Source organism: Paenibacillus sinensis (genome assembly GCF_019904155.1).
Taxonomy (GTDB): Bacteria; Bacillota; Bacilli; order Paenibacillales; family Paenibacillaceae; genus Paenibacillus_AQ; species Paenibacillus_AQ sinensis.
Window position 1 is genome coordinate 231,123 of sequence record NZ_JAHCMB010000128.1, and the last position, 43,994, is coordinate 275,116.

The 43,994-nt window shown below is 55.4% G+C and carries 35 protein-coding genes (1 of these 35 only partly in view); 28 read left to right on the plus strand and 7 right to left on the minus strand.

Translation table 11 applies throughout. From position 1 onward, the window contains the following. The 13 genes from KIH86_RS15000 to pulA form a co-directional block, all read left to right on the plus strand. On the plus strand, positions 1–162 hold the 3' portion of the coding sequence (locus KIH86_RS15000; RefSeq protein WP_223085147.1) for a GNAT family N-acetyltransferase. Its footprint begins 267 nt before the window's first position; only the last 162 of its 429 coding nucleotides appear in the window; its start codon lies beyond the left edge, outside the window; the stop codon is at positions 160–162. Positions 163–216: 54 nt separating this feature from the next. After that, entirely contained in the window at positions 217–1,188 is a 972-nt protein-coding gene (locus KIH86_RS15005) for a glutathione S-transferase family protein (protein ID WP_223085145.1), read from the plus strand. Between the two features lie 5 nt (positions 1,189–1,193). After that, positions 1,194–2,156, plus strand: a complete 963-nt coding sequence (locus KIH86_RS15010; protein WP_223085144.1) for a glutathione S-transferase family protein — start codon at positions 1,194–1,196, stop codon at positions 2,154–2,156. Between the two features lie 16 nt (positions 2,157–2,172). Further along, positions 2,173–3,303, plus strand: coding sequence for an iron-containing alcohol dehydrogenase family protein (locus KIH86_RS15015; RefSeq protein WP_223085142.1), 1,131 nt, complete (start codon positions 2,173–2,175; stop codon positions 3,301–3,303). Positions 3,304–3,343: 40 nt separating this feature from the next. Beyond that, positions 3,344–4,444, plus strand: a complete 1,101-nt coding sequence (locus KIH86_RS15020) for an ABC transporter substrate-binding protein (RefSeq protein ID WP_223085139.1) — start codon at positions 3,344–3,346, stop codon at positions 4,442–4,444. Positions 4,445–4,470: 26 nt separating this feature from the next. After that, positions 4,471–5,256 (plus strand): ABC transporter permease subunit, encoded by a 786-nt coding sequence (locus tag KIH86_RS15025; RefSeq protein ID WP_223085138.1) that lies wholly within the window; start codon positions 4,471–4,473, stop codon positions 5,254–5,256. Between the two features lie 17 nt (positions 5,257–5,273). Continuing rightward, positions 5,274–6,044, plus strand: coding sequence for an ABC transporter ATP-binding protein (locus KIH86_RS15030; RefSeq protein ID WP_223085136.1), 771 nt, complete (start codon positions 5,274–5,276; stop codon positions 6,042–6,044). Positions 6,045–6,096: 52 nt separating this feature from the next. Beyond that, positions 6,097–7,287, plus strand: coding sequence for an aminotransferase-like domain-containing protein (locus KIH86_RS15035; protein WP_223085134.1), 1,191 nt, complete (start codon positions 6,097–6,099; stop codon positions 7,285–7,287). Between the two features lie 126 nt (positions 7,288–7,413). Then, on the plus strand, positions 7,414–8,289 hold the full coding sequence (gene glcT, locus KIH86_RS15040) for a glucose PTS transporter transcription antiterminator GlcT (protein WP_223085132.1): 876 nt from the start codon (positions 7,414–7,416) through the stop codon (positions 8,287–8,289). 277 nt (positions 8,290–8,566) lie between these two features. Next, entirely contained in the window at positions 8,567–10,636 is a 2,070-nt protein-coding gene (ptsG, locus tag KIH86_RS15045) for a glucose-specific PTS transporter subunit IIBC (RefSeq protein WP_223085130.1), read from the plus strand. 212 nt (positions 10,637–10,848) lie between these two features. After that, positions 10,849–11,124 carry an HPr family phosphocarrier protein gene (locus KIH86_RS15050; RefSeq protein ID WP_223086051.1) on the plus strand — a complete coding sequence of 92 codons (276 nt, stop codon included), beginning with the start codon at positions 10,849–10,851 and terminating at the stop codon, positions 11,122–11,124. Continuing rightward, on the plus strand, positions 11,117–12,829 hold the full coding sequence (gene ptsP, locus KIH86_RS15055) for a phosphoenolpyruvate--protein phosphotransferase (protein WP_223085128.1): 1,713 nt from the start codon (positions 11,117–11,119) through the stop codon (positions 12,827–12,829). Before KIH86_RS15050 ends, ptsP begins: the two co-directional genes overlap by 8 nt. Positions 12,830–13,338: 509 nt before the next feature. After that, on the plus strand, positions 13,339–15,687 hold the full coding sequence (gene pulA, locus KIH86_RS15060; RefSeq protein WP_456094018.1) for a type I pullulanase: 2,349 nt from the start codon (positions 13,339–13,341) through the stop codon (positions 15,685–15,687). 103 nt (positions 15,688–15,790) lie between these two features. Here the strand turns inward: pulA and KIH86_RS15065 are convergent, their stop codons facing one another. After that, positions 15,791–17,401 carry a diguanylate cyclase domain-containing protein gene (locus KIH86_RS15065; RefSeq protein ID WP_223085126.1) on the minus strand — a complete coding sequence of 537 codons (1,611 nt, stop codon included), beginning with the start codon at positions 17,399–17,401 and terminating at the stop codon, positions 15,791–15,793. Between the two features lie 203 nt (positions 17,402–17,604). Between KIH86_RS15065 and KIH86_RS15070 the strand changes: the two genes are divergently transcribed. Both KIH86_RS15070 and KIH86_RS15075 read left to right on the plus strand, forming a co-directional pair. After that, a complete protein-coding gene (locus KIH86_RS15070; protein ID WP_223085118.1) occupies positions 17,605–18,234 on the plus strand; it encodes a TetR/AcrR family transcriptional regulator in 630 nt (209 codons plus the stop codon). A 42-nt stretch (positions 18,235–18,276) separates the two neighbouring features. Continuing rightward, on the plus strand, positions 18,277–19,098 hold the full coding sequence (locus KIH86_RS15075; RefSeq protein WP_223085117.1) for a 4Fe-4S binding protein: 822 nt from the start codon (positions 18,277–18,279) through the stop codon (positions 19,096–19,098). 82 nt (positions 19,099–19,180) lie between these two features. Here KIH86_RS15075 and KIH86_RS15080 read toward each other — a convergent pair whose 3' ends face one another. The 4 genes from KIH86_RS15080 to KIH86_RS15095 are packed head-to-tail and all read right to left on the minus strand — an operon-like array spanning position 19,181 to position 25,488. Beyond that, positions 19,181–20,356: an ABC transporter permease gene (locus tag KIH86_RS15080; protein ID WP_223085115.1), complete on the minus strand. Its 1,176-nt coding sequence runs from the start codon at positions 20,354–20,356 to the stop codon at positions 19,181–19,183. Then, positions 20,356–21,051: an ABC transporter ATP-binding protein gene (locus KIH86_RS15085; protein ID WP_223085114.1), complete on the minus strand. Its 696-nt coding sequence runs from the start codon at positions 21,049–21,051 to the stop codon at positions 20,356–20,358. Before KIH86_RS15085 ends, KIH86_RS15080 begins: the two co-directional genes overlap by 1 nt. After that, positions 21,048–22,664 carry an efflux RND transporter periplasmic adaptor subunit gene (locus KIH86_RS15090; RefSeq protein ID WP_223085113.1) on the minus strand — a complete coding sequence of 539 codons (1,617 nt, stop codon included), beginning with the start codon at positions 22,662–22,664 and terminating at the stop codon, positions 21,048–21,050. The genes KIH86_RS15085 and KIH86_RS15090 overlap by 4 nt, the downstream gene beginning before the upstream one ends. Positions 22,665–22,707: 43 nt before the next feature. Beyond that, entirely contained in the window at positions 22,708–25,488 is a 2,781-nt protein-coding gene (locus KIH86_RS15095; protein ID WP_223085112.1) for a hypothetical protein, read from the minus strand. A gap of 267 nt (positions 25,489–25,755) precedes the next feature. Between KIH86_RS15095 and KIH86_RS15100 the strand changes: the two genes are divergently transcribed. The 5 genes from KIH86_RS15100 to KIH86_RS15120 all read left to right on the plus strand — a co-directional run bounded on the left by KIH86_RS15100 (position 25,756) and on the right by KIH86_RS15120 (position 33,663). Beyond that, on the plus strand, positions 25,756–25,986 hold the full coding sequence (locus KIH86_RS15100; protein WP_223085110.1) for a hypothetical protein: 231 nt from the start codon (positions 25,756–25,758) through the stop codon (positions 25,984–25,986). Between the two features lie 139 nt (positions 25,987–26,125). Next, positions 26,126–27,160: a phenylalanine--tRNA ligase subunit alpha gene (pheS, locus tag KIH86_RS15105; protein ID WP_223085109.1), complete on the plus strand. Its 1,035-nt coding sequence runs from the start codon at positions 26,126–26,128 to the stop codon at positions 27,158–27,160. A 46-nt stretch (positions 27,161–27,206) separates the two neighbouring features. Next, positions 27,207–29,651, plus strand: coding sequence for a phenylalanine--tRNA ligase subunit beta (gene pheT / locus KIH86_RS15110; RefSeq protein WP_223085107.1), 2,445 nt, complete (start codon positions 27,207–27,209; stop codon positions 29,649–29,651). A 193-nt stretch (positions 29,652–29,844) separates the two neighbouring features. Beyond that, on the plus strand, positions 29,845–32,214 hold the full coding sequence (gene zapA / locus KIH86_RS15115) for a cell division protein ZapA (RefSeq protein WP_235775433.1): 2,370 nt from the start codon (positions 29,845–29,847) through the stop codon (positions 32,212–32,214). A gap of 384 nt (positions 32,215–32,598) precedes the next feature. Continuing rightward, a complete protein-coding gene (locus KIH86_RS15120) occupies positions 32,599–33,663 on the plus strand; it encodes a GGDEF domain-containing protein (protein ID WP_223110531.1) in 1,065 nt (354 codons plus the stop codon). A gap of 93 nt (positions 33,664–33,756) precedes the next feature. Here KIH86_RS15120 and KIH86_RS15125 read toward each other — a convergent pair whose 3' ends face one another. After that, a complete protein-coding gene (locus KIH86_RS15125) occupies positions 33,757–34,104 on the minus strand; it encodes a phage holin family protein (RefSeq protein ID WP_223085102.1) in 348 nt (115 codons plus the stop codon). A 152-nt stretch (positions 34,105–34,256) separates the two neighbouring features. On the opposite strand from KIH86_RS15125, the gene KIH86_RS15130 reads away from it, so the two are divergent. The 6 genes from KIH86_RS15130 to KIH86_RS15155 all read left to right on the plus strand — a co-directional run bounded on the left by KIH86_RS15130 (position 34,257) and on the right by KIH86_RS15155 (position 41,440). Further along, positions 34,257–36,626 (plus strand): endonuclease MutS2, encoded by a 2,370-nt coding sequence (locus KIH86_RS15130; protein ID WP_223085100.1) that lies wholly within the window; start codon positions 34,257–34,259, stop codon positions 36,624–36,626. A 34-nt stretch (positions 36,627–36,660) separates the two neighbouring features. Beyond that, positions 36,661–37,080 carry a DUF350 domain-containing protein gene (locus tag KIH86_RS15135; RefSeq protein WP_223085099.1) on the plus strand — a complete coding sequence of 140 codons (420 nt, stop codon included), beginning with the start codon at positions 36,661–36,663 and terminating at the stop codon, positions 37,078–37,080. A 153-nt stretch (positions 37,081–37,233) separates the two neighbouring features. Further along, positions 37,234–37,782: a hypothetical protein gene (locus KIH86_RS15140; protein WP_223085097.1), complete on the plus strand. Its 549-nt coding sequence runs from the start codon at positions 37,234–37,236 to the stop codon at positions 37,780–37,782. An 86-nt stretch (positions 37,783–37,868) separates the two neighbouring features. Next, entirely contained in the window at positions 37,869–39,080 is a 1,212-nt protein-coding gene (locus KIH86_RS15145) for an MFS transporter (protein ID WP_223085095.1), read from the plus strand. A gap of 30 nt (positions 39,081–39,110) precedes the next feature. Continuing rightward, the gene (gene dcuS, locus KIH86_RS15150; protein ID WP_223085093.1) at positions 39,111–40,721 is read left to right on the plus strand and encodes a DcuS/MalK family sensor histidine kinase; all 1,611 of its coding nucleotides are present in this window, start codon (positions 39,111–39,113) and stop codon (positions 40,719–40,721) included. Beyond that, positions 40,718–41,440, plus strand: coding sequence for a response regulator (locus KIH86_RS15155; RefSeq protein WP_223085087.1), 723 nt, complete (start codon positions 40,718–40,720; stop codon positions 41,438–41,440). Before dcuS ends, KIH86_RS15155 begins: the two co-directional genes overlap by 4 nt. A gap of 472 nt (positions 41,441–41,912) precedes the next feature. Here the strand turns inward: KIH86_RS15155 and KIH86_RS15160 are convergent, their stop codons facing one another. Then, complete coding sequence (locus tag KIH86_RS15160) at positions 41,913–42,329, minus strand: hypothetical protein (protein ID WP_223085085.1); 417 nt, start codon at positions 42,327–42,329, stop codon at positions 41,913–41,915. A 137-nt stretch (positions 42,330–42,466) separates the two neighbouring features. On the opposite strand from KIH86_RS15160, the gene KIH86_RS15165 reads away from it, so the two are divergent. Continuing rightward, positions 42,467–43,273, plus strand: coding sequence for an ABC transporter permease (locus KIH86_RS15165; protein ID WP_223085084.1), 807 nt, complete (start codon positions 42,467–42,469; stop codon positions 43,271–43,273). Next, positions 43,270–43,994, plus strand: a 725-nt coding sequence (locus tag KIH86_RS15170) for a hypothetical protein (RefSeq protein ID WP_223110533.1), incomplete at its 3' end; no start/stop codon positions are given. The genes KIH86_RS15165 and KIH86_RS15170, both read left to right, overlap by 4 nt.

Genomic DNA, 43,994 nt, shown 5'->3' on the forward strand with positions numbered 1-43,994 from the left:
ATTGACGATCTGCTGACTGCGGTCCGGCATTGCAATGTGATTCTGTACACGCATCCCGACAAAGTGAGCTTCTACCGTCATCTTGGCTTCCGGAGGATGAAGACCGGCATGGCCTTGTATCTGGATGAGAGCAAGGTAGACGAGATGGGATTTATCGAATAGCACGCAGCGCAGCAATAGCAATAGGCGCAGTTAAGCAGCAAAGGAGGCGATGAAATGGGTGTCGCGAAAAAGCATCCCGTATTTGAACAAGAGCTGCGTTCTGACGGCAGCTTTGTTCCCCAGAAAAATCTGTTCACCGTTCCTTTCGGCTACGGCCCCGGGGAACACCGGCCGGAAGCGGGACGCTACCGGCTCCTGTGGATGAAGGCGTGTCCTTATGCACATCGGGCGGTGATTGTGCGCAGACTGCTGGGCCTGGAGAAAGCGATCAGCCTCGGCACGGCGAGCCATTTTCGGACGGAATTCGGCTGGGAATTCTCGCTTGACGAGGGAGGCGTCGATCCCGTACTGGGAATCCGCTACATCAAGGAAGTGTACGACGCAGAAGACCCGGATTACAAAGGAAGGCCGACAGTGCCCATCGTAGTCGATGTACAGACCGGACGGGGAGCCAACAGCGATTATTTCCGGCTGACCAACTATCTGGAGACGGTCTGGGCTCCCTTCCACAGAGAAGGTGCGCCGGATCTGTATCCGGAACGGCTTCAGGAAGAGATTGATGTCCTGAACGACATCATCTTCCGGGATATCAACAGCGGCGTGTACAAAGCGGGCTTCGCGCACTCGCAGGAGGCTTACGAACAAGCCTATGACCAGTTGTTCGCCCGTCTGGATGAGCTGGAACAGCGGCTTGAGAGCAGCCGGTATCTCTTCGGCGACCATCTGACGGATTCTGACGTGCGGCTGTATACGACACTCGCACGGTTTGACGCGGCTTATTATCCCGTGTTCAACACGAACCGGAATCGGCTGGTCGATTTCCCCAATCTTTGGGGCTATGCGCGCGATCTATACCAGATTCCGGGCTTTGGTGACACGACGGATTTCGAAGCGATCCGAAGCAGCTATCATGCTTCCCCGCATTTAAGGGGATTTGCGGCCAATCCTTTCGGCATCTTTCCGAAGGGGCCGGATAAGCAGGAATGGAACACCCCGCACGGGCGGGAACATTTAAGCAAAGGGTGAGGGTTATGACGAATTCGGCAAAAGCAACACCGGTTGAGATTTCACGGGACGGCTCGTTCCAGCGGCAGCGGAACCGGTTTGCCGTCCCTTTCGGGAGCGGTCCTGATGAGCTGCCCGTGGAAGCGGGACGCTACCGGCTTCTATGGTCGGCCGCCTGCCCCTGGGCGCATCGCGCGGTGATTGTCCGCAGCCTGCTTGGGCTGGAAGAGGCCATCAGCCTTGGAACGGCGGACCCGATCCGGCCGGATCTGCCGCATACGGACTGGGCGTTCACTCTGGATGAGGGAGGCACAGACCCGGTGCTCGGCATCCGCTATTTGAGCGAAGCCTATCTTGCGGCCGATCCCGGTTACACGGGGCGTCCAACCGTTCCCGCTGTAGTCGAGATTAGGACCGGAAAAGTGGTCAACAACGACTACTTCCGGCTGACCAATGAGCTGGAGACAGCATGGGCTCCCTTTCATAAAGCAGGCGCACCTGATTTGTATCCGGCAGATCTGCGCGCGGAAATCGACGAGCTGAACGAGCGAATCTTTCATGATGTTAACAACGGTGTATACAAAGCGGGCTTCGCCCGGTCGCAGGAGGCTTACGAGAAAGCCTACGATGTATTGTTCGAGCGCCTGGATGAGCTTGAGGAGCGTCTGTCAACGCGCCGCTATCTGCACGGCAACCGGTTAACCGATTCCGATGTGCGGTTGTATACGACCCTGGTCCGGTTCGACGCCGCCTATTACACCGCGTTCCGGGCCAACCGGAGACGCATTGCCGACTATCGCCACTTATGGGCGTATGCCAGAGATTTATACCAGACTCCCGGTTTCGGAGACACAACGGATTTTGACGCGATCAAGCGGCATTACCATCTATCCGGGCTTCTGACATCGGAAGGCGCGAATCCTTACCGGATTTTGCCCAAGGGCCCCGATTTGAGCCAGTGGAACACCCCTCATGGCAGAGGACGCTGAAAGGAGAAAATGGCCCATGCTGACGTTTAAATCGCCTGCCGTATATGTGAACGAGCCGGGCGCAATCGCCCGGACGGGAACTCTGGCTGCGGAGCTTGGAAGCAAGGCGTATATCATCGGAGGTAAGGCCGCCCTGAAGCGGATTGGTGCGCCGCTTGAAGCCAGTCTGAAGGAGGCGGGAATCCACGCGGTTGTTGAGATTAATCAGGGGGAAGTATCTCTTGCCAATATTAATCGGTATGCTGAAAAAGTTGCCGAGGCCGCACCGGATTTCCTCATCGGCGCTGGCGGCGGACTGGTGCTTGATCTCGTGAAGGCGGTAGGCGACCGTACGGGCTTGCCGGTGGTAGCCGTTCCGACCGTGGCTGCGACCTGCGCAGCCTGGTCGGCGCTGAGTATTCTGCATGACGATGAAGGCAACTCGGCCGGTCCATTGTTTCTGAAAGCATCGCCCCGGATTGTCGTCGCCGACACGGCTGTTCTGGCCGAAGCGCCAAGACGTTACTTCGCTTCCGGCATCGGAGATACGCTGGCGAAATGGTATGAGGTGGCCCTCAATTTGCAGGATGGTCAGGGCCGCGCGGATATTGTGCTGAGCCTGCATCCGGCCAAGCTGGCGCTTGAGGCGATCGAACGCTCGGGAATCGAAGCTTATTCGGACGCCGGAGGCGGCAGAGCCAGCGATGCGTTCAAAGAGGTGACGGACGCCATCATCGTCCTGACGGGCCTCGCGGGCACCGTGAGCGGGACAGGGCGCCGGGCGCTCGTGGCCCATGCGGTTCACGACAGTCTGACCAATCTTCCCGATGCTCACGGAGCGCTGCATGGGGAGAAGGTGGGCTTCTGCCTGATCGTACAGTCTATCCTCGAAGGCCGGAACGATATCGGCAGTATCATCGCCGTGCTCCGAAAGTATGAACTTCCTGTAACGCTGGCCGAACTCGGCATAACCGGACAGACGGACGACAAAATCCGCCGGGTGGCGGAGGACACTCTTATTATTCAGCCTGACGGCGGCTTCGCCTTCCCGGCCGACAGCGCAAGTCTGGCCGTGGCCATCCGCGCCGCCGACAGGGCGGGACGCGAAGCGTTGAGCCTGCCGGCCGCTGCTGAGCGGCTGCCATTCCCTTTTTATTACCCGTATTAAGTCCATATCCATATATTTAGAAAAGGTGGTTGTCTTGTTCATGAGAAAAATAAGGTACACGCATTCTTTCTTGCTGTTGTTGATATTGTCCGCAGTGCTGGCGGTTTCCGGCTGCTCATCGAATTCATCCGGTTCCTCGGCCTCGTCGGAAGCACCCGCATCAAAGGCTTCTTCCGAATCCACTGCGGCTCAAGCGTCTGCTCAGGCCTCTACCGAGCCATCCGTTGATCTCAGCGGCGTAACGCTGCGGGTCGGCCAGGTCGGCTGGTCCGAATGGGAAGAGGGCTTCAAGGCGGCGGGCTTGCTCGATACGCCGTACAAACTGGAGTTCAGCGTCTTCCAGGGAGGTAATCTGGAACTGGAGGCAATCGCCGCCGACCAGCTGGACTTCGCGATTACGAGCGAAATTCCGCCTATCTTCGCTTCCCAGGCTGCGAACCAGGGGAACTTCAAGATTGTCGGCGTACAGCGCTGGAATACACTTTTGCAGGAACTGGTCATCCCGAAGGGCTCTCCGATTAAATCCGTAGCGGAGCTTAAGGGCAAGAAGGTGGCCTACGTTCAGAACACGACTTCCCAGTACTTTCTTGTCAAAATGCTGGAAGCTGCCGGTCTGACCTGGAAAGACATCGAGCCTGTCAAGCTGACAACGGCCGAAGGGCTGACGGCATTGGTCGGCGGCAAGGTTGACGCTCTGGCCAGCTACAGTAATTCAATCACCGCTGCGCATCAGAACGGAGCAACTACGCTGGCAAGCGCCAAGGATATTTTATCCGGCAACTTTCCGGTGGCCGTCAACAACAATGCGATCGATGATCCGGCCAAGCATGCGGCTGTGGCCGATTTTCTCGAGCGGCTGACCAAGTATTATGAGTGGACCCGCGCCAACCGGGAGCAGTGGGCCGAAATAACGGCAGAGAAGACCAACCAGAAGAAGGAGGATGTTCTGGATACGCTGACCAAAGGGGACGAGCAGCGTCCGCTTGCCCTGCAGGCGATCTCGGATGAGGCCATCGCATCTCAGCAGGATATTGCCGATACCTTCACTACACTAGGACAATTGCCCGGCAAGCTTGATGTATCGGCTGCCTGGAGCCACGCGTTTGACAAAGACATCGCCGGCATCCTGGAGAAGAAATAACCGGGCTGAAGGAGAAGGAGGGGATCATGAGCGACAGACAAAGAAAGTCAGCCCTTCGATCGGCGGTGCCGTGGCTGCTGCCGGCCCTGATCATCGTGTTCTGGCATATTTCCACGACGACGGGTATCGTGGCCGGTAACATTCTGCCTCAGCCGCTTCAGGTGGCCCGCACCTTTGTCGATTTGCTGAAAAATGGTGAGCTGGCGCGGAACGTCGGCATCAGTGCTCAAAGAGCCGTTATCGGCTTTCTGATTGGCGGGTTCATCGGGTTTGCGCTCGGGCTGTTTAACGGCGTATGGGCGAGGGCGGAGATGCTGCTTGACACAACCATTCAAATGGTGCGGAATATCCCTCATCTTGCGCTGATTCCCATTGTGATTCTGTGGTTTGGGATCGGTGAGGGAACGAAGGTGCTGCTTGTGTCGCTGGGTGTATTTTTCCCGATCTATCTCAATACGTTTCACGGCATTCGCTCCGTCGATCCTAAGCTGGTTGAGATGGGAAAAGTGTACGGATATAAGGGCTTGCCCTTATATCTTCACGTCATCCTTCCCGGTGCGCTTCCATCGATTCTTGTGGGCGTCCGCCAATCGCTCGGCATCATGTGGCTGACCCTGATCGTTGCGGAGACCGTTGCGGCGAATTCCGGTATCGGATATATGGCGATGAACGCGCGCGAATATATGAGGATGGACATTATTGTCCTCAGTATTTTATTGTACGCGCTGCTCGGCAAGCTGTCGGACAGTCTGGCTAAATGGCTGGAACGCAGCTGGCTGCGCTGGCACCCGAACTTTACCGGCAAGCGATAGGAGATGGAGACAAGGGCATGGAGAGAAGCATAGCAGGGTTTTCAATACAGGCGCAGCAGCTGCGGAAGAAATTCGGAGAGAAGCATGTGCTGGGCGGGATCGACTTGACGGTGGAACCGGGCGAATTCATTGCAGTGGTCGGCAAAAGCGGATGCGGCAAGAGTACGCTTCTTCGCCTGATCGCGGGGCTGGAGATGCCATCATCCGGCTCGGTGATTCTGGACGAAACAACCGTGGCCGGAATCGATCCGCAGGCGAGGGTGCTGTTTCAGGAATCCCGGCTGCTTCCGTGGAAGAAGGTAGTCGATAATGTCCGGATTGGCGCTCCGGGCCGGGATCTGTCCAAATCGCTGGAGGCGCTGCGGCTTGTGGGCCTTGAAGAACGCGCCGGGGAATGGCCGGGTGTGCTGTCCGGCGGCCAGCAGCAGCGGGTCGCCCTGGCCCGGGCGATCGCCGGACATCCGCGTCTCTTGCTGCTGGATGAACCGTTCGGCGCGCTCGACGCCTTGACCAGGCTCGATATGCAGAAGCTGATCGGGCGATTATGGGAAGAACAGCGGTTCACCGTTGTTCTGGTCACGCATGATGTCAGTGAAGCCGTTGCGCTGGCCGACCGCGTGCTGCTGATTGAAGACGGTCAGATTACGCTGGACGAACGGATTCAGCTTGGCCGTCCGCGCATCAGGGACGCCGGGTTCGCTCACTATGAGAATCTGATTCTTAAGCGCGTGATGGGCGCTCTGGATGATGAGCATACAGGCATCAAGCCTGTTCAATATTCCATATAGCAGCCTTTCATTTGCCCGTGAACCACGCATGCCTCAAGAAAGGAGTGAAATTGTGACCAGAACGATGGAAGAATATCAGTTCAATCGAAATATTATCGTGCAGCCTGTCGGACGGGGCGCAGCTGGCAGGCAGGACAGCGTCAATCTGTCATACGGCTTTCCGGCGACGGAGCTTCTGCCTGTTGAAGCACTGAACCAGGCAGCGCTCGAATCGCTGGTACGCGACCGGGCGCAAGCGCTGCACTATACCGGAGGACAAGGGCTGGACATCATCAAGAATTGGCAGCTCAGACGTCTGCGGAAATTCGGTATTCAAGCGAATGATGAGCACTATTTGGCCGTATATGGGGCGAATCAGGGCATCGAGCTGACAGCCCGCGTATTGATCAATCCCGGCGATACGGTATGGACCGAGGCGGCGACCTATTTTAACGCGATTAACATGTTCCGTTACGTGGGTGCCGAGATCGTCGGCCTGCCGATGGATGAGAACGGTGTTGACGTCGATAAGGTGGAGGATGCGTTGCAAAAGGCCGCCGTCGGTGAAGGCACGCTGCCCAAGTTCATCTATGTCATGCCGAACTTCCAGAATCCGACCGGAACGACGCTGTCGCGCTCGCGCCGCGAGCGGCTTGCCGAGCTGGCCCGGATTTACAATTTCTTCATCCTGGAGGACGACGCATACGGCGAGCTGCGCTTTGAGGGTGAGGATGTGCCGGCTATTTGCTCGCATGCGCCGGACCGGACGATATATCTCGGCACCTTCTCCAAGACATTGGGACCGGGATTGCGTTTCGGCTGCGTCATTGCTCCCCGGGAGGTTGCTGACCGCATGCGCTGCCTGACGCTGAACAGCGCCCCAAGTCCGTTCACTCAGGAAATTCTGGGCCATCTGCTGCAGAACAGCGATTATGACGCCCAGATCGCCCGGCTGACAGCTTGTTACTCCGCTAGGCGCGACGCGCTGGCGGAGGGGCTGGGAGCAGCCTTCGGAGACGAAGTGCGGTTCCAGCTTCCGGAAGGCGGCTTCTTCCTCTGGCTGGCCTTTCAAGACGGGACGGATACCCTCCGGCTTGCCGAACTTGCTGCGGAGAGAGGGGTTCAGACCGTCCCCGGGCGGGGCTTCTATGCGACGGAGGGCAGCTATCCGTTTATCCGGCTGTGCTTCAGTTATTGCGGGGAGAGCGAGATCGAGGAGGGCGTGAGAAGGCTGGCTGCGGCTTACTCCGATTACCGGAGATAACGCTTCTTCCGGAAGGATTCCTTGATGTTGCGGAGCGGCACAAGTATAATTTAGACGTTGCCGCTCCCTTATTGGCTGCTGCTGCAACATTTTTAAGGTATCTGGAAGCAAAAGAGGTGTGTGCAAGTGAGCAGCATAAGTGTGGCCAAGGTACTCAACAACAACGTTATCATCGCCGATCATCCCCAGTATGACGAAGTCGTCGTCATCGGCAAGGGTATCGGCTTCAACCGCAAGGTCCGGGACAAGATCGATTTGTCCGCGGTAGAGAAGATGTTCATTCTCCGCAACCAGCAGGAGCAGGAGCAATACAAGCAGTTGATTCCCCAGGTCGACGAGAAGCTGATCGAGACCATTCATGAGATTGTGCTGTACATTATGCAGCATAGCTCCAAGCCGTTGAACGAGCATATTCATATTGCTCTGACAGATCATATTGCTTTTGCCATCCGGCGCTATGAACAGGATGTGCCCTTTCACAATCCCTTTCTGTACGAAACCAAGGAAATTTATCCGGATGAATATGCGATGGCGGAGTATTCCGTGGACCGGATCAATGAGAAGATGGGAGTTGAACTCCCGCTCGATGAGATCGGTTTCGTCGCTCTTCATATCCACAGCGCGCTGAGCAACCGGCACATATCGGAAGTCCAGAAGCATTCCATGCTGATCAGCGATATGGTCAATCTGGTGGAGAACAACCTGAATTACCATATCCCCCGGGACTCGCTCGATTACTCCAGACTCGTTACTCATCTTCGGTTCGTGTTGGAGAGATTGCGGAGAGGCGAAACGGTTCAGGAGACTTCCTCGCTTGACGGGCTAATGAAGAGGGAATACCCAGAAATGTATTCGCTTGCGTGGAAGCTGACCAAGGTCATCGAGCAGCGGATGCACTTGTCCGTCTATCCCGCAGAAGTGGGTTATCTGACCGTCCATCTTCAGCGTCTCGCCCAGAAAAAAGAGGATGAGGCGGATATGAATAATCGGACCGGAAGCTGACGATGAATGTGAGTTTTGTCAATTTCTAGACTCATCTTGCAAGTCGAAATAATCGGTGCTACAATTACCACTGTTAATACCAGCAAAACAGAATACCTACGTGTTACTGATTCGATCAGGCATGAGTGCTTTCAGTATTTTGGTTGTTTTTCCCCGACTCGGGGTAATCTAACTTTAGAGTTAGGACAACTGATTACTGTGAATACTCATGCCTTTTTTGCTGTCTGTTTTGCTTGTACCATACATGATTTGATATTGGATAAGGAAGTGAACCTGAATGTTCAAAAAGCTTTTTGGCGTTTTACAACGTGTCGGTAAAGCGCTAATGCTTCCGGTCGCCATTCTTCCGGCAGCCGGTTTGCTGCTCGGGATTGGCAACATGCTCGTGAATCCCGATTTCTTGCAGTACGCTCCCGCTCTGGAGAACCACACGGTTCAAGCCATTGCGAACGTGCTCATGAACTCAGGTCAAATCGTATTCAGCAACCTTTCCCTGCTGTTCGCGGTAGGGGTTGCGATCGGTCTGGCCGGCGGCGAAGGCGTAGCGGGCCTCGCAGCCATCATCGGCTTCCTTGTCATGAACGTGACAATGGGAACCGTGCTCGGCATCAACAGCTATGTGCTGAGCCAGGGGAACTTCGCCTATGCCAGCGTGCTGGGGATTCCGACCCTGCAGACCGGGGTGTTCGGCGGTATACTCGTCGGTATTCTAGCCTCGGCCATGTACAAGCGATTCTTCAAGATTGAGCTTCCGTCTTATCTCGGATTCTTCGCCGGCAAGCGTTTCGTGCCGATCATGACGGCCGTTACGTCGCTGATTCTCGGTCTTGCGCTGACGATTGTCTGGCCTCCTATCCAGCACGGCCTTAACTATCTGTCGCAGAACATGATCGATACGAACCGGACACTCGCGGCATTTATCTTCGGATTAATCGAACGCTCGCTCATTCCGTTCGGCCTGCATCACATCTTCTACTCGCCGTTCTGGTACGAGTTCGGAAGCTATGTCAACAAGGCGGGACAACTGGTCCGCGGCGACCAGAGCATATTCATGGCCCAGCTTCGCGACGGCGTTCCGTTCACGGCGGGCACCTTTACAACCGGTAAATATCCGTTCATGATGTTCGGTCTTCCGGCTGCTGCTCTGGCTATCTACCACGAAGCCAGACCGGAGAACAAGAAGGTTGTCGGCTCCCTGATGGTATCCGCGGCCCTGACTTCTTTCCTGACAGGGATTACCGAACCGCTCGAATTCTCATTCCTGTTCGTGGCACCGCTGCTGTTCGCGGTTCACGCCGTATTCGCCGGCCTGTCCTTCATGACGATGCATATTCTCGGCGTCAAGATCGGCATGACCTTCTCCGGCGGCTTCATCGACTACGTGCTGTTCGGCATTATCCCGAACCGTACGGCCTGGTGGCTCGTCATTCCGGTCGGTCTCGTCCTGGCGGTTATTTACTACTTCGGGTTCCGCTTCGTTATCCGCAAGTTCAATCTGAAGACTCCGGGCCGCGAAGATGTGGCAGACGACGACGCGGACGGCGCCGTGAGTACGGGGGCATCTGTATCGACCACCGGAGACGATCTGCCGCGCAACATCTTGTCCGCACTGGGCGGACAGCCGAACATCGTTCATCTGGACGCCTGCATCACCCGGCTTCGCGTTGAGGTTAAGGATAAGGCGAATGTCGACAAGAACCGTCTGAAGAAACTGGGCGCTTCCGGTGTGCTGGAGGTGGGTAATAACGTACAGGCGATTTTCGGTACCCGCTCCGACACGATCAAGTCGCAGATTCAGGACGTCATGGCTGGCAGAACTCCGGCAGCTCCGATCGCAGCGGCTCCTCAGCCCGAGGCCGAGAAGCAGGCAGGCGAAGAAGGCCAGGCGATCATTCCCGAGGATATCGTATCGCCGGTCAACGGTGAACTGCTTGATATCACGCAGGTTCCGGACGCCGTGTTCTCGCAGAAGATGACAGGCGACGGCTTCGCATTCCTCTCCACCGACGGCAAAATCGCTTCTCCGGTATACGGCAAGGTCTTCAACGTATTCCCGAGCAAGCATGCGGTCGGCATCATGTCCGACGGCGGCAAGGAAGTGCTCGTTCACATCGGCGTCAACACGGTCAAGCTGAAAGGCCAGGGCTTCACAGTTCTGGTTGAAGAGGGCGACCTGGTGGCGGCCGGACAGCCGATCATGGAAGTGGATCTCGAGTATGTCAAGGCCCATGCGCCTTCGATCATCTCGCCGGTCATTTTCTCCAACCTGCCGGAAGGCTCTTCGGTAACGCTGAAGAAGCCGGGCAAGACGGCCGTCGGCGACAAGGATATTATCACGATTCAGTAAAAGTGATAACCAGCGGCGCTTCCTTTATAATGAGGAAGCGCAAGCTGTTTACCATATCTCGGCATTTTGCATAATTCGAAGCTAAATGTTTGATGGTGCGATATATAGACAGATGCATTCCCTCTGTTCTATATATTTTGGTTTTTAGTCGCTCTGTGGATTTATGCAAAATGCCCCATACCAACAAATTACAGAAAGCGAGTGGGTTTATTATGCAAAAAACATTCAGAATTACGGACGAAGACGGTATTCACGCACGCCCTGCAACAGCTCTGGTTAATACAGCTACCAAATTCAAGGGAACTGAAGCTTTTGCAGAAGCCAAAGGCAAAAAGGTTACTTTAAAGTCCATCCTTGGTGTTCTGTCTTTGGGTCTTGAAGCCGGAGAAACCCTGACGTTGATCACGGAGGGCGCCGAAGAAGCCGAAGCGCTCAGCGCACTTGAGGAAGTCTTGGTTAAAGAAGGGCTGGGAGAGCTGAATGAGTAAAATTTCAGGAATCGCGGCTTCAGCAGGGATTGCAGTGGCGCGCGCCTTTATCCTGGAACATCCCGATTATACGATCTCCAAGAATCCGGTAGCGGATGTTGAGGCTGAAGTTGCCAAACTGGACGATGCGCTGGAGAAATCCAGAGCGGAGCTGCAGCGCATCAAGGAACGCACACTGGCCGAGCTTGGCGAGAAGAAGGCGGAGATTTTTGAATCCCACCTGCTCATTCTGGATGATCCGGAACTGATCGACCCGGTCAAGTCTAAAATCCGGGACGAAGCGGTTAACGCGGATTACGCCCTGAACGAAGTTTCTGCCCAGTTCGTATCCATGTTCGAAAATATGAAGAGCGCGTACCTTCAGGAACGCGCTGCCGATATGCGCGACGTAACGAAGCGCGTGCTGAACCATCTGCTGGGCATCCACTACGTGAGTCCGGCCGAGATCAGCGAGGAAGTAGTCGTTATCGCGGAGGATCTTACGCCTTCGGATACGGCGCAGCTGAACCGCCGTTATGTTAAGGGCTTCACTACCAACATCGGCGGCCGTACTTCCCACTCCGCCATCATGGCCCGTTCGCTGGAAATTCCGGCTGTTGTCGGAACGAAGAACGTGTTGTCCCAGGTGAAAGAGGGCGATCTGGTCATCGTCGACGGACTGAGCGGCAATGTGCTGATTAACCCGAGCGAAGCCGAGGTTGCGGAATACACAGCGAAGCAGGAAGCCTACAATCTGCAAATTGCAGAATGGAAGAAGCTTCGCGATGAGCCGTCGGTTTCGGCCGATGGCAAGCATGTGGAGCTCGCCGCGAACATCGGAACTCCCAACGATGTAACCGGCGTGGTCGAGAACGGCGGCGAAGGCGTTGGCTTGTACCGCACCGAGTTCCTGTACATGGGACGCGACAAGCTGCCATCCGAAGATGTGCAGTTCAACGCCTACAAGACCGTTCTGGAGAATATGAACGGCAAACCGGTTGTCGTCCGGACGCTGGACATCGGCGGTGACAAGGAACTACCCTATCTGGATCTGCCGAAGGAAATGAATCCGTTCCTCGGATTCCGTGCCATTCGTCTATGCCTGGACCGCCAGGATATCTTCCGCACACAGCTTCGCGCTCTTCTCAGAGCGAGCGTGTACGGCAATCTCCGCATCATGTTCCCGATGATCGCGACGCTGACGGAATTCCGCGCAGCCCGGGATCTGCTGCTTGAAGAGAAAGCGAAGCTTCGGGCAGAGGGACAGGGAGTATCGGACAACATCCAGCTCGGCATCATGGTCGAAATTCCGTCCACGGCCGTTCTGGCGGACCAGTTCGCCAAGGAAGTTGACTTCTTCAGTATCGGTACGAATGATCTTATCCAATATACGATGGCAGCCGACCGCATGAACGAGCGGGTGTCCTATCTGTATCAGCCTTACAATCCTGCTATCCTGCGCCTGGTCAAGAATGTCATCGACGCAGCCCACGCCCAGGGCAAGTGGACGGGCATGTGCGGCGAGATGGCCGGCGACTCCACCGCCATTCCGCTGCTGCTCGGACTCGGACTCGATGAGTTCAGCATGAGCGCAACTTCCATTCTTCCGGCACGCAGCCAGATTTCCAGGCTGTCCGCCGAGGATATGAAGACGCTGGCCTCCAAGGCGCTGGAGCTGGGTACGGCGGAAGAAGTTGTCGCTCTGGTTCGATCGATCGGCAACTGATTCCCCGCCCGACAAGGCATGTTATCTTTTTTGCAATCTATCACTTTTCCGCTATACTTCTTGAGGCTGGTCCCGGTGGGACTGGCCTTTTTTTCATATATGGACGATCTCGCGGACTTCAGAGTTCTTATTACATGAATAACAGCAGCATATCGAAGCTTACAGTCCCCCTGTAGTTCACACAATAGACATAAATAATGGGCATAAATATTGATTTTGAGGTGTTTTTGCACATATACGCAGGTTATAATTTTAAAATTAAAGGGATTTAAGGATTTGTATTTAGGAAGCTTAAATTTGCTCCGATATATAAGTAGAACATCCAGGACTGACCCAAACCTGTGAACGAGCGCTTGCATATCCTGTATTGACACAGGCTTTTCTCTCGGTGCTTCACGTATAGGTCACAGGGCAATTGGGCATATATGGATCTAAAAACTTCCGGCTTCTCGCACGGAAGCGATAGGATGGTGAAGGCAGTGAAGAGCAACTACATGAACGCAGAGCCGATGGCGGACCAGTATGAGGGAAGGGATCTCGGTCTCAATTACACCCCGGAGAGCAGCATGTTCAAAGTATGGGCGCCTGCAGCGTCAGCCGTGTCGCTAGTGCTATATCAGACAGGCGGAGACGGACGCGGAAACGCGGACTCCTCCGCGGATGCAAGCCTGGCCTACATGCGCCGCCGGGACGGTGGTATCTGGCAGGTCCGGATTTCCGGCGATCTGAAGGGTCAATTCTACATGTACCGCGTCGTCTACGGCGATGGAACGATTGTCGAGGCCGCCGATCCTTATGCAGTCGCCGTGTCGGCGAACGGATTGCGCTCGGCTGTCGTTGATATGCGGAGCACCGATCCGGCAGACTGGGAGCAGGATCAATGTCCGGTAACGGCCAATCCGGTAGACGCGGTAATCTATGAACTGCATGTCCGTGATTTCTCAAGCCATGAGAGCTCGGGGGCTGAATATAAAGGGAAATACAAAGCTTTTACCGAAAGCGGTCTTCGCGATTCTGAAGGAAGGACGCTGGGCATCGACCATCTAAACGAGCTTGGCGTCACGCATGTTCATCTTCTGCCGGTATTCGATTTTCAGACGGTGAACGAGCTTGCGGACAGTGGTGCAGGCCCCGGTGAAGACAGCGGGTACAACTGGGGCTATGATCCCCAGCATTATAATGCGCCCGAAGGCTCCTACAGCACAAATGCAGCCGATCCCGCGCTGCGTATTATGGAATTCAAGGAAATGGTGCAGGCGCTGCATCGCAAAGGCCTCTTGGTCGTGATGGATGTGGTCTACAATCATACGTACTCGGTGGAAAAAGGGCCGTTCGAGGCGTTTGCGCCCGGCTATTTCTACCGGCATGATTATGCGGGACGCCTCTCCAACGGCTCCGGCGTGGGCAATGAGCTGGCGACGGAACGGCCGATGGTGCGCAAATTCATCAAGGATTCGATCCGCCATTGGGCGGTCGAATATCATATTGACGGCTTCCGCTTCGACCTGATGGGACTGATCGACACCGTAACGATGCGGGAGATTGTGGAGGAGCTGAGGTTGGAGACAGGGCGGGGCTTGATCTTCTACGGCGAGCCCTGGACTGGAGGAGATTCCCCTCTGGTATCGAAGACGCTGAAGGGCGCACAGAGAGGGAAGGGCTTCGCCGTCTTTAACGACAATTTCCGTTCGGCGATCAAGGGAGACAGCGACGGCTGGGGCAGAGGCTTCATCACCGGTGAGCAGGGCAGGGAAGGCGCGGTGGCGGCCGGCATCATCGGGGCCGTTCACGACTTTACGGATTCCCCCACGGAGAGCGTCAACTATACGACTGCGCATGACAATCTGAATCTATGGGATAAGCTTCTCGCGGTTCAAGGTTTGCGCCAGGCGGCCCGGCTGCCGGAACTCGACAATGGAAGACTTACGAACGGCGGGAGCCTTGAGGATGCGGTGGCGAACGCCGATCCTTATTTCGGCATTGCGGAAGATCAGGTGCTGGAGAATGAGCTGGTCAGACGTTCGCTGCTGGCAGGGGGCATCGTGCTTACTTCGCAGGGCATTCCGTTCCTTCACGCCGGCGACGAATTGCTGCGCAGCAAGTTCGGCGATCACAACAGCTACCGGAGCGGCGATGTCGTCAACGCTATCCGCTGGAGCAATAAAGCCAGATTCCAGCCTGTGTTCGATTATTACAAAGGCTTGATCGCCCTTCGCCGGAGCCACCCGGCCTTTCGGCTGCGGGGGCGTCAGGAAATCGAACGGTCGCTTGATTTCTTCCGCTGTGACGGCGGCGTTGTCGCCTATACGCTTAAGAGTCATGCCGGCGGGGATGACTGGAACAACATTGCAGTGCTCTTTAATGCGAATCCTGGGCCTGCTTCGGTGAAGCTGCCGCTGGGCAGCAAGACCTGGAATGTGGCGGTCGATCATACGCGGGCGGGTACTGAAGGCTTCCGCACAATCGAAGGCGAAGAGGTCCTGGTTGAAGGGCTGTCGATGATGGTTCTGTACGACGAGAGCGGGAAGGCGCCCCGGCGGGCCAAGACGGTCGAGGTGCATTATGAACGCTCGGACGGCGACTACAGAGGCTGGAACATCTGGGTATGGGACACCGGAATTCAGGATGGCCAGACCGACTTCCGTTACATGGAAGATGGCCGCGCTGTCGCCGTCATAGAGCTTCATCCGGAGACCCGGGCGTTCGGTTATATTCTGCGGGTCAATGATTGGGAAGCGCGGGACGGCAGCACCGACCGGTTCATCCAGTGCCCGGAAGGCGACACCGATTTCAGGGTGCTGATCCGGGATACCGGCAGCGGAGCGGTCATCGAGCCGCAGCTCTCGTTAACAAGCTGAACCGGTAATAATCCACCTTTAACAGAAAATAGCATGCTAAGTAAAAGCACTCCGGTCCGCGAATGCGGCGCCGGAGCGCTTTTTTACATTGGAATTGGAAGATTCAGTACCGGCTGTTCTCCTGCTCCGGACAGCCTTCGTCCATATCCGGGTTGAACAGGTTGGCTTCGTTGCCTCCATGGCTCTTGGATCGGTACATCGCGAGATCGGCTGCCCGAAGCAGCTGATTGATCGTGCTTCCATGCTCCGGGTACAGGGATACCCCGATGCTCGCCGATGTGCGGAAGCTGGAGCCGTCAACCGCCCATGACTTGTTGAACAGCTGAAGCAGCCTGTTCAGGATGTCGTTCAGATTCTCGGGAGCGGAATTCAAATGCAGCACGACGGCGAACTCGTCGCCTCCAATCCGGAAGGCTTGACCTAGCCCCTTCACCGTCTGCTGAAGCTCGCCGGACAGCTGCTGAAGGAACTCGTCGCCGGCCAGATGCCCCAGTGTATCGTTCAGCTGCTTGAACCGGTCGCAATCCAGGAGGGCCAGCGCAAGCTTCGGCTTCACGGGGCCGTCCTGACCGATCAAATTCTCCATATACATTTTAAAATGCGCGCGGTTCGGGATGGAGGTCAGGTGGTCGTAGAAAGCGAGCTTGTGCAGACGTTCCTCGTACTGCTTCCGCTGTGTAATCTCACGGGACACCAGCATGAACTGGGCCGGGACTGACGGAGTGCTTCTGACGGGGGTGACCTTCGTTTCCATCCATACCCAGTGGCCGTCGGCTCCTCTCATTCTAAGCTCTGCCATTCGGGGAGCGGTCTGAACGACGCTTCGAAGCTTGGCCCAGGCGATTTCCGGCTCCCGGATATAGGCGGCGAGCGGCTCTCCTTTCTTGGGCACATAACCGAGGGCCGAGAAATGGGACGGGGAGGCGTACAATATAAGCCCGTTCTGATCGGTAAGCAGAATATAATCGGATATCGTCTCCCCAATCAGCCTATACATCGCCTGCTCCTCGCGAATTTCACTTTGAAGCGAGAAAATCCGCCGGAACAAATACAGAATCAGCAGGAGAAGCAGGAACAAAGCGAGCGTGTAGACGGCAAATATCGCACTCTTATGGCTGGAGAAGTCTGTAGTGACCAGCTCCGCATAGCTGCCGAGCAGCTTCGCCGCCTCCTTCAGACTCTCATGGGCTTCGTTCAGATTCCGGTTGTCCGAAGACAGAACGCCGTCATTCTCGAAGTCTCCGGCCGACGCTTCGCCGTACAGGATCAGCCTCCGGGCATCGTTCTGCCACAGATTAACCGAATTGGTCATATCGTGAAGCCGGGAATTGATGCTCTGAAGCAGCTCCTTGCTCTCCGCATTTTCCCGGTAAGGCTTATCCGTCTCCAGACTTTGATTGACCGCGTTCACATTTTGCCAGACCAGAGCCAGATCCTCCTCGAACCGCTGAATGGATTCGCTCTTCCGGCTGTCCGGAAGGGACGCGCTGTAAGCTGTTTGAAGCGATCTCGACGACTGGGACAGCGCTCTTTCCGTCTCAAGTACAAGAGAGGTGTCCCGGTAAATTTTCTGGTAAAGAGTCTCCGAGAACCGATTGATGGTCAGATTCAGATACAGCACGGAGCAGATGCTTACGCCAATAAGCAGCAGCGTTATGGCGGCGAACATGGCGATCAATTTACGGGCTGTTCGAGTTTCGCTAAAGCCGGCCACTGTAGTCCACTCCTTGCAAAGCATAATATTTATGACGAACTTGAGAATCGTATCACAACATATGCAGGTCCTGATCAGGCTGATAACTCCAGCATCACGATACCCGAAATGGCATGCGGAGGGCGGGGCGTACTGTATCAATCGTCATAGACCGACGGTCGGTCTATGACTTAAGCTGTAAAAAAAGAAAGGAGTGCTCAAGCATGCCGATCCGGACCGTTAAGCCTGCGGGGGACCGAAAGAAAGAAATTATCGGCGTCGCCGGAAGGCTGTTCCAAACCAAGGGGTATGTGAACACCACCGTCGAAGACGTCATTCGTGAGAGCGGGATTGCGAAAGGCACTTTTTATTATCATTTTTCATCCAAGGAGACTCTTCTTCGCTCCGTTCTCGAGACCAGGCTCGACAATCTGGAACAGAGCGCGCTGCAGATTGCCGGCCATCCCGAATGGAATGCGAAGCGGAAGCTCCAGGAGACGCTTAAGGCCATCTTTGCCTCGGGTGAGGCGGACAGACAGAAGAACGGCGCAGGAGATTACGAGATTGACCCGATTATTCATGTCAGGCTGACCCAGATGTTTCGTCAGAAAATGGAGCCCTCGCTTGTGCGCATCGTCGAGCAGGGGATTCAGGAAGGAGAATTTCAAGTTCCTTATCCGCACGAAGTGACCGCTCTTCTGCTGCATGGGATTACAGGCTATGTACAGGACCATTTGAGCATGCAAGGCAGTCAGAGCCAGTTCCACCGGATGATGTCCGTTATCGATTATGTACTCAAGAGCTCGCTTCAAATGAACAATCATCCTGAAAATCCTCCTAATGGACCTTATTAAACCAATCAAGGCACAGACTAAACAAGAAAAGGAGAATTTGAAATGGCGCTTAACGGCGTACCGGGTCGGCGCGTCCGGCGTATGGGCATCCGCAAGCTGGTTTCACTGGCCTCTCTGATTCTGCTTCCTGTAACACTGAATTATTTTTCTCCATACCTCATTATTGATGGTCTTTTTCATGGCGTGCTGGCCGGTGCTTTTTTGGTGTGGACGGGATTTTTCCTGAGCGGTTTGATCGCGGGACGTGCGGCTTGCGCCTATATTTGTCCATACGGAGGCCTTCAGACGGCGCTGGACGAATGGACGCATAAACCTTTGAGACCTATTACCCACTTGAAGCCTGTCCGATACGCGCTTGGCTTGATCTGGCTCGGTTTTATTTTGTATCCGCTGCTGAAATCGGCGGGAGTGCTCAAAGTGCAGCCGCTATATTTAACGGAGGGCTTTATTTCAGTTGACAACTGGGCAAAAGCGGTGTTTATGGTCGTTCTGGTCGTATTGCTCTCCATTCTTCCTCTTCTCTTCGGAAAAAGAGCCACCTGTCACTATTTATGCCCGATGTCGATCCTGAATACGGCGGGAAGCATGATCGGACGGCTGCTGCGCATCCCCTCTCTGCGACTTAAGTCCGACTCGTCCAAATGCGTGTCCTGCGGCTCCTGCAGCCGGGCCTGCACGATGAGCCTGGATGTGAAGGAGATGGTGAAGAGCGGCAGGATGGACCATCCCGACTGCATTCTATGCGGAGCCTGCACGGAGGTGTGCCGGAGCGGGGCGGTGGTCCGCTGTTTCGGCAGACCTGGAAGCGAAGGCCGGCCCGCGCCGAACGGGGAGGAGCCGGAGGACGAACGCAAGCAGGCATGACGAAGCCGCCCGCGGATACCGTACAGGGTCCGCGGGCGGTTTTATCATGATTATTTATTGTAATGCCATCGCGCCTGGCTGGTTACTCGCTCCGTAGAGCATAGATCGGACGCATTCTCGCCGCTTTGTTGGCCGGCATCATTCCGAAGATAACACCGATCAGAAGCGAGAAGACAAAAGAGATGAGAACCATGTCCCAGGAGGTGGCTACATTCATGGTCGTATAGTTTCCGATCGCCCAGCTTGCTCCAAGTCCGATTCCGACGCCGAGAAGCCCGCCGAAGCCGCTGAGTACGACCGATTCGATCATGAACTGCATCAGGATGTTCATTTTCTTGGCGCCGATCGCTTTGCGGATGCCAATCTCCCGCGTGCGCTCATTGACCGACACGATCATGATATTCATGATCCCAATGCCTCCGACGAAGAGCGAAATGCCCGCTATGCCGCCGAGCGCAAGGGAGAGGGTGTCGCTTGTGGACGAGACGGTCTCCAGCATTTCCTGCGAGTCGAAGACGGAGAACGCGCTGTCCGAATTGCTGAACTTCTGGTACAGCTGGGCTTCGAGCGTGTCTTTCACATCGGTGACCTTATCGTCAGAGGTCGTGGCGATCGTAATGGAGCGGACGCCTTTGCTCTGGAGGAACCGCTCCGCGGTGGAGATTGGAATCAGAATCGTCTCGTCGCTGGAGCCGCTGAGGCTGGAGCCTTTGGACTCCAGCAGTCCGACGATCAGAAAGCCGGTTCCGTTGAGCTGAACCTTCTCTCCTACAGGGTTAACTCCTTCGCCGAATAAGGTCTCGGCCGTATCACTCCCGATGAGCGCAACCTTTTGCCGGTATTCGGTATCGATATCGAGCAGCCAGCGGCCGGACTGGACATGGAAGTTCTGAACCGATTCATAGGCAGGGGTAACGCCCTGAATGGTTACGGTCGTATTTTCCGTGCCGTATTTGGCTGTCACACTGCCCGAAATAATGGGAGACACATCCTTAACGCCGTCGATATCCCCCAGCGCGAGGGCCTCTTCATAAGTCAGCGAGGTCGTGGCTCCGCGTCCCATGATGTTGACCGTGAGCAGATTCGTTCCAAGCGAGCTGAGCTGTTCCGTAATCTGCGAGGTCGTCCCTTTGCCCACCGATACGAGCGTGATGACGGAGGAGACCCCGATAATAATGCCCAGCATGGTCAGGAAAGCCCGCATCTTGCCGCTCAGAATGCTCTTGATCGCCATCTTCAGACTCTGAAAGAACATCATCAGGCATTCCTCCGATCTTCCACCAGATTTCCGTCCTGAATCCGGATTACGCGCTTGGCCTGCTGTGCAATGTCGAGGTCATGGGTGATCAGGATAATGGTATGGCCTTGGCCATTCAGTTCTTTGATCATCTGCATGACTTCCTTGCCTGTAGTCGTATCCAGCGCGCCGGTCGGCTCATCCGCCAGCAGAATGGGCGGGGAGCCGGCGAGCGCTCTGGCGATCGCCACCCGCTGTTGCTGGCCGCCCGACAGTTCGGAGGGACGGTGATCCATTCGGCCGTCCAGACCGACACGAATGAGCGCCTGCTTGGCGGCTTCTCTTCTCTCGCGATGGGACACTCCGCGATAGATCAGTGGAAGCTCGACGTTCTCAACCGCCGACAGCTTGGGGAGCAGGTTGAAGTTTTGAAATATAAACCCGATCTTTTCATTGCGGATCTGGGCGAGCCTGTTATCGGACATTTTGCGGATTTCCTGTCCGTCCAGAAAATAATCGCCCTCGGTTGCCACATCCAGGCAGCCAAGCATGTTCATCAGTGTTGATTTCCCTGAACCGGAGGGGCCGATAATTGCGACAAATTCGCCCAGTTCGATTGCAAAGGTCAGTCCTCTCAGAATGGTCATGGATTCGCCGGCCATCGTATAACGATGAATCAAATTCTCAACCTGGATGAGCGGCTGCGCAGTCGTCATCGGCTGCCGCCTCCCGTCCGGGTGCCGCCTCCACCGCCACTGCTGCCGCCACTAAAGCCTCCACCTCCACCGCTGAAACCGCCGCCAGCTCCACCGCTGAAGCCACCACCGCCGCCGAAGCCGCTGCTGCCAAAGCCGCCTTGCTGCTGGGCGTTGTTCTGGGAGCTGGTATTGTTGGAGATGACCGTCGGAATGACGATGGTCTGCCCCTCGGTCAGGCCGCTCGCAATTTCAATGCGGGTCTCGTCGTGAATACCGACCGTAACTTCAACCGATTCCTGCGCGGCTGTTGCAGAGACGCCGTTCTGCTGACCGGAACCGCTCTGTCTGCGTCCGCTCCAGCCTTCGCCGTTCAGCATTTGTCCGCCGCTTGGCATTTCACCGCCGCCTGGCATCTGCCCGCCGCTCGGCATCTCGCCACCGCTAGGCATTTGCCCGCCGCCCGGCATCTCGCCGTTTTGAGGCTGCGCACCGGATTGGGCTCCTTCGCCCGCTTGGGATTGCCCGCCCGATTGGGCCTGCGTGTCCGCCCCGGCCTGAGCGCCAGCCTGGGCCTGCCCGGACTTGCCGCCTGTCTGTGTGCCGCCGTTCGCAGCCGGCTTGTCTTGCGCCGTTCCGCCAGCAGCCTTATCGCTTCCGGAAGCACCTTCCGCTCCGGCCGCAGCAGTGCCGCCTGCCGTCTGCCCATCCGCCAGCACGCTGACATAATATTTGCCGTTCCGTTTCGTAACGGCTTCAATCGGCACGGTCAGGACATCGCTCTTCTCCTGCGTGGTAATGGAGACTTCGGCCGACATTCCGACCAGCACGCCTGCGGATTTATCGAGTCCGACCTGTACATCAAATAGCGACACGCCGTTGGAAGACGTTCCTTCCTTGCCGATATCGATTACTTTTCCGGAAAAAGTCTGGTCCTCAAGAGCATCCAGGGTAACGGTGGCCTTCTGTCCAAGCTTCATGCTCGGAACATCCAGCTCGTCCACCTGAACGGTGACGGCAAGATGATCGTAATCCGTTATGGTGAACAGCTCTCCGCCGTTCTGGGCCTGTTCACCATCAGTAATGTTGACCGCGGTTACCGTACCATCAATCGGGGCGACCAGCGGATCGTTCGGGACCATCTCTTCCTGGATCGAAGCGATGTTGTCCTGCTGGTCGGCGATGTCCTGATTGGCATTTTCAATCGCTGTTTTAGCCGCGTCCAGCTCATCCTCGGACGCCTGGTTCAGCGCGAGCTCTTTGTAGCTTTCCTGCTTGTCGCGCAGTGTCTTCTCCAGGTTCTTGAGGCTCGTATCGGCTTTCTTCAGCTCGTCCTCATGGTCGGCCGGGGCAAAGGTCAGCAGGACATCGCCTTTCTTCACGACATCGCCCTTGGCAACCTTGACCTGATCCACTTCGCCGGCTTCTTTCGTGCGGACCGTCTCGGTGTTGATGGCGGAGACAGAGCCCGATCCGCTCACGCTGACGACAATATCACCTTTGGTCACCGTTGCCGTATTGAGCCTGGCGGCGGTGGCTTCATTGTTCTTCTCCGGCCAGAACATATAGCCCAGAATGCCCGCGATCGCGATGAGCGCGATACCGGAAGTCAGAATGATTCTTTTCTTCTTCACTTTCGATCCTCCACCCTGTTATGAATTCATCATGCTCACTGGCCTATTCCACGCCTGTACCGGAGTTGCTGCCGGACTTGCCATCGCTCCCCGATGATGAGGTAGTGAGTACGGTAACGTAATCGATGGAATAGTTCTGATAGGCAAGCTCAATCCGCTGGCCTTGGTATTCGTCATATAGCGCAATCCGGTAGGTTCCGCCGCCCAGCGATTTATACAGGCTGCTGTTAAAATTGGCGGTGTACACATTGTTCGTTCCAGCTGTCAAATCGGTTCCGGGTGTAAGGGTCTTCTCAAAGACTTGCCCGTACGGATCGGTAAACTGCATGATCAGCTTGTGATCGAAGGTTCCGTAATCGTAACTGGCGTCCTCTGTCAGGGAATATTTGAATTCCAGACTGATGGAGGTAGTATTCTGGTTGAGAGAACCGGTGGAGTTGATCACATTCAGATTGTACGGGAACAGGGCGACATCCGTCAGAGAGGTGAGCGGTGTTATGCTCGCCAACGTCAGCGGAATGGCATTTACATTTATATAGCCTGTTGCTTCCGCACCCGCGTCCGCCAGAGCTCCGTCTTTGACACTCTGCCCTACATACAGCTGAATGTCCGCCGTATCGATCGAAGCGGGGATTTTGCCAGTGAACGTTACAAGTGTTTTGCCGCCCGGACTGGTTGCTGTGGATGCCTGGTTGACCGTTGCCTCATAATATCCGCCGTCCGCTGTCTTGAAGTAGCCGTACAGCCGGGACAGATCGGTCTGACGGGTCTCCTCGTTGGTCATGAGCACTTCGGAGTAGACTACATTGGTCCGGGTTCCCGGGTAGACCTTTGTCGTCAGTTCCTGGACGCTGGCCTTTTTGCCTGGAGTTGTGATTTCGTAGGCGCCTCCGGCTGCGATGGGCTGGACGCTCTTGACGGGAGCGCTTGTCGTCGCCAGGGACAGGAACGTCGCGGAATCCGTTTTTGTATTGAGAATGACCTTGATCTGACTGATGTCGGTTGTATACGGAATATCTGCGAGCACATACAGGGAAGCGCTGTCTCCGGAAGCCAGAGTCGTCTTGCCGTCAGGGTTAACAAGCTGTGTGGTCGCAGTAAGGTCGTTGCGGTCGGCCTTGATGATGCCGGTCAAATCGGGCAGGGTCACCGTGCCGGATGAAGTATTGCGGATATTGAGCTTGGCTACGATCGCGTCCTTATCTCCCCATGGCAGACGCTGGAGGGAGGCCAGGCTGTAGGCAAAGCTGCCGTAGTTGTTCTTGATCGTATACTCCGAGCCCATGATCGTGTTGGTCTGCAGCGAGTAGGGGATGTTGAAATAGGCGATCGGTAGATTGACGGTTGTTGAAGTGCCGGTGCTGCTGCTAGAGCTTGATGTTCCGGTTCCGCTTGAAGAGGCGCCGGAGCTTCCACCGGAGGCGGACCCGCCGCTGGCGCCCGTTCCTGAGCCTTGGGAGCCGGAGCTTGCCGAGGCGTTTGACGAAGTGGCTCCGGAACTGCCGGACGAACTGCTGGATGAACTGCTGGTCGAACTGCCGGATGAGCTGCTGCCCGAAGAGTTGGCCGATGTGCTGTCTGCGGTAATAAGCTGTATCTTGAGCTTGCTTTGATCCATTTTCAACGGAACCGATACCGTGAATGAGAGGACTTTCTCCTCAAGCGGCTTGAGAGTCAAACCGGCCAACGCGCTGGAATCGATCGGGAACAGATAACCCTCCGACGATTTGACTGCAAGCTCGTAGTCCGGAAGAGTGACCGAGCGGCTGCCAGCGTTCTTGACATGGAGCTGAAGCGTCCATACGCCATTGTCGTTATCCGCGTACACATCGGCAGATTGAAGCTGCATATCGACCCCGGTTCCGTCCACGGTCAGCCGCTTGATCGCATAATTCTGAACGATCAGGTTGGCGCTGGCGCCTGCGGGAAGCTCGAAGGAGACGACAGGAAGATAGACATTGAGGGTGCTGTCCAGCTTGACCGCCTGCAGCGACATTCCGCTCGTCTTCATCCCGGCGGGGATCTCGGCCAGATAGTATACGGTTTCTTTTTCGCCCGGCTGAACTTTATAATTCTGGCTGTCCTGGTCCAGAGACAGCTTGAAGATCGAGCCGCCCGACGATTTTAAATACAGGGTATAACCGGGGTCGGTCAGTGCCTGATTGCCGAGATTGCGGATTGCGACCGCAACTTTTGCATATAATTTGCCGTTATAAGAGTAGGTTTGCAGACTGCCTGCGACGAGGTTTGCGGGAAGGCTTCCCCATGTGACTTTCTTGCTCTCGCCCTGAAGCGCCGACACCGAGAAGTTGGCGGGTACGGTAAAGGTCCCGATCCGCTGCTCAAAGTTATCGAGATTGAAGTTCCAGCCGAACATCTGGATCTTAAGGCCGCCCGCCGCTGTAATGCTTCCCACATTCACATAATATGTAAGAGTCTGGCTGGATTTTGCGGCTATTTTCTTCTTCGAGGCGTCCGCAGTCACCGGAGCGCCTTTGATGACGGAACCTCCGGGTGTGACAACCTTGGAGAAATAGTCGGCCATGCTGATGCTGCTGCCGCCCGTATTGGTATAGGTCAGCGTGTAGGTGAGGATATTCCCCCCGTCCTGCGCAAACAGATTGACGCTGTCCAGCTTCACGCTAAGGCCCGCACCCAGTGTGATGGAGCATAGCTTGGAGAGCGTTGAGGTCTTGATGGAGGCCGCTGTTACGGCTGCGCCGGTCTCTGCGGCATAGACGACAGGTCCGCCGGGTCCCGCGAGCTGCGTGACGGCAAAGGTGCTGAGCAAAAGCATGACGTAGGTCTTGTGGCGAATCTTCATTAACTTCCCTCCTATTAAAGTTCCCCTTGCTTGAAAAACGGCTCTACGGCCGCTTTCGGGCTCTAAAGTCCTTATCCTAAAGTAGCAAAGCAACCTGAGCGTTGCCTTAATAGAAGATGAGATGGATCTGAGAGTTCGCTTAATGTTTTGTGGAATTCCCATCCATTTCTTCTTGTTGTCGTCAAACAATATCCCCGCCTTGCCAAAAAAGTTCGCATTGCATATAATAAATAGACGTTACAGTGTCTGACCATAATCAACGCGACGATGGAGAAGAGTACGCAGTGCCGGACCCACAGGGAGGATACGCCGAAGATTGAGAGCGTAGCCGGGTATAATGGACTGCCGAAGTTCGCTCCGGAGCAGTTCCTTGAACGTCGGGTCCGCATGGACCCAGCCAGTAGAGGATACCGGCCGCAGATCGTTATTTCTGCATTGAGTGAGTCACAAGGATTCGTGTTCTCCGGCATGCCGGGTGAAGCGGAGCTTTTGGCTTGACAAGGGTGGTACCACGGTCTTTTCGTCCCTTACGGGAGAGAGGGCTTTTTTTTATGGGAATGCACGGGTTTACGGGTATGGGGCTCCCCCGAAAGTAATCGGAGTTCGACCAATGAAGTGAAGGAGGCTGTTGCAAGCCATGAAAGAGAAGCTTGAAGCACTAAAGAATGAAGCGCTGGCGAAGCTGCAGGTAGTGCAGGACCCCGGGACGCTGAATGATCTGCGGGTGAAATATCTCGGCAAAAAAGGGGAGCTGACCGAGGTTCTCCGCGGCATGGGAGCGCTCAGCGCAGAGGAACGCCCGGTAATCGGGCAGGTGGCCAACGCGGTACGGGGCGCGATCGAGGAGATTATATCCCGCAAGCAGGAGGAATTCCAGGAGCAGGAGACACTGGCGCGCCTTCAGGCTGAGAAGGTTGATGTAACGCTGCCTGGACGCAAGCTGCCGCAGGGCGGCATTCATCCGCTGACCCGGGTTATCCAGGAAATCGAGGATATCTTCGTAGGCATGGGCTACCGTGTGGCGGAAGGCCCGGAAGTTGAGACGGATTACTTCAACTTTGAGGCGCTGAATCTGCCGAAGAATCATCCGGCCCGCGATATGCAGGATTCCTTCTATCTTACGGAAGAGCTGCTTATGCGCACCCAGACCTCTCCGGTACAGGTCCGCACCATGCAGGCAATGAAGGGCGAGGTTCCGGTCAAAATCATCTGTCCCGGACGCGTGTTCCGCCGCGACGATGACGACGCCACCCATTCGTTCCAGTTCCACCAGATTGAGGGGCTGGTAATCGGGCCGAATATCCGCATGAGTGACCTGAAGGGGACGCTTCAGCAGTTCGTGAAGGAAATGTTCGGACCGAACACGGGCATCCGCCTGCGTCCGAGCTTCTTCCCGTTCACCGAGCCGAGCGTCGAGGTTGACGTCAGCTGCTTCAAATGCGGCGGACACGGCTGCCGGCTGTGCAAGCAGTCCGGCTGGCTGGAAATTCTCGGTGCGGGAATGGTTCATCCGCGCGTGCTGGAAATGGGCGGCTACGATCCCGAGAAATACAGCGGTTTCGCCTTCGGCATGGGTGCGGAGCGGATCGCGATGCTGAAATACGGCATTGACGATATCCGGAATTTCTACCTGAACGACATGGGCTTCGTCAAGCAGTTCAGAGGGGTATAACGTCTTTTTCATCGAAAATGAACAATAAATAAGGAAGTGAGCGGACATGAAAGTATCGACCGGCTGGTTGGCCGATTATATATCGCTGGAAGGCGTCGCCGCCGAAGAACTGGCAGAGCGCATTACGGATGCGGGCATTGAAATCGACGGCGTGGAGCGCCGCAATAAGGGACTGTCCGGGATTGTGACCGGGTACGTCAAATCGAAGGAGAAGCATCCTGATGCGGATAAGCTGAACGTCTGTATTGTGGACGCCGGACAGGGCGAGGATCTGCAGATCGTCTGTGGCGCGAAGAACGTAGCCGCGGGCCAGAAGGTTCCCGTTGCTCTTGTGGGCGCCAAGCTTCCGGGCCTCGAGATCAAGAAGGCGAAGCTGCGCGGCGTTTTGTCTCAGGGCATGATCTGCTCCGCCAAAGAGCTGGGCCTGAACGACAAGCTGCTGCCGAAGGAGCTGCAGGAAGGCATTCTGGTGCTTCCCGAGGATACGGAAATCGGACAGGACATCACCAACGTTCTGGGACTGAACGACGAGATCCTGGAATTTGATCTGACCCCGAACCGTTCCGACTGTCTCAGCATGATCGGGGCAGCCTACGAGACGAGCGCCATTCTGGGACGCGAGCTTACCCTGCCGAAACCGGAGCGGGACATTATTGAAGTAAGCGGACCGGCGGCCGACTCCATCTCCGTCAATATTGAGAATGAGGAATACTGCAAGCATTACGCCGCCCGCTACATTGCGAACGTGAAGCCGGCTCCGTCTCCACTCTGGATGCAGAACCGTCTGATGGCCGCCGGTGTTCGCCCGATCAACAACATCGTGGATATTACGAATTACGTCATGCTGGAGTACGGCCAGCCGCTGCACGCGTTCGATGCCGACCAATTGGAGGGCGGTACGCTTGGTGTCCGTCTTGCTCGTGAGGGAGAGATTCTGACCACCCTGGACGGACAGGAGCGCAAGCTTGAGCCGCATATGCTGGTCATCGCCGACAGCAGTAAAGCCGTGGCTCTCGCAGGCGTCATGGGCGGTCTTAACTCCGAGGTTACCGATGCGACGGTCAATATCGTGCTGGAATCCGCCCGCTTCAACGGCGGCACGGTCCGCAGAACGTCCCGTCAGCTCGGCCTCCGCTCGGAAGCCTCGCTGCGGTTCGAGAAGGAAGTCGATCCGCACTCCGTTATCCCTGCACTGAACCGGGCGGCTGCGCTGCTTAGCCGTTACGCGGGCGGCACCATCCATGCCGGGATTGTACAGGCCGGAACGGCAGAGGTTCCGAACCGTGTCATCAAGCTGTCCCTTGACAAGCTGAACAGCCGACTCGGCACGGATCTGTCTCTGCTGGAGGTTAAGACCTTGTTCGCCCGGCTGCATTTCTCCTGCGGCGACGCGGAGCAGGGGCTGCTGGAAGTCTGCGTGCCGACCCGCCGGGGGGATATCACCCGCGAGGTTGATCTGTTCGAGGAGGTTGCCCGCCTGTATGGCTACGACAATATCCCGACGACGCTGATCGAGGGACCGACGACGCCTGGCGGCCTGAACCGGGCGCAGGCGCTTCGCCGGGGGCTGCGCAGACTGCTGGCGGACGGAGGCTATCAGGAAGTGATGGGCTATTCCTTCATCCAGCCGGAACGGAGCGCTTTGTTCACCGCTCTCACGGAAGGCGGCCATGCCGTGAAGCTGGCGATGCCGATGAGCGAAGACCGCAGCGTCCTGCGCACCAGCCTGATTCCGCAGCTGCTGGATATCGCCGAGTACAATGCGAAGCGCCGCCAGAGCGATCTGGCGCTATTCGAAATCGGCAGCGTGTTCGTAACGGAGGAAGAGGAGCTTACCCGCCAGCCGCGCGAATTCCAGACGCTCGGCCTTCTGCTGACTGGCAGCCGTGCCGCGAAGCAGTGGAACATCGTGCCCGAGCCGGTAGACTTCTTCGATCTGAAAGGTGCCCTGGAATCCGTATTCGCTTATCTGGGACTTGAGCGGGAAATCGTGTTCGAGGGCGACGCGCCTGCCGGCTATCATCCCGGACGTTCCGCTTCCCTGTATCTGAATACGGCGGCAGGGCGAATCAAGGTGGGAACGCTGGGACAGATTCATCCGGAGCTTCAGCGGAAGCAGGATCTGGAAGATACCTATGCGGCCGAAATCATGCTGGAGCCGCTGTATCGGGCGGCCCGGACAACTCTTCAATTCCAGGACCTTCCGCGGTTCCCGGGAATCGAGCGCGACATTGCGATTGTCGTCGATTCGGAAATTCCGGCCAGCTCCCTGCTGGAGACCATCCGGGAGAGCGGAGGCAGCCTGCTTCAGTCTTCGCAGATCTTCGACGTCTACACGGGCGGAAAGATGGAGAGCGGCAAGAAGAGCGTTGCCGTCTCCCTGATGTACCGCCACTCGGAGCATACGCTGACCGACGAAGAGGCCTCGGAGGCTCACGGCAAGGTGCTTGAAGCGCTACAGCAAACTTTTGGCGCGAACTTGAGAAAGTAGCAGGAATTGCGCAAAGCCGCAGCGAATCCAATTAGAAACCTGGATTCGCCGCGGCTTTTTTTCATATGTATGGAGGGAAGCCGGGCGATAAGGGAACGGTGACTTTGCTTATTGCACCTTAATGAAGCTACAATAGATATCATGATACCAGCTAAGAATCCGCACACTGACAAAGGAGGGCACAACTGTGGCAATGGACCGGACCCGTGTCGCCGTGGAAATCTACGGCACTTCCTATAAACTGGTTGGAAGCAGCACTGAATATATGAAACAGGTTGCCCGTTATGTAGATGAGCATATGCGGGCGATTTCGAAATCGCATACGCGTCTTGATACGCCGCGAATTGCCGTACTGGCAGCCGTCCATATGGCTGAACAGGCGATTCAGGCCCAGGACTTGAGGAACGAGCTGAACATGATGACCGGCGAGCGCAGCGAGCTTCGCGCCGAGGTGGCGCGCCTCGTCGAGAGCCAGAGGCTCCAGCAGGAGGAGTTGGAGAAGCGGACCGCCTCCTATGAGGAGGAGCGGGCGGGTCTGATCGCAGCGGCCGAGGAAGAGAAGTCCCGGCTCCTGACAGTGGCGAGCGAAGAGAAGGCGCGTCTTATGGCGGCAGCCGAGGAGGAGCGGGCACGCCTCCTTGCCGATACCGAGACGGAACGCGCTCGTCATCAAGAAGAGCGGGAGCAGGAGCGTTCGGCTCATGCGGAGCAGTTCCGCCACGCGGAGGAGAGCGCGGCAGCCATCCGCATAGAGCTGGAGGAGGAGCTGGGCCGCCGCTCCGAGGAAATGCTGGAGCTGCGCGCGGAGCATGAGCGTGAGCTGGAGGATGTGCGGACCTCCCTCCTGAAAGAGCTGGAGCAGGCGGAGGCGCTCCGGAAGCAGCAGGTTGAGGAGCTGAAGACTGCCCTCACTCGGGAACTGGAAGAACTCCGCACAGCGCACGGAGAAGAACTGGAAGGGCTCCGCACAGCGCACGGAGCAGAGCTGGAAGGACTCCGCACAGCACGCGGAACAGAGCTGGAAGGGCTACGAACGGCGCATGCAGCAGAGCTGGAAGAGCTCCGCACAGCACGCGGAACAGAACTGGAAGGGCTACGAACGGCGCATGCAGCAGAGCTGGAAGGGCTCCGCACAACGCACGGAGCAGAGCTGGAAGAGCTCCGCACAACGCATGGAGCAGAGCTGGCAGAGCATGCCGCCGAGCTGGCAGAGCAGAAGAGCCGGCTTGAGCAGGAGCTGGCGGATACGAAGTCCCGGCTGACTCTTGAGCTCGCCGAGACCAGAGAGTCTCTGACCGTGCGGATGGCCGAAGCGACCTCCGCGCTGGAGAAGGAGCTTGGGCGCGAGCGCGAAGCGCTCCAGCGGGAGCTTGTGAAGAACAAGGATCTAAGGCAGTCCCTTGGCAATCAGGAGAATCGGCACAAGCTGAGCATTCAGGAGTCGGAGAAGCAGATCGGCGAGCTGCGCGGAACGGTCTCGCAGCTTCAGTCCAGACTGCGGGCCGAAGAAGCGGGCTTCAAGTCGGAGCGTGAAGCCCGCGCTGCGCTTCAGGCGCGGCATGACGAATTGGCGCTCCGCGAGGAGCAGCTTAGTGAGGAGCTGCAGTCGGCCAGCGGTCTGGCCGAGACGCTGCAGCAGGAGCTCGCGGAGCTGCGTCTGTCCTATGAGCAGGCGAGCGGGCAGGTGGACGGGCTTCGGGAGTCGCTGGAGACGACCGGCCGTCAGCTTCAGCAATCGCAGGAGGAACTGGCGAAGCTGTCGGCAGAGCATGCCGAATGGATGCAGCTTGCCGTCTCCCGGCAGGACGAAATCGGCTTGCTGGAAACCGGCCTCCTGGAATCCGAAGAGAAGCTGGAAGCGGCCCGGCGGGAGCTTGCCGGACTTGGCGCCCGGTGCGAAGAGCTCACCGCCGCCATGGAGAGCGAAGCTTCCTTGCGTCAGGAGGCGGAAGATGCAGCGGCATCGCTCCGTGCCGGACGGGATGAAGCCGCAAGCGCGCTGGCTTCTATGCAGGAGCGGTACGAGGACATGATCGGGCAGTACGACGAGGTGCTGCAGGACGGCGAGCGGCTGCAGGAGCGCTGCCGCCTTCTGGAGGAGGAAGCGGAGGAAGCTGCGCTCCGGCTCGAAGAACTGTCGGAAGGAGCGAGGGAAGCCTCTGCGACTGCCGAGCTTCAGCGGGAGCAGCTGAGCGAAGCCAAGCAGTACGGCGACTCCTGGAAAGCGAAGTTCGAGGAGCTGAAGACTGCGCAGCAGCAGTGGAGCGAGGCCGAGGCGAAGCTGCGCGAGGAGCTCGAGCTGTGGCAGCAGGAGGCCGAGGAAAGCGAGCGGGTCCGTGAATCGCTGAGCCAGGAACGCGGCGATGCACTCCAGCAGCTGGAGGAGATCGGCCAAAGCTATGAGATGGCTCAAGGGCAGCTGCGGCTGCTTCAGGCGGAATTCAATCTCCGCCAGGATGAGCTGGACCGCGTAACGGATGATCATCAGAAGCTGCAGGCAGAGTATGCCAAGCTGCAGATTGAGTACAACGAGTGGATTCAACTGATCGAGCAGGACAGCTGACCCGCTGAGCCGGGAACCGCGAAAGGCGGATTCACAAGGGAAGCGGGTTCACATGATTTCAGGCAGCACGATCGCATGCAGGTATGGCGGGGTGCTGTCTTTTTGTTGGGCATATCGCAGCATCTTCGGCGGCTCCCCCTGCATATCGGATTCCAGATCCTCCAATTTTTACATTTATGCCCTTCTAAATCAATCAAAACCAATCAAAAAAACGTTCATTACAGGTCCTTATTCCGGAAAAACCGGATGCAAAAAAACTTTAAATTCATTATAATAAATTACAATAATTAGACTTGTGATTATGAAAATCATGGTTAGAAGTAGGGGATTCATATTAGCGGGACTGTTGGTTTGCTGAATTCGGGGGTCTGGCACCGAAGAATATTGAATGTATACTGGACGCTGGCCGGCATTATTCTTGCGGGTCAGATTCTTAGCGTGCGCCTTCATCTCAAACTGGCGCATGAGTTCGCCGTCTCCGACGTGAGCAGGACGCTCATCGTGATTTGTTATGTGGTCGTCTTGTGCTGTTTGATCACGGGTGAGGTCTGGCTGCGCGCGAAGCTGAAATATCAGCAGCAGGCTGTTGTCGTATGCGGATTCATCGTATCCTATCTGCTGTATTTCATTGCCGAACCGTTCGTGGACGGAGCCCAGATGTCGCTGATGATGCCTCTCATGGCTTCGCTTATTTATTTTAACCGCAGGCTTCTCTTCGTAATCGGAGGGTTGAATTCCCTGATTTATGCCGCCATTTATTTTATGCTGGAACGGGGCCTTCTCGGTAAAGCGCTGCTAGACTTTTTGCTGATGGAGGTCATTTTCGGAGGCTTTGTCGTGATGGGACTCGGCATCATTGTGCGGTCCCGTGAAACGAGCGAGTATCTGGAGCAGTTGACCCAATCGGAGCAGGGACTGCTGGTCGACCGGGCGATTGCCGACAAGCTGCTTAAGATAGATGCCCTTACGGGCCTGTACAACCATAAGACGTTTCATGAATACCTGGACACGCTGCTGGAACAGTGTGAGACGAACGGCCTGCGGCTGCAGCTGGCCCTTCTGGATATTGACAACTTCAAGCAGGTGAATGATACATACGGCCATTGGATCGGAGATATTGTGCTGAAGGAAGTTGCGGCCAAAATTTCGGAGAAGATCAGCCTTAACGATTTTGCCGCCAGATACGGGGGCGAAGAGTTCGCGATCATTTTTACGGATAAAAGCCCGGCAGAAGCCTTTACGCTTGTGGAAGAGCTGCGCCTTGCCATTGCGTCGATGGAGCATCACTACGCGGGAGACAAGCCGATTACGATCAGCATTGGACTGTGTTCATACTACACCCGAAGCGGCAAGGAGCTTCTGTTCCGCAAGACGGACGATGCTCTGTATCTCGCGAAGCGCAGCGGCAAGAACCAGGTTATTATTTGTGAAGAAAAAAAACCCGCCTGACCTCTTGCCCATAACCCGATCAAGGCAAAAAGCCGCCCGTTCGCATTGCGTGCCGGGCGGCTTTTACCTTGATCATTCGATTGCCGGGTGGCGTTACTTGGCGGCGTCAAACGGTGTAGGGACCGGCAGAAACAGGTCGATGATCCCGATGACCAGTGCGGCCAGAATCGCCCCGATGATCGACACGCTGACTCCGGCAACGATAAACTGCGCTACCCAGATTACCAGGGCGCTGACGATAAAGCCGACGATACCGCGTCCGAACGGCGTCGTTTTGCGGCCGAATACACCTTCAACAACCCAGCCGAGAAGCGCAATGACCAGGGCAAGCATCAGAGCGCTCCAAAAGCCGCCGATGGTGAAGTTCGGTACGATCCAGCCTACGACAAGCAGCACCAGCGCGGACACGATGAACCGGACGACATGACCCAAAAATCTCACTGAAAGGCCTCCTTTGCTGTTAACCTCAAGGATACGTGCCCCTGTATTGTACACAGAAACCTGTCTTGTTATGTAGGCAAAAGCCCCCCAAATAGCGAAAATGCGGCAGTTTGGGTATAATGTTTTTTAGATGAAGGGAGTTGTGACTGTAATTGGACGACAAGATCCTGCATACGCTGGAATATCGTAAGATTTTAAATAAATTGGTGCAGTACACCCAAACTCCGATGGGCACGTTAATGGCCGAAAGCCTGAAGCCCTCCGGAGATTTTGAAGCGGTCAAATTGCTGCTGCAGGCGACGGACGAGGCGTCCACGGTCGACCGGCTGAAGGGGATACCGTCCTTCGGCGGGATCACCGATATCAAGCCTGCGCTGAAGCGGGCGTCGATCGGCGGAATGCTGGGAACGCATGAGCTGCTTGCTGTTGGAAATACCATTCACGGCGGACGGCGGATCAAACGCTTTATCGCCGCCATGCACGAGGAAGAGAAGATCCAGATGCTGTTCGATCTTGCGGATCTGCTCTCCGAGCAGAAGCCGGTCGAGGATGCGATCCGGGCAGCCATCGATGAGAACGCGGAGGTGCTGGATTCAGCGAGCACCGAGCTGGCCTCCATCCGCCGCGAGCTGAGAAATGGCGAGACCCGAATCCGGGAGAAGCTGGATTCCATGATCCGTTCAACCTCTGTGGCCAAGATGCTTCAGGATCAGCTCGTCACGATTCGGGGCGACCGCTTCGTTATCCCGGTCAAGGCCGAGTACCGCTCGCATTTCGGCGGAATTGTCCATGACCAGTCAGGGTCCGGTGCGACGCTGTTCATTGAGCCGGAAGCCATTGTGGCCATGAACAACAAGCTGCGGGAGACGCGCCTGCGCGAAGAGCGAGAGATCGAGATTATTCTCGGCAAGCTGACCGCCCTGGTCGGAGAAATCGCCGAAGAGACGGCCTATGATGTTGATATTCTCGCCCAGCTTGATTTTATTTTCGCCAAGGCCCGGCTGGCCCGGGAGATGAAGGCATCCCAGCCGCGAATGAATGACCGGGGTTATTTGAAGCTGCGCAAAGGAAGACATCCCCTGATTCCCTTGGAAAATGTCGTTCCGCTGGACGTGGAAATCGGCAATCAATACAGCACGATACTTGTGACCGGTCCGAATACGGGCGGCAAGACCGTGACGCTGAAGACGATCGGGCTGCTAAGCCTCATGTCCATGTCCGGCTTGTTCATTCCTGCCGAGGAAGGCAGCCAGATGTGCGTGTTCGACGCGATTTACGCCGATATCGGCGATGAGCAGAGCATTGAGCAGAGCCTCAGTACCTTCTCCAGCCATATGACCAATATTATATCCATTTTGAAGCGGATGACGCCCAAAAGTCTGGTGCTGCTCGATGAGGTCGGGGCCGGAACCGACCCGGCGGAAGGCTCTGCGCTGGCGATCGCCATACTGGAGCATATCCACCGCACAGGAAGCCGGATGGTAGCTACGACGCACTACAGCGAGCTGAAGGCTTACGCGTATGAACGCAAAGGCGTCATCAACGCAAGCATGGAATTTGACGTGCAGAGTCTGCGGCCCACATACCGGTTGCTGGTCGGCGTTCCGGGACGAAGCAATGCCTTTGCAATTGCCGAACGGCTTGGACTCCCCGGCAATATCCTGGAGCATGCCCGCGGCGAGGTCAAGGAAGAGGATCTTCGCGTCGAGCATATGATCGCTTCGCTCGAAGAGAACCGTCTCGGCGCCGAGAACGAGCGCGAGCGGGCCGAGAGTCTGCGGAAGGAAGCCGAAGAATTCCGGAGCCGCCAGCAGCGTGAGCTGGAGAGGCTGGAGGGCCAGCGGGACAAATGGCTCGAGAAGGCGGAGAAGGATGCCGACGCCATCGTCGACAAGGCCCGCAAGGAGGCCGAGCAAATTATTGCCGACCTTAGACGGCTTGCGATGGAGGAGGGGGCTTCCGTCAAGGAGCATAAGCTGATCGAAGCCCGCCGCCGCCTTGACGAAGCTCAGCCTGCTCCAAGGAAGAAGGAGACCGCACGCTCCGGCAAGGCGAAGGCAGCCCGCCAGATCGGCCCCGGCGACGAGGTTGCGGTGCACAGCCTGAACCAGAAGGGGCATGTTGTGGAACTGAGCGGCAGCAAGGAAGCCGTCGTGCAGCTCGGCATTATGAAGATGAAGGTGAGTCTGGATGATCTGGAGCTGCTGTCCGTCGCCAAGCCGGCGGCGCCGAAGCCGATCCGGCAGGCGACCACCGTCAAGCGGACGCGCGACGACAATATCCGCAGCGAGCTGGATCTGCGCGGAGCCAATCTGGAGGAAGCGCTCATCGAGACAGACCGTTTTCTCGACGAGGCCTTTCTCGGCAATCTTGGCCAAATTTATATTATTCACGGCAAAGGAACGGGTATCCTGAGATCGGGCATCCAGGAATACCTCCGCAAGCACAGACATGTCAAGAGCTATCGCCTCGGGAACTATAATGAAGGCGGGGCGGGCGTGACGGTAGCGGAGCTCGAATAGTATTGGCCTCCCGGCGGAAAGAAGGTAATGATCAATGGAGCATGCGGTAGATGCTATGCTGAACAACCCGCTGGGAAGCGTGATCAGCTATTTTGCGGTTGCCGTTCTGGAGCTGATTGTTTTCCTGTGGCTCTTTGAAATGGTGACCCGGTATAACTGCTGGGAGGAAATCCGGAAGGGGAATGTGGCGGTATCCATGGCGACAGGGGGCAAAATATTCGGCCTCTGCAACGTCATGCGCTTCAGCATTCAAGCGGGCTCTTCCATTTACGAGACGATGAAGTGGTCGCTCGCCGGTTTCGTGCTGCTGATAGCGGCATATCTCATGTTCGAGTTCCTGACGCCCTTCATGTCTATCGACAAGGAAATAGCGGCTGACAACCGTGCGGTAGGACTGACGGCCATGCTGATTTCCGTATCGCTGTCCTATGTAATCGGCTCTGCTATTCTGTAACAAATACTGACAATCCAATCCTGGCGCTTAAAAAGGGGACGGTCGGCTGAATGGAGCTTCCGGAGCGCGTACTGTTCATTTTCGGCTTTCCGGCCCCAGGCGCCCCGCATTATCTGACTGATTGATGATGAATTGACAAAGGAGAATATCAATATGGAGACAACTATCTGTCCTTGGTGTCATACAGAGATCGTATGGGATGAGGAAATCGGTCCGGAGGAAATATGTCCTCATTGCAACAATGAGCTGAGCGCCTACCGGACGGTAAACATTAGCCGGGATGATCTGGAAGACGATCTGGAGGATGAAGAAGATGATGAGCATGAACATGATCACGATCATCATCATGATTCCTTGTGGGGAGAGGACGATCAGGATGGCGTAGTTCCCGTCTATAATCAACTGGAGGCTTTCCGGGATCAATACGACCTGGAACGTTACGACACCACCGCCTCGGCGGTTCTGGACGAGCAGGCCGAAGTCCCTGAGTGCCCGCAGTGCCATGAGTATATGCTGCTTGCCGGAACAGTAGAGCCCCAAGGCTTCCGGCCTTCGGTTCCGAACGTGCTCGGAGCTTCGATGCTGGACGCGCCGTTCAAGCTCAACATGTATGTGTGCCCTTCCTGCTTCCATGTTCAGCATACGCTGTCCGAGGAAGACCGGGAGCAGTGGGTCCGGAACATAGGCGGTCACCGGCAGTAAAAATCATTCCGCGCGAAGCTTAGATCCTCCGGTTTGGGGTATGTTATCCTTTAGGACATGCCTCAGACGCTTAAGGAGGGGATACCATGAAGGCTTCGCTGCGGGGCCAGGCGGCGCTGCTGCTGGCGGTTAACGGATTGTTTGTGCTGTCAGGAGCGCTGTCAGGAACCTTTCTGAACGTCTATTTATGGAAGAGCCGCCAGGACTTCGCGATGATCGGATGGTTCACCGTCGCCCAGCAGCTTGCCTTGGGCCTGAGCTTTTGGGTGGCGGGCAAATGGGTGAAAGAGCATAACAAAATGAATGCCCTGCGGCTAGGTATCGCCGTTTCGGGCCTTTTTTATCTGGCGGTGCTGTGGCTGGGATCAAGAGCCATCCATTTTATTTGGCCGCTCGGCATCCTGCTTGGCATCGCCTCGGGATTGTTCTGGCTGGCGTTCAACATCGTATATTTCGAAATCACGGACCGCGACAACCGTGACGCCTTCAACGGATGGGTGGGGCTGCTGGGCTCCCTGACCGGTATCGTAGGCCCATGGGTATCCGGCCGGCTGATTTCGGCCATGCATGGCAGCCGCGGCTACCGGATCGTCTTTATACTATCGCTCTGCATTTATGCCGCCGCCGCGGTATTCAGCTTTTTTCTCAAGAAACGGCGAACCTCCGGCGAATACCGGTGGATGGAGCCGTGGCAGAGGCTAAGGGGCAGCCGGAACTGGCGACAGACATCGGCCGCGCTCTTTTTTCAAGGACTCCGGGAAGGGGTGTTCTCTTTCCTGATCGGTCTCCTGGTATTCCTGGCGTCCAAGGAGGAGAGCCGTCTCGGGCAGTTCACGCTGATTACTTCCGCGGTGTCGCTCTTCAGCTTCTGGGCAGCCGGCAAATGGCTGAAGCCGAGTCACCGCTCTGCCGGCATGATATCGGGAGCATTTCTGCTCATTGCCGTGATTATGCCGCTGCTCTGGAAGGTTAGCTATGTTACTTTGCTGCTCATGGGGATCGGGACCTCCCTCTTCATTCCGCTGTACATGCTGCCAATGGTCTCGACAAGCTTTGATCTGATGGGCGAAAATGAGGACAGCGCCAACAGGCGCGTCGAGCTGATTGTGCTGCGCGAGCTTTCGCTTATGGCCGGACGTTTGACAGGCACGCTGATCTTTATTGCCATTTTGTCGATAAGCGCCTCTTCGCGAAGCATTACGCTGCTTATGTTGGGACTTGGGGCGGCGCCGCTCGGAAGCTGGCTGTTTCTGCGGCGCAGACTCGGGCAGGACAGCGGCAGTAACCCCGCTGGTTAAGCCGGGGCAGAATTGGGGGAATTCGAACCGTTGGGGAAGAAGAGAGGCTATGGGCTGAGGACGCGGGTTGCTGTTATGGTATCCGCTGTTGTGGTGCTCGTACTGTTAGTACTGTATGTGATTTTCAGAAACCAGATTATTCCGCAGACCCGGCATGCGCTGGAGGAGAAAGCGAATGCCGTCGCAAGGACAGTCGCCCTAATGCCCATGGTGGCGGAGGGGCTTAGTCAGGGGCGAAGCCGGGAAATTCAGGAATATACCTCCAGGATTACGGGCAGTAATGATATCCTGTTCGTCGTTGTGATCAATATGGACAGCATCCGTTATTCGCATCCTGATGCTGCCCTGATCGGCAAGCCTTTTGCCGGAGGGGGACAGGAGGCGGCGCTTCGCGGGGAAGAGAGCGTCTCCGAAGGCGAAGGGATGCTGGGCAAATCGGTGCGGTCTTTTGTGCCGGTATACACGGACAAAGGCGAGCAGGTCGGGGTGGTTGTGGTCGGAGTTTCGCTGGAACGGGTTCACAGGCTCGTCAGACATAATGATTGGACGATTATTGCGATTCTGCTGTCCGGCGCCCTGCTGGGAGCTGGCGGCGCCGTTGTTCTGGCGAGAAAGATCAAGAACATGATGCTTGGCTTCGAGCCAACGGACATCACCCGGCTGCTGGAAGAACGCAGCGCGATGCTCCAGTCCGTACGCGAAGGCATCATTGCCGTGGATCATGAAGCCCGGATTACGATGATCAATGTGGAAGCGGAACGGCTGCTGGGAACGGCGGGGATAACGGGCGGCGTCATGTCCCGGCACATCGGGGAATACTGGCCTGAGCTGCATCTGGAGCAGGTGCTGGCGACCGGTGAAGCGAAGAGGGATCAGCTCCTGGAGCTGAACGGCATCACCGTGCTATCCAGCAGTGTGCCGATCATCGTGGACGGCGAGATCGCCGGCGCCATCGCCACATTCAGGGACAAGACCGAGCTTGCCGTGCTGGCCGAAAGGCTCTCCGGCATTTCCGTATATGCGGATGCGCTGCGGGCCGGCGCGCATGAGTTCATGAACAAGCTGCATGTTATCATGGGCATGGTGCATATGGGGCTGTACGACGATTTGAGGCAGTATATCTCCGGAACGGTCAGCAACTACCAGCAGGAAATCGGACAGATTACGAGCCGGATCAAAGACCCGGTTATGGCGGGATTTCTGCTGGGGAAGCTCAGCCGCGCCCGTGAAGCGGGAACCCAGCTGCTGCTGGCGGAGGACAGCTATTTGCCGGAATCCGCCGATACCGGCGACATGCATGAGCTGATCACGATTGTCGGGAATTTGCTGGACAACGCCATGGATGCGCTGGAGGAACAGTGCATACGGGAGATCGAGCTAGCTTTTGAGTACGATGAGGACTGCAAGCAGTTGATCTGCTCTGTATGGGACAGCGGGCCCGGCATTCCGGAAGCGCTGCGTGAACAGGTATTCACTCAGGGCTTCTCCACCAAAGGGGAACACCGGGGAATCGGATTGTATCTGGTCAAGACAAGCGTGGAGAAGCTGCATGGCCGGATTCGGCTAAGGGATGACGGAAGGCCGGGAACTGCGTTTGACGTTAAGGTTCCATATGCTGTAAAGGATGAGGAAACTGTATGAACATTCAAGTGCTGATCGTTGAGGATGATCCGATGGTAGCCAAATTCAACCGCCATTATCTGGAGCAGGTGCCGGGCTTCGAGTTCGCGGGCTGGGCGGCTTCGGGCAGCGAGGCCAGCCGGATGCTTGCCGCGAAGAAAATCGACCTTATTTTGCTGGATATCTATATTCCGCATACGAACGGGTTGCAGCTTCTATCGATGCTTCGGGAGCAGGGAAGCACGGTTGATATTATGGTGATCTCGGCTGCAAGCGACAATACCAGCATTCGCAAAGCGCTGCAGTTTGGTGCTGTCGACTATTTGATCAAACCGTTTGAGTTCGCCCGTCTTCAGGCGGCGCTTGCCGCTTACAGGGAGAAATACTTGCTGATGAAGCACAGGGAGCATCTCAGCCAGGAGCAGCTGGACAAGCTGCTGCGTTATTCAGCGGCTGCTGCGGAAGAAGAGAGACATCCCGAGCAGCTCCCCAAAGGTCTTGCCGAAGGCACACTGGAGAGCATATGGAGCACCATTTTGGAGCTGGAGAACCCGGTATTTTCCACTGAAGATATTACCTTAAGAGTTCCGATATCGCGCATTTCCGTCCGCAAATATTTGACGTTTCTGACTGAGGCGGGCGTGCTTCAGATGGAGATCGGCTATGGGGCGGTCGGCCGACCGGTGTATATGTATTCGCTAAGATCCGATGGTCAAGAACGGATGAACCGGTATTTATAAAACTAATGTAAAATTCGCACTTACTATAATTGTATTTTGCCTATGAACATGCTTTCAGGCTATTAAACGCCATACCCTTAAAAGAGAGGTAACTACGTAGCACCGATTCTGCCAGTGACCCATCAGCACCATTGGTCAGGTTTCACCAAGCCAGTCCCTGAGTCACATCGCTCTCAAACAGGCGGAGCCACACTATGGACTACACCACCCCGCGAGAGTACATTTGGCCGAATACAGGCATGCTCCCCACGATATAGAAACCAGCGTTTTTCGGGATATCGCCATTATCTCGTGGTAACTACATTCTCTCACTTCCGGTTGACTCCCTGGTGACTGGAGATACCTCTTGTTACTCTGTACGGACTCTACATTACCATCACTCCAGCACAAAGAGCCCGCGTCCGACGCGAGCTCTTTTCCTATGCCCCAATTTGCATACTTTCGTTCGCTCCAGCCGTAAGACCCAGTTACTTTAGTTACTTCTCCAATTACCAGTAACAGTAACTGGCCCTTGGAATAATCCGGTACTGAATTGTAAGTGAACACTTGATCCTGCCACTTGTGGGCTGTCAATTGCATATGTGTTACTAGATGTTACATTAGTCCATGATCCATTTCCATTGCTTGATTCAGTGCGGACATCTAGTGAAGAGCCACCAGTAGAATTCATTTGCAGCCCTGCAAGTGTACCTGTAGCTGCTTTGGTTTGAGACCCAGTCTCACCTTGAGAGTTGTTAACATTATTACCAGGCACTACTAAACTAAATGCTTGATAGGTTGTGCCGAATGGCACAACTATAGCATTGGTATCAGCTAGAGCGACAGAAATTCCACTAGTCAACAATAATCCGGCGGTTAAGGTTCCTGCTAAAAATCTCTTTTTAGACATTTTTTATAGCATCTCCTTTTTTATGATAATTACATCCATAATTATGCATTCCAAAAAAAGTAAATCAACCCTTTTTTAATGNNAAAATTAGTTTTTATGGATTTTATAGAGTTATCATGAACGAAAGGATGAATAAAATGATTGAAGAAGTAATTCAGGAGGTTAAACGTAAGGTAACGCCATTGTTTCTATTTCTTTGGATTTTAACAACCGCTGCTGTTATTTCCTTGGCCACCTTCAGGAGCCAGAATTATATTTTGAGGGACTCGCTGGAGTTTTTTACATTTACTATAAATACTGTCTTGCCTATTGTTTTTCCAATTCTGGCAGTTTTGGTGTATACAGTTTCATTCTCTGAGGAAGTCCAAAATCGTCACTTGACCTATACCCGTATGCGCAGGCCGATAATGGAAACGTTGTATATAAAGCTGAATGCAAATATATTGTTAACCGGTGTTTTCTTTTTTTTACTTGTTTTTATTTCTTTCCTGTTTGCTTATTACATTGAACCTTCTTTGGATATTGCTCAATATAAGCCTGAGAGATTTGGGCTGACAAAAGAAAATATAGCCGCCGATACATATAGCCGGTATACATTTACACAACTTCTCCGATATGGATCTATTACATACGGCATTTTATATTCGCTTTGGGTGGGAATGAATGCGGCCTTATATTCGGTTTTTGGTTTTCTTCTGGTTTTATTTATGAAAAATCGATTTTTGGCTGTAAGTTTTCCTTTTATCGTTTATTTAGTTGTTAGCTTCACGCTCGCCGCGTTGGGCTTAGAGAAATATCGGCCCAATAATGCCATTTTCCCCTTTGACCGGATACAAAGTTCGATATGGACTGCGTTTGTTCCATTTCTGATTCTTGCTTCAATTAATGTTTGTCTGGTCATTTATGTAAAGCGAAATATTTCTAAAGTGGAAAGCTTGACATGAAGTATTTAAATCGGCTTATTGATGAACTATTAACTTGGAAGTGGGCTATTTTTTTTATTTTGATATTTCTTTTTGGCCGGAGCCAGAGGCAGCATCTGCTTGGATCATCGGTTTTCATTCAAGCTCCGTTCAATCAATGGGATATTCTAATTGGTGTGACCAGTGACCCTTTTATATTGCTTTATCTGGTCTTACCTGTCGTGCTTCTCCTATCCTGTCTATCCATTCGGAGAATTTGGGATATGAATTGGCTGATACGTGTACAAAGTTGGTCGAAATGGGTTGTTTATTCTGCGAAAATATTTATTCCCACCATCGTGGTCAGCGTATCCTTGTTGTTCATAGCATCCATACTTTTAACTGCAGGAATGCATTATCAGGCGGATTGGAGTTCTTTTAGTAGAGCGGATCTTTCTACCTTTAATTATCTCAGTTCATTTTCCTGGCAATCTAATCTAGCGCCGTACGTTGTCCTAATTCTTCAGATGTGTTTACTCATTATTTATCTGTTAGCGCTGCATGCTGCAATCGCGGCCGGATATCTGTTTTTTTCAAACCTGTTCTACTTAGGGAGCGTAAGTTTTATCATTTTGTTATATAATCTGCTGTCATTCAGATATTTTTTTAGATTTCCAAAGCTGATTGCTTTTAATTATATGACATTTCCATCCAGTTATGGAACATACAACGCTATTTACCCACCCTTTTTAGTCTTGGCATT

Coding starts and splice junctions, on each gene's coding strand:
- KIH86_RS15005 (WP_223085145.1), top strand. CDS start 217: ATGGGTGTCGCGAAAAAGCATCCCGTATTTGAACAAGAGCTGCGTTCT.
- KIH86_RS15010 (WP_223085144.1), top strand. CDS start 1,194: ATGACGAATTCGGCAAAAGCAACACCGGTTGAGATTTCACGGGACGGC.
- KIH86_RS15015 (WP_223085142.1), top strand. CDS start 2,173: ATGCTGACGTTTAAATCGCCTGCCGTATATGTGAACGAGCCGGGCGCA.
- KIH86_RS15020 (WP_223085139.1), top strand. CDS start 3,344: ATGAGAAAAATAAGGTACACGCATTCTTTCTTGCTGTTGTTGATATTG.
- KIH86_RS15025 (WP_223085138.1), top strand. CDS start 4,471: ATGAGCGACAGACAAAGAAAGTCAGCCCTTCGATCGGCGGTGCCGTGG.
- KIH86_RS15030 (WP_223085136.1), top strand. CDS start 5,274: ATGGAGAGAAGCATAGCAGGGTTTTCAATACAGGCGCAGCAGCTGCGG.
- ptsG (WP_223085130.1), top strand. CDS start 8,567: ATGTTCAAAAAGCTTTTTGGCGTTTTACAACGTGTCGGTAAAGCGCTA.
- KIH86_RS15050 (WP_223086051.1), top strand. CDS start 10,849: ATGCAAAAAACATTCAGAATTACGGACGAAGACGGTATTCACGCACGC.
- ptsP (WP_223085128.1), top strand. CDS start 11,117: ATGAGTAAAATTTCAGGAATCGCGGCTTCAGCAGGGATTGCAGTGGCG.
- pulA (WP_456094018.1), top strand. CDS start 13,339: ATGGCGGACCAGTATGAGGGAAGGGATCTCGGTCTCAATTACACCCCG.
- KIH86_RS15070 (WP_223085118.1), top strand. CDS start 17,605: ATGCCGATCCGGACCGTTAAGCCTGCGGGGGACCGAAAGAAAGAAATT.
- KIH86_RS15075 (WP_223085117.1), top strand. CDS start 18,277: ATGGCGCTTAACGGCGTACCGGGTCGGCGCGTCCGGCGTATGGGCATC.
- KIH86_RS15080 (WP_223085115.1), bottom strand. CDS start 20,356: ATGATGTTCTTTCAGAGTCTGAAGATGGCGATCAAGAGCATTCTGAGC.
- KIH86_RS15085 (WP_223085114.1), bottom strand. CDS start 21,051: ATGACGACTGCGCAGCCGCTCATCCAGGTTGAGAATTTGATTCATCGT.
- KIH86_RS15095 (WP_223085112.1), bottom strand. CDS start 25,488: ATGAAGATTCGCCACAAGACCTACGTCATGCTTTTGCTCAGCACCTTT.
- KIH86_RS15100 (WP_223085110.1), top strand. CDS start 25,756: ATGGAGAAGAGTACGCAGTGCCGGACCCACAGGGAGGATACGCCGAAG.
- pheS (WP_223085109.1), top strand. CDS start 26,126: ATGAAAGAGAAGCTTGAAGCACTAAAGAATGAAGCGCTGGCGAAGCTG.
- pheT (WP_223085107.1), top strand. CDS start 27,207: ATGAAAGTATCGACCGGCTGGTTGGCCGATTATATATCGCTGGAAGGC.
- zapA (WP_235775433.1), top strand. CDS start 29,845: ATGGACCGGACCCGTGTCGCCGTGGAAATCTACGGCACTTCCTATAAA.
- KIH86_RS15135 (WP_223085099.1), top strand. CDS start 36,661: ATGGAGCATGCGGTAGATGCTATGCTGAACAACCCGCTGGGAAGCGTG.
- KIH86_RS15140 (WP_223085097.1), top strand. CDS start 37,234: ATGGAGACAACTATCTGTCCTTGGTGTCATACAGAGATCGTATGGGAT.
- KIH86_RS15145 (WP_223085095.1), top strand. CDS start 37,869: ATGAAGGCTTCGCTGCGGGGCCAGGCGGCGCTGCTGCTGGCGGTTAAC.
- KIH86_RS15155 (WP_223085087.1), top strand. CDS start 40,718: ATGAACATTCAAGTGCTGATCGTTGAGGATGATCCGATGGTAGCCAAA.
- KIH86_RS15160 (WP_223085085.1), bottom strand. CDS start 42,329: ATGTCTAAAAAGAGATTTTTAGCAGGAACCTTAACCGCCGGATTATTG.
- KIH86_RS15165 (WP_223085084.1), top strand. CDS start 42,467: ATGATTGAAGAAGTAATTCAGGAGGTTAAACGTAAGGTAACGCCATTG.